52 protein-coding genes (1 of these 52 running past the window's edge) are annotated in these 57671 nt (G+C 57.5%); 26 read left to right on the top strand and 26 right to left on the bottom strand.

Features of this window, described 5'->3' with window-relative positions; all coding sequences use genetic code 11:
* The 5 genes in view from glnE to trmB are tightly spaced (at most 60 nt apart) and all read right to left on the bottom strand, a layout consistent with a single transcriptional unit that may run on beyond the window.
* Positions 1–1394, bottom strand: partial view of a bifunctional [glutamate--ammonia ligase]-adenylyl-L-tyrosine phosphorylase/[glutamate--ammonia-ligase] adenylyltransferase gene (gene glnE, locus QC823_RS00260; RefSeq protein WP_309654354.1) — the 5' end (the start) only. Its footprint begins 1561 nt before the window's first position; only the first 1394 of its 2955 coding nucleotides appear in the window; its start codon is at positions 1392–1394; its stop codon lies beyond the left edge, outside the window.
* Positions 1395–1454: 60 nt separating this feature from the next.
* Positions 1455–1826, bottom strand: a complete 372-nt coding sequence (locus QC823_RS00255) for a diacylglycerol kinase (RefSeq protein WP_309654353.1) — start codon at positions 1824–1826, stop codon at positions 1455–1457.
* A gap of 34 nt (positions 1827–1860) precedes the next feature.
* Entirely contained in the window at positions 1861–3330 is a 1470-nt protein-coding gene (gene dacB / locus QC823_RS00250; RefSeq protein ID WP_309654352.1) for a D-alanyl-D-alanine carboxypeptidase/D-alanyl-D-alanine endopeptidase, read from the bottom strand.
* 11 nt (positions 3331–3341) lie between these two features.
* Positions 3342–3671: a DMT family transporter gene (locus tag QC823_RS00245; protein ID WP_309654351.1), complete on the bottom strand. Its 330-nt coding sequence runs from the start codon at positions 3669–3671 to the stop codon at positions 3342–3344.
* Positions 3668–4333: a tRNA (guanine(46)-N(7))-methyltransferase TrmB gene (trmB, locus tag QC823_RS00240; RefSeq protein ID WP_309654350.1), complete on the bottom strand. Its 666-nt coding sequence runs from the start codon at positions 4331–4333 to the stop codon at positions 3668–3670. Before trmB ends, QC823_RS00245 begins: the two co-directional genes overlap by 4 nt.
* 218 nt (positions 4334–4551) lie before the next feature.
* Between trmB and QC823_RS00235 the strand changes: the two genes are divergently transcribed.
* The 6 genes from QC823_RS00235 (at position 4552) to QC823_RS00210 (ending at position 10498) form a co-directional block, all read left to right on the top strand.
* Positions 4552–6411, top strand: coding sequence for a beta-ketoacyl synthase (locus QC823_RS00235; protein ID WP_309654535.1), 1860 nt, complete (start codon positions 4552–4554; stop codon positions 6409–6411).
* Positions 6411–6890: a pantetheine-phosphate adenylyltransferase gene (gene coaD / locus QC823_RS00230; RefSeq protein ID WP_309654349.1), complete on the top strand. Its 480-nt coding sequence runs from the start codon at positions 6411–6413 to the stop codon at positions 6888–6890. The genes QC823_RS00235 and coaD overlap by 1 nt, the downstream gene beginning before the upstream one ends.
* Positions 6891–6968: 78 nt before the next feature.
* Positions 6969–7217, top strand: a complete 249-nt coding sequence (locus QC823_RS00225) for a YfhL family 4Fe-4S dicluster ferredoxin (RefSeq protein ID WP_309654348.1) — start codon at positions 6969–6971, stop codon at positions 7215–7217.
* 10 nt (positions 7218–7227) lie between these two features.
* Complete coding sequence (locus tag QC823_RS00220; RefSeq protein ID WP_422823536.1) at positions 7228–8559, top strand: MATE family efflux transporter; 1332 nt, start codon at positions 7228–7230, stop codon at positions 8557–8559.
* A gap of 122 nt (positions 8560–8681) precedes the next feature.
* Positions 8682–9998 carry a short-chain fatty acid transporter gene (locus QC823_RS00215; RefSeq protein ID WP_309654347.1) on the top strand — a complete coding sequence of 439 codons (1317 nt, stop codon included), beginning with the start codon at positions 8682–8684 and terminating at the stop codon, positions 9996–9998.
* Positions 9999–10099: 101 nt separating this feature from the next.
* A complete protein-coding gene (locus QC823_RS00210) occupies positions 10100–10498 on the top strand; it encodes a DUF1622 domain-containing protein (protein WP_309654346.1) in 399 nt (132 codons plus the stop codon).
* Between the two features lie 98 nt (positions 10499–10596).
* Here the strand turns inward: QC823_RS00210 and QC823_RS00205 are convergent, their stop codons facing one another.
* Positions 10597–10728, bottom strand: a complete 132-nt coding sequence (locus QC823_RS00205; protein ID WP_309654533.1) for an entericidin A/B family lipoprotein — start codon at positions 10726–10728, stop codon at positions 10597–10599.
* A 190-nt stretch (positions 10729–10918) separates the two neighbouring features.
* On the opposite strand from QC823_RS00205, the gene QC823_RS00200 reads away from it, so the two are divergent.
* Positions 10919–11356, top strand: a complete 438-nt coding sequence (locus QC823_RS00200; RefSeq protein WP_309654345.1) for an HIT family protein — start codon at positions 10919–10921, stop codon at positions 11354–11356.
* Here the strand turns inward: QC823_RS00200 and QC823_RS00195 are convergent.
* Both QC823_RS00195 and QC823_RS00190 read right to left on the bottom strand, forming a co-directional pair.
* Entirely contained in the window at positions 11353–12399 is a 1047-nt protein-coding gene (locus QC823_RS00195; protein WP_422823545.1) for a nickel/cobalt transporter, read from the bottom strand. The genes QC823_RS00200 and QC823_RS00195 overlap by 4 nt on opposite strands.
* Before the next feature lie 14 nt (positions 12400–12413).
* Entirely contained in the window at positions 12414–13103 is a 690-nt protein-coding gene (locus tag QC823_RS00190; RefSeq protein ID WP_422823535.1) for a DUF1007 family protein, read from the bottom strand.
* Between the two features lie 48 nt (positions 13104–13151).
* Between QC823_RS00190 and QC823_RS00185 the strand changes: the two genes are divergently transcribed.
* A complete protein-coding gene (locus QC823_RS00185) occupies positions 13152–14288 on the top strand; it encodes a glycerate kinase family protein (protein WP_309654343.1) in 1137 nt (378 codons plus the stop codon).
* Between the two features lie 74 nt (positions 14289–14362).
* On the top strand, positions 14363–14839 hold the full coding sequence (locus QC823_RS00180; RefSeq protein WP_309654342.1) for a Dps family protein: 477 nt from the start codon (positions 14363–14365) through the stop codon (positions 14837–14839).
* 154 nt (positions 14840–14993) lie between these two features.
* Here QC823_RS00180 and QC823_RS00175 read toward each other — a convergent pair whose 3' ends face one another.
* Positions 14994–16448: an aminoacyl-histidine dipeptidase gene (locus tag QC823_RS00175; protein WP_309654341.1), complete on the bottom strand. Its 1455-nt coding sequence runs from the start codon at positions 16446–16448 to the stop codon at positions 14994–14996.
* A 52-nt stretch (positions 16449–16500) separates the two neighbouring features.
* Entirely contained in the window at positions 16501–18645 is a 2145-nt protein-coding gene (locus QC823_RS00170; protein WP_309654340.1) for a tRNA(Met) cytidine acetyltransferase TmcA, read from the bottom strand.
* 410 nt (positions 18646–19055) lie between these two features.
* Between QC823_RS00170 and dctP the strand changes: the two genes are divergently transcribed.
* From dctP to QC823_RS00135, 7 genes are all read left to right on the top strand, one after another.
* On the top strand, positions 19056–20159 hold the full coding sequence (dctP, locus tag QC823_RS00165) for a TRAP transporter substrate-binding protein DctP (RefSeq protein ID WP_309654339.1): 1104 nt from the start codon (positions 19056–19058) through the stop codon (positions 20157–20159).
* 97 nt (positions 20160–20256) lie between these two features.
* Positions 20257–20760, top strand: a complete 504-nt coding sequence (locus QC823_RS00160) for a TRAP transporter small permease subunit (RefSeq protein ID WP_309654338.1) — start codon at positions 20257–20259, stop codon at positions 20758–20760.
* Entirely contained in the window at positions 20757–22082 is a 1326-nt protein-coding gene (locus QC823_RS00155) for a TRAP transporter large permease (RefSeq protein ID WP_309654337.1), read from the top strand. The genes QC823_RS00160 and QC823_RS00155 overlap by 4 nt, the downstream gene beginning before the upstream one ends.
* A gap of 624 nt (positions 22083–22706) precedes the next feature.
* Positions 22707–23822 carry a TRAP transporter substrate-binding protein gene (locus QC823_RS00150; RefSeq protein ID WP_309654336.1) on the top strand — a complete coding sequence of 372 codons (1116 nt, stop codon included), beginning with the start codon at positions 22707–22709 and terminating at the stop codon, positions 23820–23822.
* Positions 23823–23900: 78 nt separating this feature from the next.
* On the top strand, positions 23901–24476 hold the full coding sequence (locus QC823_RS00145) for a TRAP transporter small permease subunit (protein ID WP_309654335.1): 576 nt from the start codon (positions 23901–23903) through the stop codon (positions 24474–24476).
* Positions 24477–24497: 21 nt separating this feature from the next.
* A complete protein-coding gene (locus tag QC823_RS00140) occupies positions 24498–25865 on the top strand; it encodes a TRAP transporter large permease (protein ID WP_309654334.1) in 1368 nt (455 codons plus the stop codon).
* Positions 25866–26151: 286 nt separating this feature from the next.
* Positions 26152–27795, top strand: a complete 1644-nt coding sequence (locus QC823_RS00135; RefSeq protein ID WP_422823544.1) for an ABC transporter permease — start codon at positions 26152–26154, stop codon at positions 27793–27795.
* On the opposite strand, the gene QC823_RS00130 is transcribed toward QC823_RS00135, so the two are convergent.
* A complete protein-coding gene (locus QC823_RS00130; protein ID WP_309654332.1) occupies positions 27748–28887 on the bottom strand; it encodes an ABC transporter ATP-binding protein in 1140 nt (379 codons plus the stop codon). The two genes, QC823_RS00135 and QC823_RS00130, sit on opposite strands and share 48 nt — an antisense overlap.
* Positions 28888–29087: 200 nt before the next feature.
* Here QC823_RS00130 and QC823_RS00125 point away from each other — a divergent pair, with 200 nt between their 5' ends.
* Positions 29088–30113, top strand: coding sequence for a Fe(3+) ABC transporter substrate-binding protein (locus QC823_RS00125; RefSeq protein WP_309654331.1), 1026 nt, complete (start codon positions 29088–29090; stop codon positions 30111–30113).
* A 122-nt stretch (positions 30114–30235) separates the two neighbouring features.
* On the opposite strand, the gene polA is transcribed toward QC823_RS00125, so the two are convergent.
* The gene (polA, locus tag QC823_RS00120) at positions 30236–33001 is read right to left on the bottom strand and encodes a DNA polymerase I (RefSeq protein WP_309654330.1); all 2766 of its coding nucleotides are present in this window, start codon (positions 32999–33001) and stop codon (positions 30236–30238) included.
* A gap of 176 nt (positions 33002–33177) precedes the next feature.
* On the opposite strand from polA, the gene QC823_RS00115 reads away from it, so the two are divergent.
* Positions 33178–34137 carry a homoserine kinase gene (locus tag QC823_RS00115; RefSeq protein WP_309654329.1) on the top strand — a complete coding sequence of 320 codons (960 nt, stop codon included), beginning with the start codon at positions 33178–33180 and terminating at the stop codon, positions 34135–34137.
* Positions 34134–36053: a biosynthetic arginine decarboxylase gene (speA, locus tag QC823_RS00110; RefSeq protein ID WP_309654328.1), complete on the top strand. Its 1920-nt coding sequence runs from the start codon at positions 34134–34136 to the stop codon at positions 36051–36053. Before QC823_RS00115 ends, speA begins: the two co-directional genes overlap by 4 nt.
* Before the next feature lie 17 nt (positions 36054–36070).
* Here speA and QC823_RS00105 read toward each other — a convergent pair whose 3' ends face one another.
* From QC823_RS00105 to QC823_RS00080, 6 genes are all read right to left on the bottom strand, one after another.
* Positions 36071–36736, bottom strand: coding sequence for a fumarylacetoacetate hydrolase family protein (locus tag QC823_RS00105; protein WP_309654327.1), 666 nt, complete (start codon positions 36734–36736; stop codon positions 36071–36073).
* Between the two features lie 107 nt (positions 36737–36843).
* Entirely contained in the window at positions 36844–37821 is a 978-nt protein-coding gene (thpD, locus tag QC823_RS00100) for an ectoine hydroxylase (protein ID WP_422823533.1), read from the bottom strand.
* A gap of 164 nt (positions 37822–37985) precedes the next feature.
* On the bottom strand, positions 37986–38303 hold the full coding sequence (locus tag QC823_RS00095) for a hypothetical protein (protein WP_309654326.1): 318 nt from the start codon (positions 38301–38303) through the stop codon (positions 37986–37988).
* A 70-nt stretch (positions 38304–38373) separates the two neighbouring features.
* Positions 38374–39414 (bottom strand): histone deacetylase family protein, encoded by a 1041-nt coding sequence (locus QC823_RS00090; RefSeq protein ID WP_309654325.1) that lies wholly within the window; start codon positions 39412–39414, stop codon positions 38374–38376.
* Positions 39392–39712: a GIY-YIG nuclease family protein gene (locus QC823_RS00085; RefSeq protein ID WP_309654324.1), complete on the bottom strand. Its 321-nt coding sequence runs from the start codon at positions 39710–39712 to the stop codon at positions 39392–39394. The genes QC823_RS00090 and QC823_RS00085 overlap by 23 nt, the downstream gene beginning before the upstream one ends.
* On the bottom strand, positions 39709–43104 hold the full coding sequence (locus tag QC823_RS00080) for a sensor domain-containing phosphodiesterase (protein ID WP_309654323.1): 3396 nt from the start codon (positions 43102–43104) through the stop codon (positions 39709–39711). Before QC823_RS00080 ends, QC823_RS00085 begins: the two co-directional genes overlap by 4 nt.
* A gap of 202 nt (positions 43105–43306) precedes the next feature.
* Here QC823_RS00080 and QC823_RS00075 point away from each other — a divergent pair, with 202 nt between their 5' ends.
* Complete coding sequence (locus QC823_RS00075) at positions 43307–43618, top strand: hypothetical protein (RefSeq protein WP_309654322.1); 312 nt, start codon at positions 43307–43309, stop codon at positions 43616–43618.
* Positions 43619–43724: 106 nt separating this feature from the next.
* On the opposite strand, the gene argE is transcribed toward QC823_RS00075, so the two are convergent.
* Positions 43725–44903, bottom strand: a complete 1179-nt coding sequence (gene argE / locus QC823_RS00070; protein ID WP_309654321.1) for an acetylornithine deacetylase — start codon at positions 44901–44903, stop codon at positions 43725–43727.
* 162 nt (positions 44904–45065) lie between these two features.
* Here argE and QC823_RS00065 point away from each other — a divergent pair, with 162 nt between their 5' ends.
* Positions 45066–46442 (top strand): CHAD domain-containing protein, encoded by a 1377-nt coding sequence (locus tag QC823_RS00065; RefSeq protein WP_309654320.1) that lies wholly within the window; start codon positions 45066–45068, stop codon positions 46440–46442.
* A 13-nt stretch (positions 46443–46455) separates the two neighbouring features.
* Here QC823_RS00065 and QC823_RS00060 read toward each other — a convergent pair whose 3' ends face one another.
* Positions 46456–47121 carry an SDR family oxidoreductase gene (locus tag QC823_RS00060; RefSeq protein WP_309654319.1) on the bottom strand — a complete coding sequence of 222 codons (666 nt, stop codon included), beginning with the start codon at positions 47119–47121 and terminating at the stop codon, positions 46456–46458.
* Between the two features lie 366 nt (positions 47122–47487).
* Here QC823_RS00060 and QC823_RS00055 point away from each other — a divergent pair, with 366 nt between their 5' ends.
* From QC823_RS00055 to QC823_RS00045, 3 genes are all read left to right on the top strand, one after another.
* On the top strand, positions 47488–48012 hold the full coding sequence (locus QC823_RS00055; RefSeq protein WP_309654318.1) for a YqiA/YcfP family alpha/beta fold hydrolase: 525 nt from the start codon (positions 47488–47490) through the stop codon (positions 48010–48012).
* A gap of 73 nt (positions 48013–48085) precedes the next feature.
* On the top strand, positions 48086–48265 hold the full coding sequence (locus QC823_RS00050) for a DUF6435 family protein (protein WP_309654317.1): 180 nt from the start codon (positions 48086–48088) through the stop codon (positions 48263–48265).
* Between the two features lie 21 nt (positions 48266–48286).
* Positions 48287–49213 (top strand): ChaN family lipoprotein, encoded by a 927-nt coding sequence (locus tag QC823_RS00045; protein WP_309654316.1) that lies wholly within the window; start codon positions 48287–48289, stop codon positions 49211–49213.
* A 4-nt stretch (positions 49214–49217) separates the two neighbouring features.
* On the opposite strand, the gene QC823_RS00040 is transcribed toward QC823_RS00045, so the two are convergent.
* The 5 genes from QC823_RS00040 to glnA all read right to left on the bottom strand — a co-directional run bounded on the left by QC823_RS00040 (position 49218) and on the right by glnA (position 55389).
* Positions 49218–50393, bottom strand: a complete 1176-nt coding sequence (locus QC823_RS00040) for a GGDEF domain-containing protein (protein ID WP_309654315.1) — start codon at positions 50391–50393, stop codon at positions 49218–49220.
* Positions 50394–50553: 160 nt separating this feature from the next.
* Positions 50554–51984: a nitrogen regulation protein NR(I) gene (ntrC, locus tag QC823_RS00035; RefSeq protein WP_309654314.1), complete on the bottom strand. Its 1431-nt coding sequence runs from the start codon at positions 51982–51984 to the stop codon at positions 50554–50556.
* On the bottom strand, positions 51981–53069 hold the full coding sequence (glnL, locus tag QC823_RS00030; RefSeq protein ID WP_309654313.1) for a nitrogen regulation protein NR(II): 1089 nt from the start codon (positions 53067–53069) through the stop codon (positions 51981–51983). Before glnL ends, ntrC begins: the two co-directional genes overlap by 4 nt.
* Positions 53070–53321: 252 nt before the next feature.
* A complete protein-coding gene (locus tag QC823_RS00025; protein ID WP_309654312.1) occupies positions 53322–53843 on the bottom strand; it encodes a DUF4124 domain-containing protein in 522 nt (173 codons plus the stop codon).
* Between the two features lie 139 nt (positions 53844–53982).
* Positions 53983–55389, bottom strand: coding sequence for a glutamate--ammonia ligase (gene glnA, locus QC823_RS00020; RefSeq protein WP_309654311.1), 1407 nt, complete (start codon positions 55387–55389; stop codon positions 53983–53985).
* Positions 55390–55888: 499 nt separating this feature from the next.
* On the opposite strand from glnA, the gene QC823_RS00015 reads away from it, so the two are divergent.
* Entirely contained in the window at positions 55889–56467 is a 579-nt protein-coding gene (locus QC823_RS00015; RefSeq protein WP_309654310.1) for a hypothetical protein, read from the top strand.
* Positions 56468–56621: 154 nt separating this feature from the next.
* Positions 56622–56942, top strand: a complete 321-nt coding sequence (locus tag QC823_RS00010) for a hypothetical protein (RefSeq protein WP_309654309.1) — start codon at positions 56622–56624, stop codon at positions 56940–56942.
* A gap of 218 nt (positions 56943–57160) precedes the next feature.
* Here QC823_RS00010 and QC823_RS00005 read toward each other — a convergent pair whose 3' ends face one another.
* Entirely contained in the window at positions 57161–57445 is a 285-nt protein-coding gene (locus tag QC823_RS00005) for a HigA family addiction module antitoxin (protein ID WP_309654308.1), read from the bottom strand.
* Between the last annotated feature and the right edge of the window lie 226 nt (positions 57446–57671).

Below are 57671 nucleotides of genomic sequence, written 5' to 3'. Positions count from 1 at the left end.
TGGCGGCGTACCCGCTCGCGCACTTCGTCGAGTTTGGCCACCACCGCGGGCCAATCTTCCATATCGAGCGCCAACGCCACGCGTTCGCGGTCGAGCGCGTCATCCGGCAAGCGCTGGGTCTGGCGGTCTTCCAAGGCCTGCAGGGCGTGCTCGACATCGCGCAAAAAGGCGTAGTCGGGGATAAGCTCGTCCACCACGGCCTGCGGCAACAGCCCAAGCTCGGGCAGGCGGTTCAGTGCCCGGTGAAGCGACGTCACCTGCAACTCGGTATCGCGGCCGCCGCGAATCAACTGAAACGCCTGCACCACGAACTCCACCTCGCGAATACCGCCGGGGCCGAGCTTGATATTGCTTTCCATGCCCTTGCGCTTCACTTCACGGTTAATCATCGATTTCAGCTCGCGCAGCGATTCAATGGCGCCGAAATCGAGGTATTTACGGTACACAAAGGGGCGCAAGCTGGCCAAAAGCTCATCGCCCGCGTCGATATCACCCGCCACCGGGCGCGCCTTGAGCATGGCGTAGCGCTCCCACTCACGGCCCTGGTCTTGGTAGTAGGCCGAAAGCGCCGAGAAGCTGCCCACTAGCGGGCCGCCGTCGCCGAGCGGGCGCAAGCGCATATCCACGCGGAACGCAAAGCCATCGGCGGTGACGGCGTCCAGCGCCCCAATCAACTTCTGCCCTAGCTTGGTGAAGTACTCTTGATGGTCGAGCGCCTTGCGCCCACCTTGGGTTTCACCGCTCTCGGGGAAGGCGAAAATCAGGTCGATATCCGAGGAGAGGTTGAGCTCGCCGGCGCCCAGCTTGCCCATGCCCAGCACCACTAAACGCTGCTCACTCTCATCACGGCGCAGCGCCGGCAGCCCCCAGCGCGGCTGTAAAAACGCTTCCAACCAATCGAGCGCGCCTTCCAGGCACAACTCGGCAAGGTCCGACACCGCCGCGGCGGTATTCCACATCGCGTAGCCTTCAGGACGATTCAGCTCGCGCCACACGATGCCAAGCATCCGCGCTTGGCGAAAGCGGCGAATCGCCTGGTGCATGGCGGCTTCATCCTCGGCCGTCTCTAACCGCTCGGCTAGCCACGCTGCCTGCGTCTCGCGGCTGGGAGTTGCATCCAGCTCTCCCGCGGCATCGAGCTCGGCGAGTAACGTCGGCGTGCGCGCCAGTACATCCAGCGCAAAGGTGGAGACGGTGATGACCTTGGTAAGCGCCTCACGCCGCGACGCGCTAAGCGCTTCCCAACTTTCCGAAGGAGGTTCTTGGTCGCTCATGGACGCGATGTTATCCGCCTGGGTAAGCGACTCGTTTAAGCGCTGGCGGGCCTGTTGCGCCGGCGCTTTCAAAGGCGCGGGCAGAAAATCCAGCGGTAACATGTCGTCATTGAGTTCCATAGCGCCCTCGTTAGTTGGTTGTTATCTCAAGAATTTATTTTAATAACCTATTTCAAGAACTTATCCTAAGAATTTTTGCCAGCCTAGCAGGCCCCAGGTCAGGCCGGCGAGTATGAGCGCGAGCATGACCGCGGCCGAGCCAATATCCTTGGCTCGGCCCGAAAGCTCGTGGTGCTCGGTACCGATGCGATCGACCACGCTTTCGATGGCGCTATTTAACAGTTCAGTGATCAATACCAGCACGCAGCTGCCGATCAGCATCAACCAGGCGAGCGGCCCATCGCCGACCCACCACGCCAGCGGCAGCAGTACCAGCGTTATCCCCACCTCTTGGCGAAACGCGGCTTCGTGACGGAACGCCGCATTTAACCCTTTTAATGAGTAGCGCGTGGAGTGCTTTAAGTGTGTTAAGCCCGTATGGCCAGGTTTCATCAATCATCCTCACGTGGCAAGCGCCGTCTCGCGGTTAATGGGCGCGTATCATGTCATCCAAATCTTGCGTCAGCGGCTCTAGCACTTTGGTCCAGTTAAGATAAGGCGTTGTGCGGCTACCGTTAACCAACACGGTAAACACCCCCCAACGCCCGCTATCGGTGCGGAAATAGCCAGCGGCGGCGCGCACCGCAAATGGCTGGTTGAGCGTGCCGGTTTTTATCATCACATTGTGCTGAAACGCCTCAGGACCACGACGGATAAAGCGCATTACCCCGTTGGCGGGCGATTGAAACGTGGCGACAAAACTCGGGAACAGCGACGCTTGATGAAACATCGATTCCAGCATCAGGTTGACGCCGTGAGCGCTGGTGCGGTTACCGGTGGTTAAGCCGCTGCCGCTTTCCAGCGTGACCGGGCCGTGCCCCGGCAAACTCCTGGCGTACGCTTCCAGCGCCTCGCCCGCCTGGCGTAGCTGCGCGCCCGGTGTTTCGACCAGGTTGAGTGCCAGCACGTCGGCCATGTAGTTGTTGGAGTAGTTCATCACCCGCAGCAAAATCTCCTGCAGCGGCTTGCCGTCTACCGCGGCCAACCGGCTTGCGCCTTGAGGCGGCGGCTCGGCGGTGACCCTGGGTTCGCTTCCCATCACAATGCCCGCTCGCGTCAGCATGGCGTGAAGCGTTTGCGCCGTTTGTCTCGCGCTGTCGCTGGCACCGCGATAAACATCCCGCGGCCAGGCGTTGGTCGAGATCTGCCCGCTGATGCGCATGATATCGCCGTGCTCGTCGGTAAGGCGCTCGGCGTTAAGTTCGGTGCCACTGTTATCCGGGCGGGTCGTGACGCGATTATCCACCCGGGTGAGCGACGATGGGCCATCGCAGTGGGTAATACGCGCAGGCTCACCCGGGGTGGCCGCAGGCGCGACGTTGACGCACCAGCTGCCAAAGTTCACCCCGGCCGATGAGAGCGGCGCGCTGTAGCTATTCGCCACCCGTGAGCGCGCGTCGCAGCGGTCGGTGGTAATGCACTCCACCGGGCCAAAACGCCACTGACTCACCACCAAGCCGCCCGCCACTTCGCGCACGCCCGCTTGCTGCAAACGTTGCACCAATCGCCATAAATTTTCGCTGGTAAGACTTGGGTCACCGCCGCCCTCAAACACCAAATCGCCTTGCAACACGCCATTGGCATCGATCTCACCAGGGCTCACCAGCTGCGTGGTGAAACGGTGCTGCGGGCCAAAACGGTTAAGCGCCGCGGCCCCCAGATAGGCTTTGGTCACGGAAGCGGGTGAGCGCTCAGCGTTGGGGTTGAGGCTTGCCAGCGTCACGTTAGGGGCATTGAGCAATCGCGCTTCAGCGCTAATGGCAAACCCGTCGTTTTGTAACGCAGCCAAACGCGAAAAGTCGGCCTTCACCGTAGGGCTCGACAGCAACGTGAACGCCGCCACCACCAGCGACACGACGATAAACCCAGAACGCTTTTTCAATAACGTTTTTGTCACCATTTACATCCTTAATGCACGCTCATTTTGGAAAATACTTGTAGCAATACCACGCCGGCGACAATGAACACGATCCCCAGCACGCCAGGCAAGTCGGGCTTTTCGCCGAACACCACAATGCCCATTATGGTAACCAGCACGATGCCCAGGCCCGCCCAAATCGCATAGGCCACGCCAACGGGTAGCGTGCGCAACACTAAGCTTAACAAGTAAAACGCCAGGCCGTAGCCCACCACCACCACGATACTCGGCAGTGGGCGCGTAAAGCCCATCGAGGCTTTAAGCGCGCTGGTGGCCACCACTTCGGCCACAATCGCAAGCACCAAATAGACAAAGGTCATACACGCTCCAGATTCACGGTGAGACGCCAGAGAGCCTGGCCGCTATGGTCATACTTCGCTTCAAACGGGGTTAAATAGTCGCCATTGGGGTCATGCGCTGCCACATCCGGCGACTTACCCGTGGCGTACGCCACGGCTTGGGCAAACTCCTCGACGTACGTTTTCCAGTTCGAGCGCAGCTCCAGCCGCCCACCCAGCGCCAGCAGCGTAGGAAAGACCGGATGCCCGTGCCAGCGACGGCCCAAATGCAACGCCTTGGGGTAAGGGTTAGGGTAAAGCAAATAGTGACGCGAAGGCGCCCAGCCCGCCCGTTGTGCCAAACGCCAGAAATCGACCAAATCGGCGCGCATGAGAAGTGCATTCCCCGGCGGTTCGCCGTGTTCACGCCCTAAACGATCCTCACTGCGATCAACCCCGATCACCGCATGGTCAGGAAAAGTCGCCGCTAAGCGCCGCGTGGAAAGCCCTACCCCGCAGCCCGAATCGAGAATCAGCGGGGCGGCCTGCGCGTCAAGCCACGCATCGGCCTGGTCAAAGGCGACTTGGTTGTGCGCGGCAATGGGCTTTTGCAACGGGTGCGCCAGCGCCCGTGCCACACGCCGTGAAACATCCTGATGAGGCCCCGGCTGATTAGACGACACCGCGCGTGATCGCTTTTGCATGGCGGTTTTTACCCATTATTCGTCAAAAAGAAGCAGATTCTATCAGGCTCGTGTGCTTGTAGCATGACGGCGTTGCACGCCTGGTGCTATGATCACACTCCAACAAATGATGAAACGCACGTGATCGCCACGTTACCGTGATCGCATGCCAATCACGATTTTGACCACCACCGCACCACGAGGAACCCGGCTTGTCACACTTACCGGTGATTGTCGGCATGGGCGGCATCAATCCCGCCGGCAGAACCTCGGGCCATCAGGCCTTTCGCCGCACCGTGCTTGATGCACTCTCTACCGATCAGCAGCGTCAGACCTTAGAGAGCCTGGCCGCCCTTATGCGCCTTAATGCCGACACCCCCTCATCCATTGAGGCGCTGCGTGAAACGGTGCTTAAGCACACGTTGGTGCGCCGCAACGAAGACCCGCGCTTTAACCCACCGGGGATGCCCGCCAACCGCCAAGCCTCGCTTGGCCTAAGCGAGCCGATGCACTTTCAGCTGCGCCGCCGTCAGCTCCCCGAGCATATTCCCGACCATTGGGATGTACGCGAACTCGATGCGCGCCAAGTGGAAGTCAGCGTGCCCGCGGGCGACTTCAATGTGCTGCTACCCGATGCCCAGACGCCCAAAGTCTCGACGGCGGCTCAGCTGCCAAGCGGTTTTGATCCCGCCTCGCTTTATCGCAGCGTTCACCATCCGCGCGGACTTTCCATGGCGATTTTTAGCGCCAGCGATTGTATCGGGGCGAGTGGCTTCACCTGGGAAACCCTGCGCCAACGGCTCGACCCGGGCCAAATTGCTGTTTATGCCGGCAATTCCATCGGGCAGCTGGATGATCAAGGCTGGGGCGGGCTACTGAAAAGCCTGGTCAGCGGGCAGCGCGCCACCTCCAAACAAATGCCGCTGGGCTACGCGCAGATGCCGGCTGATTTTTTGAATGCCTATGTGCTCGGCAGCGTTGGCGGCACCGGCGCGGCGCTCGGCGCTTGCGCCAGTTTTTTGTATAACCTGCGCTTGGGCATCGACGATATTCGCGCCGGGCGCTGCCGCGTGGTAATGGTCGGCACCGCCGATGCCCCGATCACCCCGGAAATCATCGAAGGCTTTCGTGCCATGGGCGCACTGGCTGATGACGCGGGGTTGAAAGCATTAGACGCGCTAGAAAAGTTAACCGACGCTGACTATCAGCGGGCCTGTCGCCCCTTTGCGCGCAACTGCGGCTTCACCATGGCCGAATCAAGCCAGTTTGTCATGCTGATGGACGATGCGTTGGCGTTGGAAACCGGCGCGGATATCCTTGGCGCGGTGCCGGATGTATTCGTCAATGCCGACGGTTTCAAACGCTCTATCTCCGCGCCCGGCATCGGCAACTACATCACCTTGGGCAAAGCGGCGTCGCTTACACGCGACTTGCTCGGTGATCGCGCGCTTAAAGAGCGGACGTTTCTGCACGCCCACGGCACCGGGACGCCAAAAAACCGCGTCACCGAATCCCATGTCTTCGATGAAATTGCCCGCGCCAATGGCATCTCCGACTGGCCGGTGGTGGCCATTAAAGCGTTTATCGGCCATTCGCAGGGTTCCTCGGCGGGGGATCAGCTCATGAGCGCGTTAGGAAGCTTTGCTCACGGCATGCTGCCGGGCATCCCCACGCTGGATGCCGTTGCCGATGATGTCTATGCCAAGCAACTGCGTTTTTCGCAGCCGACGCAACTATTTCACGCCGACGCCGCTTTCATTAACGCCAAGGGCTTTGGCGGCAATAACGCCACCGGTGTGGTGCTGTCGCCAGAGGTCACCGAGCGGCTGCTGACTCAGCGCCACGGCGCACACGCCATTAGCGCCTGGAAAACACGCCGCGACGGCGTGCGTGAAGCCGCCAATACCTACCTTGAACAAGCCGACCGTGGGCATTACCAGCCGCGCTATCAGTTTGGCGAGCAGGTGCTCGAAGGCCCCGAGCTTGAGATTCATGCCGACCGGATTCATATCCCCGGCTACGATAAAGCCGTCTCGCTACGCGTGAACAACCCCTTCGGCCGCTTGGACGAGGCGACACCGGATGATAAGGAAACGTAATGAACATCGCCGTGTACCCTGGCACCTTTGACCCGATTACCAACGGCCACTTTGATTTGATCGAGCGCGGCGCTCGCATGTTCGATAAGGTCATCATTGCCATCGCGGAAAGCCCCGGCAAGCGCCCTGCTCTGGACCTCGACACGCGCATCACGCTTGCCCAGGAGGTGTGTGCCGAGCTTGCTAATATCGAGATCGTCGGTTTTTCATCGCTTTTGACCACGTTTATGCGCGAGCAGCAGGCCAATATCATCCTTCGCGGGCTTCGCGCGATGTCGGATTTTGAGTACGAACTGCAGCTCGCCAATATGAATCGCACCCAAAACCCCGAGCTTGAGAGCGTTTTTCTCACACCGGCGTTAGAAAATTCCTATATTTCCTCCACCATGGTGCGCGAAATCGCCAAACTCGGCGGCGACATTTCGTTGATGGTGCCTGCGCAGGTCGCACAGGCGCTGCACAAGCACTACAATAGCTAGCCAACCGTCTATTGTTGAGTAAAATACTCAGGTATCGCGCGCCGCGATGCCGAGTGACGCCGTACACGAGGTATGCCCATGGCTTTAATGATTACCGACGAGTGCATTAACTGCGACGTCTGCGAGCCCGAATGCCCCAACGACGCGATTTCTCCCGGCGAGGAGATTTACGTGATCGACCCTAATCTATGTACCGAGTGCGTCGGCCATTACGATGAGCCACAGTGCCAGCAGGTGTGCCCGGTGGATTGCATTCCTCTTGACCCCGAGCGACCCGAGACCCACGACCAATTAATGGAAAAGTACCAGCGGATCACGTCGAGCTAACCCCGCGTCTGTGTCCTCCATTACCATCCCACCACGTCAACGCATTTGGGCGCTGGCGTGGCCGATTATCCTCTCCAATATTACCGTTCCGCTCCTGGGGCTGGTGGATACCGCCGTGGTCGGCCATCTGCCGGACTCACGCTACTTAGCGTCTGTCACGCTAGGGGCGACGCTGTTTAGCTTTCTCTATTGGGGGTTTGGCTTTTTGCGGATGGGTACCACCGGGCTCACCGCCCAAGCGGTCGGGCGTGAAAGCGATACGGAGGTGCGTAACCTGCTCGGCCAAGCATTGATCATGGCCGCCGTCATTGGCGTGCTTTTGATCGTGTTGGAATCGCCGCTGATTTCACTGGGCCTGTGGCTGCTTGATGGCAGCGAAACCGCTACGCCGCTGGCGCGGGAATACGCCGAAATCCGCATTCTTTCGGCCCCGGCGGTACTGGCGAACTACGCCATTTTGGGCTGGTTTCTCGGCCAACAGAATTCGCGCGTGACGCTGATGATTCTGGTGCTGACCAACAGTGTCAATATCGTGCTCGACCTGTGGTTTGTCGTCGGGCTTGGCATGACCAGCGACGGCGTGGCCTGGGCAAGCGTGCTGGCCGACTACGCAGCGTTTATCTTTGGCACCGCACTCGTACTGCGCCAGCTTGGCTGCCTCGAAGGACACTTTCTTCGCCATCAGCTCACCTCATTAGGCGCTTACCGGGCGCTGTTTCATGTGAACGCTAATCTGTTCGTGCGCACCCTTGGGCTTTTGTTCGCCATGGCGTTTTTCACCGCTCAGGGCGCAAGCCAAGGCGATACCATCCTGGCCGCCAACGCGGTGCTGTTGCAGTTTATTATGCTGGTGAGCTACGCACTGGACGGCTTTGCCCACGCCGCGGAATCACTCATTGGACGCGCTTTCGGCCGTCGCGATTGGCGAGCGTTTGCCGCGACGGTAAAAGCGGCGGCACGCTTCTCGCTGTGGACAACCCTTGCCGCCTCGCTGGCGTTTGCCCTTGGCGGTAACGCGCTCATTGCCCTGCTCACGGGCCTACCGGAAGTGCGTGCTACGGCGGCGGTATACCTGCCGTGGATGGTGGCCATGCCGCTTATCGCGGTATGGAGCTATTTGCTTGACGGCGTATTCATTGGCACTACGGCCGTCAAGGAAATGCGCAACAGCATTTTTATCGGTTTGGCGGCTTATTTACCCGCGTGGTGGCTCGCCACTGAGGTGCTAAGCCGCGAGTATCACAATCACGCACTCTGGTTCGCTTTCACGCTATTTGCCTTAGTGCGCTCGGGCGTGTTGATCATTTACTACCGCCGCTACCGTTTGACCCGTTGGCGGTAGTCGCGGTGGCCACCGTTCACGCTGAGCCTGTCGAAGCGTAAAACGCAACGGCTGCAAAATTGGGGGCAAAACACGTATATTGAAACCGCACGTGACGTATAACCAATAATAGCGAGCCTCTCATGCTAAAGATGATTTCAAAGCCGGCGGTTAAGCTGGTTGAGCGGTATTTGCCTGACCCATATATTTTCGTTCTCCTACTCACCATTATTGCCGCCGTGGCGGCGATTGCCGTTGAACGCCAGACGCCACTGGCCGTGATGCGGATGTGGGGTGATGGATTTTGGAACCTTCTTACCTTCTCGATGCAAATGCTGCTGGTGCTGGTGACCGGCTTTATGCTGGCAAGCTCACCCCCCGTTAAGCGCCTGCTGCAGAAAATCGCCAGCTTCGCGAACACCCCTGGCGGCGCGATTTTGCTAGTCACCTACGTTTCGCTTATTGCCAGTTGGATCAACTGGGGCTTTGGCCTGGTCGTCGGCGCGCTGTTCGCCAAAGAGCTCGCCAAACTGATCAAGGTCGATTACCGTCTGCTGGTCGCCAGTGCCTACTCGGGCTTTGTGATCTGGCATGGGGGGCTGGCAGGCTCTATCCCGCTGACCATTGCCACTGACGGCCACTTTACCGCGGACCAAATCGGCGTGATCGGCACCGGCTCCACCATTTTTGCCTTCTTTAACCTGGCGATTGTGGTGTGCTTATTTATCGTCATGCCGTTGGTTAACCGCATGATGCTGCCGGACGAGAAAGACAGCGTCTACGTTGACCGCGCCCAACTAGAAGACGCCACCGATGAACAAGGGCCGACACGCATTACCCGCCCGGCGGAGCGCATGGAAAACAGCGTTATTCTCGCCTGGCTGGTAGGGATTCCGGGGCTTATCTTCCTGCTCGATCACTTCCTACTACGCGGCGGTGGCCTGAACCTGAACGTGGTTAACTTCATGTTCCTGTTCTTAGCGATTGTCCTGCATCGCACCCCACGTAGCCTTTTGACCAGCTTGCACGAAGCGGTCAAAGGCGGCGCGGGCATCGTGATCCAATTCCCGTTCTACGCCGGCATCATGGCGATCATGATCCAGTCAGGGCTCGCCGCCAGCATGTCGGAGTGGTTGGTGTCCTTTGCCACCGAGACGTCGCTGCCGTTCTGGTCTTTTATTAGCGCCGGGATCGTCAACTTATTCGTGCCTTCCGGCGGCGGCCAGTGGGCGGTGCAGGCGCCGGTGATGCTACCCGCCGCTGAAGCCCTGGGCGCAGACGTCGCGCGCATCGCCATGGCGGTTGCCTGGGGCGATGCCTGGACCAACCTTTTGCAGCCGTTCTGGGCGCTGCCGGTACTCGCCATCGCCGGGCTAAAAGCCAAAGACATCATGGGCTTTTGCTTGGTGCAGCTATTCATTACCGGTGCGGTCATTTCCGTGGGCTTGGTGTGGTTCTAAACGCTCACTAAGCGCTAACTTTTCAAGAAATTGCCTCTTTTCCTCTCACACGGTTTAACACCAAGGGAGAGGGAAAGAGGCCACGACATAGCGAGAAAGCCGTGTCCCTTTTTTTACACTGGATTGAACATATTGCGCTCACGGTAGAAGCCGTGGGCGTTGCCGTGATGGTAGCCGGCTTTTTGATTGCCACTTACCGCTTTATACGTCACCCCAACTTCTACGACAGCCCCCATGCCTATCTGGCCTACCGCCATGGGATTGGCCGCTCGATTTTGGTGGGGCTAGACTTTTTAATTGCGGGCGACCTTATCAAAACGGTGATCGTGGTGAATACCGGCGAACAGGTTGCCACCCTCGCGGCTGTGGTGCTCATTCGGGCGTTTTTAGGCTTTACCCTACATGTCGAAGTCGAAGGCCATTGGCCGTGGCAAAACCATAAGTTCAAGCGCCGTGATATCAAAAGCAGTCGCCGGCCCTATAACGACGCCTCCCAATAATGAGTCAAGCATCAGGCTTGACTCATTATTCAGGCCTTTTACTGCATTATGAAAGCTCCCCGTAACCCCAAGCGATTCGCACGCCGGGAACGATTATCTTAACTTGCCGCATCCTGAACGGCTTTGCCGCCTTCTTGTACGTCTTGCCCCACGCCCGACATGGTATTGCAGCCAGTAAGCGCACCCATGGTGATTAGCGCAATAAAGCCACCGGCAAGGGCTTTTTTCAAGTTGAATCGTGTCATCGCACTCTCCTTTCCTTTTGCTATTTCCACAATGAAAAATTGATCAGCGCAGCCTGCTCGGCTTTACCCAACCACGCTCTTTCAGCGTAACAGCATTAATAGAATTGCGCTCATTAAGGCTGCTATGCTCGTGCTTTACGCCAAGATCCTTCACCCCCAGATAAAGGAACCTTGCATGAACGATATTGCCTTGGATGAGCGCTTGGAAGCAGACACCTATCCGGTGACGGAGTTACCCCTGTGCCGAGTGCTGTTAATGGATGATGCGCGCTTTACCTGGGTGGTGCTGGTGCCTCACCAGCCCCATATCAGCGAAGTCTTCGAACTTACCTTGGATGATCAAAGACAGCTCTGGCGAGAAGCCAGTGCGCTGGCCGACGCCATGAAAAAAGGGTTTAATGGCGACAAAATGAATATCGCCACCCTCGGTAACGTGGTCAGCCAACTGCATCTCCATATTATCGTGCGCCACCACGACGATGCCGCCTGGCCCAGCCCAGTATGGGGCATTGGCAAACCCACACCGTATTCTCTTGATGATCAAGCCGAGGTGCGCGATAAGTTATTAGCGCTCATTGAAGGGCTCGACGTCGCCCCCGACAACAACGCTTAACCTCTTAACGGATTCGCCTCTTGGCGCGTGGCAGGTTCGTTGAGCAGCGGCATGCCACCAGGCTGCGCGACGCCAGCCAAGCTTAGCGACACCCCCAAGGCAACAATCACCACACCGCCAGTCAGCGCCAACCAACCGGCGAGTTTTTGCCCGCGTTGGCGCTGACGCTGACTCACCAACCGCCGTTTGGCCCAATCGCGAGCAAAAATCGTCGCCAACGCCAACGCTGACACCGTCAGCCCCGTTCCGAGCGACATCGCCACCACGGCCGCCACGCCCAGCATAAACTGCCCCAGTAGACTCGCCGCCCCCAGCATCAATACCGCACCGCTACATGGGCGCATGCCGATGGCACCCACGGTCATCAACGCCGTGCGCCAATCCAATGCCTGCGTGGGCTCCACATGGTGAGCCCCGCCGCAACCGCAATCGGCATCATGCGAGTGAGTGTGAGTGTGAGTGTGAATATGGGTATCGTGGTCGTGATGACCATGGTGGTGATGAAAATGGTCGTGATGATGGTCGAGGGCATCGGGTGCTTGGCCCTGCGGAGCACGATACGCCGCGCGTAGCTGCTTGAACGCACGCACACAGAGCCAAATCCCGAGCAGCGCCACAAGCAAAAAGCTCGCTTGCTCCACCACCGTGACACTCCCCATGGCTTGGCGCGTGACCCAACCCAGCGCGTGCACCAGCACGACCACCAGCGCAATGGCAGTGACCCCTTGCAGCATCGAGGCGGCAAACGACAGCCCCAGCGCGCGGCGCGTCGCGCCACCATGGGAGGCAAGGTACGTTGCCAACACGGCTTTCCCGTGCCCTGGCCCTGCCGCGTGGAACACGCCATAGCCAAAGCTCACACCTATCAGCATCGTCCAGGTCGCGACGGAGGGGGTTTGGGAAAGCTCGGTGATCGTCAGTGTCAGCGCACGGTGCAGGTCACGCTGCCAGCTTAAAAGCTGATAGCTCAGCACCTGAAAGGCGCCAGATAAAGCGGCGTAGGCCAGCACCGCCAGAAGCGCAGCCAGCCCTACCGCCACCATACATTTACGCCAGCTTAACGACACGCCACCACCCCGGTTTCTGCAAAATGACGCCCAAGCCCAGGCTCGCCCTGCTCATCTTTATCCAACATTGTCGCCCGCATGATGAGCTCAGGGTCCGGGTCGGCAGGCTCGACGTTTAACGTACAGTCGTACTCGCCGCGCAGCGTCAGCGCCTCATCGAGCACGGTATTATCTTCGGCTTCGTGCACGACTTCCAAGTAGTAGGTTGGGTCGAAGACTTGATACGTCAGTTCACTCTCTTTTAGCGGCTGCGGTTTTGCCAGCGGCAGCCGGAACATAAAATGCAGCCGACCGTTTCGCGCCAACGCGGTGTAATTGGTGACCTCGCCCAGCGCCTGACGCTCACCGTTAAGCCGCACCTCGGTAAAGTAGTGCTGGGCCGCTAAATTGTCGCGAATCTCATGCGCGAGATGGTCAAGCCCTTCGTCTAAATTTGCCTCTTCCCCCTGAGAAAGCTCTTCTAGGACGACGAGGCTATAAAAAGGGTCCATCCGCCATGTCTGGTGCAGCGCCGTGGCATTGCCGTCAGCATCGGTCATTACCTCCACGCTCAAATCAATCCAGCCGTGAGGGTGTGCCAAGGCAGCGCTCGGCACGGCGCTTATTAGCACGCCACTTACCGCCAGCATCAGCCCTTGGGCTAACCAGCGTGTTTTCGCTTTTTGCGTTACGCTCTTCATAAAACGTTCTCTCGCCTGCCAATGCCTTGCGATCATAATGGAGTCCTGATGCACCTTTTACTTTGCCCCGACAGTTTTAAAGATGCGTTAAGTGCCCAGGCGGCTGCTAGAGCGATGGCACGTGGAATACAACGTGCAGCGCCTCAAGCGCACATTGACCTGTGTCCACTGGCCGACGGCGGTGAAGGCAGCCTTGATGCCTTAATCGCCGCCACCGGAGCCGAGCGGCGCATCGCTTACGTGCATGACGCCCTTGGCCGACCGACCCAAGCCGCTTGGGGCTGGTTTGAAGCAGAGCGTACCGCGTTTATCGAGCTAGCAGAAGCCAGCGGGCTTCAGACGCTTAGCGCCGACGAGCGCGATGCCCGCACTACCTCCACCTATGGCGTTGGCGAGTTGTTTCGTGCCGCCCTGGAGGCTGGCGCCGCAAAGGTCCTTTTGCTACTCGGCGGCAGCGCCACCAACGATGCCGGTGCCGGTATGCTGGCCGCCCTTGGCGCCAAATTATTGGATCGCCACCACCAGCCGCTCGCCCCTGGCGGGGCCGCGTTAGCCGAGCTGCACTCGCTTGATCTTAGCAGCCTCGACCCGCGACTTGCGCGTCTTCATGTGGAAGCCGCCGTCGACGTCGACAACCCGCTACTTGGCCGCCACGGTGCAAGCGCCGTCTTTGGCCCACAAAAAGGCGCCACCCCCGAACACGTTGCCGAACTCGACCGCGCGCTGACGCATTTTGCCGAGATCACCGCGCGCACTTTAGGCGAAAATCACCGTGCGTTGCCCGGTGCCGGGGCTGCTGGCGGTATGGGCTTTGCCGCACGCGCTTTTTTCTCCGCCACGCTCAAACCTGGCATTGAGCTCATGATGCAGCAGGCCGATATGTCGCATCGACTGGAACGCGCGGACCTGGTCATCACCGGCGAGGGCCGGCTCGATGGCCAAAGCCTTAGCGGAAAAACGCCGATCGGCGTCGCCCGCGCCGCGCACAAGGCAGGCAAGCCGGTCATTGTGCTGGCGGGCAGCCTAGGCGAGGGCTGGGAAGCCTGCTACGCCGAAGGGGTGACCGCCGCGTTTGCACTTGCCGATGGCCCCATGTCGCTTGACGAAGCTGTCACACGCACCACCACGCTGGTGGAGGCGCGCTGCGAAGGTCTTATTCGCCTCTGGCAGGCAGCTGGCTCTTGAAACATCCCCCCACCAGCCACATATATCAATAAGACTATTACGTTCAGTCCACAAAATCTTTCAAGGAGATCGAGATGACCGATACCAATAGCATTGGCCTACACACGGGCAGCGCCAGTCAGCTCGCCGAAAAACTCAACGATTTGCTGGCCAACTACCAGATTTTCTACATGAACGTGCGCGGCTATCACTGGAATGTAAAAGGCAGTAACTTCTTTGAGCTGCATGCCAAATTTGAAGAGCTTTACACGGATTTGCTGACCAAAGTGGATGAAGTGGCCGAACGTATTTTGACCCTTGGCCATAAGCCGGTTCACGCGTACACCGATTACGTGAAACTTTCGCACATTCAAGAAGATAAAGACGTTCACGACGGCGAAGCCTGCGTCAAAGGCGTGCTCCAAGGCTATCAAACGCTGATTGAGCTACAGCGTGAACTGCTGGCGCTGGCCGCCGATGCCGATGACGAAGGCACCGCGGCTCAAGCGGGCGACTACATTCGCGAGCAGGAAAAAACCGTGTGGATGCTTAACGCTTATCTGGGTAAATAACACTTATCACGGTAAATAACGCCTCGCTAGGTCAATAGTGCTAGTCCGTTAACACGCAAAACGGCGCCTCTCAAAAGGCGCCGTTTTTTGCATATTAACCGCGATGTCGGGTTGGTCCGAAGCGTTGGCGAATGCAGGCAGTTTTCGTCAACGCCTAGCGCGCCGTGGCAGCCAGTAGCGCTGTCAACATCTGCCAAAACTCGGTGACCGAGGCAAGCTCCACGCGTTCATCCGGTGAGTGGGCACCCCGGATCGATGGCCCAAACGAGATCATATCCAAATGAGGATACTTGCTGCCGATAATGCCGCATTCAAGCCCCGCGTGAATGACCTTAACGCCAGCATCGCGACCCAACAGCGCTTGATGTTGCGCCTTAAACGCGGCCAGTAGCTCACCCTCAGGGTTGGGTACCCAGCCAGGGTAGCCGTGTTCGGCTTTTGCCCGCGCCCCCATCAGGCCAAACAGCGCTTGAAAGCGATCCACCATGGCGTCAACGGCACTGTCATGAAGCGAGCGTACCAGCGCACAAAGGTGAAAACGCCCACCTTCTAGGCTTACCACACCCAAATTGTTCGAGGTCTCGACTACGCCGGGCACGTCCGCGCTCATGCGCTCCACGCCGCAAGGGGCGGCGTGGAGCGTTGCCACCAGCATGGCGCTGGCATCATGGTTCAAGGCGTCGCCTTCAAAACGCGCCGGCGCTGCCGTCAACTGCAGGCCGCTATCGGCGCTACCCAGCTCGCGCTTAAGCGTCTGCTCTAGTTGATTGACCTTCGCGACGGCTGCCTCAACAGTATCAGCAGGCAGCAACAGCGTAGCAAACGCCTCACGCGGGATAGCGTTACGCAGGGTACCGCCTGCGTAGCCGCCAAGCCGTGCCCCTAGCGGCTCCAGCGCGCGTAGCACCCGAATGAGCAAGCGGTTGGCATTGCCCAGCGGTTGGTGGATATCCATCCCCGAGTGACCACCCTTCAGACCGGTAAGCGCCACGCGCAAGCCGCACTCGTCGTCGTTGGCGCTGCTTGTGGGCAGCTGAGCCTCCACCACCACGTCGCTGCCGCCGGCGCAGCCGATGTACACCTCACCGCGCTCCTCGGAATCCAAGTTGATCAGCCGCTTGCCCTCAAGCCAACCCTCGGCTAGGTTTAGCGCGCCGCCCATCGAGGTTTCTTCTTCCAAGGTAAACAGCGCTTCCAGCGGGCCGTGGGTTAGCGTTTTATCTTCCAGCACGGCCAATGCCGCCGCCACGCCGAGGCCGTTATCCGCGCCGAGCGTGGTGCCATCGGCGTGCAGCCAGCCATCGTCGACATACGTGCGAATGGGGTCGCGGCTGAAGTCATGCGTCGTGCCGGCATTGGTTTGGGCGACCATATCCAAGTGCCCTTGCAGAATCACCCCCGGCGCCTTTTCGCTGCCGGGCGAAGCGGGCTTTTTGATTCGCAGGTTGCCAAAGGCGTCGCGATCGTGCGCGAGGCCCTGTGCATCAGCCCATGCCTCTAGCGTTGCTACCAGCGCCGCCTCTTCCCCGGAGGGGCGCGGTGTATCGCACAACGTACGAAAATGGCGCCATAGCGGCGCCGGGTCGAGCGTTTCAAGATGATCGTTCATGACAACTCCGAAAAATTCACCCGGCCACTTTACCGCCATGGCGCTAGCACCGCTAGAGCAGCGCCGCCACCGCCTGGCGTAGCGCCGCCACCGAGGCTTTGTGACCTTTTTCCAGCGGCCGGTTTTGAAACGCCCAGCCGGCAAGGGCGACAAGCGCTGCCTGCGGCGCCGGCGTTAGCGCTTGTTGGGCGGCGTTAACCGAAAGCGCTTGCAACGCGGCCCGCGCCAGACGTGGGTCGCGCTTGGCGTAGGCGACATCCTCGGCGTCTTGGCGCTGAGTCTCGCTGAGCGTCAACCGCGGCCAATGGCCCAGAAGCAGCACCAACACATCAGTAGGAAGTTCCCGCAGCTCAAACGCTAATAAGTTGAAAAAAGCTTCCTGAAAACGCTGACGCAGCGCGACCAGCACTTGCTCGCCGTGAGGGCTAAGCGCCTTGGCCACCATGACGGCGAACTCGCCAGTGGTCGTATCGCGCGAAATTCCCACCCTGACCGGCAAAAAACCGGCCTGGCACCAAAAACGCACCAGCCCCGCCTCGGCACCGAACGTGGCCCCAAAAAGGTCAATGCCCTCGTCGCGGGCGGCCGCCATTTCCGCCGTCAGCAGCGCCTGGCCGCTGCCGTGACGGCGCGCCTCCGGGTGGACGGCAATCCGCGTTACCCGGCGCCAGCGGGCAATCAAGGCGCGGCGACACCCCCCATGCGCGGCTAACGACTGCGCCAACAAGTGCCCTTGGGGGCGGCGCTCGCCGCGGGCGACCTGCTCGGCAAGCTCAGGCGTAAAATCGCCTTCGGTGCGAGTGACCACCACGCCCTGCGGGGCATGTATTGGGCCATGAACGCGAATCTGCGTCGCGGGGCCATCCAGCAGCTGGCGCACATCGGCGGGCGTGGTGCGGTAGTGTGATTGCACCAACAAGCCAAATAACGCACTGAGCGCGGTTTCATCCCGAGCGAGCGCGGCTTGCGAGACGCGGTAAGGCTTGCCTTCGTCACTAACTCGCGGCGGCATCGGCGCTTTTAGCAGCAGCAAACGGTTGAGTGTGGCCTCCAACGGGTCACCCGCGCGCCAGCGCACGGGGGTCTCAAGTGTTAGCTCGCGCCACTGCGGCGTATAGCGGTCAAGCTGATCGCGAAAGCGCAGCGCAAAGCCGCGCCCTGAGCCTTCGTAGCCGTGTACCGTGGTCGCAAACGCGATACGCGAAAAGGCCTGCAACCAGCGGCCAAGCAGCACGGCAGGAATGGCGGCCGCTTCGTCCACCAACAAATAGCTGCCATCGCCGCCGAGTTCATCGCGCTCAACGCCGGCAGTCAATGCATCCGGCGCGACAAACGCCACGCGCTGGCCACTCGCCAGGCGCAGTTCATAGGGCGAAAGCCGCTCGTCCTGCGGGCACAGCGCCGCCACGCGCTCAAAAAGCGGCGCCACCGCGGCCGGGCGGGGCGCGGTAACCCAAATCGTTTCAATGCCTTTATTTAGCAGCCGTGCGCACGCGATGCCGAGCGCCGCGCTTTTCCCGCGGCCACGGTCGGCGGTGATCACCAACGGGCGACGACGCTTAAGCGCGGTGAGCATGGCAACTGCCCGGGCTTGATCGTGAGTGAGGCAGTCCGCATCCAGCGGCGGTGTCTGCTGCCGGGCACTGGCGGGTAATCGCGGCAAGTGCACGCCCTCGCCGACTCGCCAGTGGATGACGCCCGCGTCAGCGCGTAGCAAGCGGGCAAGCCGAGCGATATAGTGAGACGTCAGCGACTCCCACGCGTAAGGGTAATCCGCCATGCGGCGATAATCGCGATCCGGGGTGCTGCCCCAATCGTGGGGGGTGATCAGTACCAGCAGCCCCCCCGCCATCAGCGTTCCGCCCAGTGCGCCGAGGGCATCCGGGTCAAACCCTTCGCTTGCGTCATAGACGATCAGTTGATGCTCTTGGCCTAACCGAGTGCGGGCTTGAGAAGCCGGCAAGGAAGGCTTGCAGGAGGGGAGCTCTCCGCTTGCAGCGTCATTCATCCCTACCCATAGCGGTGCCTGCCACGCGTAGGCGTGCCAAAGAGTCTGCGCCTCGCAACGTGCGCGCGCCGGGTTACCCTCAAGCCATAGCCATTGGCGCCAGCCACGACGTTGTAACCGTTTTGCATGCCCGATTACGGCACTAAGCCCGCGCGCTAACCCAGACGCTGAGCTCACGTAAGTGTTCATAACGCGCCTACATTAGTGACATAAACTACCGACATTGCTTACGACTTTGGTTGTAAAAATTCAGTTTTCTCAACGCTTAGCTCCCCGCTTTAGGCGCACAAGTCATCACCAATTTTTCGTAACTTTATGATTAATATGTATTTTAAAAAGCTGTTGGCGCACACCGGCGTTGACCAACGCTTTTTGCTGATATTGCACAGCAACCCCGCGTCTGTGCTAGGTTGTTTTCGCAGCAGTAAGCGAAAACTTTACGCTAACGTAAACTATCGCTTGCGCAAATAGCGCTACATTCGGGTAGCGGTGGCATAAACGGTGGTTAACCTTTATTTTAAAATCTGTTTACCACTATATTATTATTTACAACACTTTACCCAATAACGCTAAACGCCAACCTCATTAGGAAGTTAAAAATGACAAAGATGACCAAATTTGCCGTTACCGGTCTTGCCGCGGGCATTGCCCTTGCCGCGCTGTCCTCCACCGCGCATGCACAAGAGCAGTGGACCATGACCACCACGTGGCCGGATAACCTGGATTTGATCAAAATCGACCAGCACTGGGTCGAATTGGTCAACAAGCTGGCGGGCGATGAGTTGCAAATCAACTTTCGCGCTGGCGGTACACTAATGCCTGGCACCGAGGTGTTCGATGCTACCGAAACCGGTGCGATTCAAGCCTCCGGCGACTGGCCGGGCTATTGGGCTGGCCGCAGCCCGGCGTTCTCGCCGCTGGCCACGACCACCAGCTTGTTTAACGGTGTCGACTATCTCAACTGGATTCAGCAGTGGGGCGGTTTTGACCTGTACCAAGAAGTGTATGGCGATTACAACATGGTGTACCTGCCCTACGGTATCACCAACAACGAATCCGGCTTTATGGGCAATACGCCGATCGAGAGCATCGCCGATCTTGAAGGCAAGCGCCTGCGCCTCTCCGGCCGTGACCAGGGTCGCGTGTTAGAGATGCTTGGCGGTTCTCAAGTCACCCTCGCCGGCGGCGAAGTGTACCAAGCGATTGAGCGGGGCGTGATTGACGCAGGTGAGTTCTCCACCCCGGGCGTCGACTACAAAGCCGGCTTTTCCGAAGTCGCGGATTATTGGTCAACGCCCGGCTGGCACCAGTCCGCCAGCGTTTTCGGCGTCATGATCAATAAAGATGCGTGGAACGCACTCCCCGAAGAAACCCAGGAAACGCTGAAAATCGCGGCGGATGCCACCATGGCGTGGTCACTGGCATGGTCAGAGCGTGAATCCACTGAAGCGACGGTGAAGTTCCAAGAAGATGGCGTTGAAATTAGCACCCTCTCAGCGGAAGACCTCGCCACCATCCAAGACGCGACCAACGAAGTGATTCTGCGCGGTGCCTGTGAAGACCCGATGCACGCCAAAGTTTATCACTCCATGATCAGCTACATGGAGCACTATGCTAACTGGCGTGATGTGACCGTGCCGTTCAACATGAGCCGTTCTATCGACAACCTGCCGTCTCTCGAAGAAATCGAAGCCTGCATGTAATCTGCTGCCGTCACCGCCCTGGCGCTTGCGCTGGGGCGTTTTTTTTGTCGCGCGTCGTTATTATCAATAGCCCTTATTCAGAATCGGGAGACTTCCCATGCATGCGATCGCAAAAGCCATTGATGCGTTCAATGAGCTCTTTGGGCGAATTGTGGCGCCTTTGATCGGTGTCATCACGCTGATTGTGTTGTATGACATCGCGATGCGTTTTTTTCTCGGACGCCCTAGCGACTGGGCATTTGACGTCACCAAGATGCTGTTCGGCGCCCACTTTATGCTGATGGCCGCCTACGGGCTTCGTCACCACGCTCACGTGGAAGTCGACGTATTAAAACGTCTGTTATCACGCAAAAAACAAGCGGTACTGGAAATCGTCGGTTACGCCATCTTTTTTGTCCCCTTTATCTGGCTGTTGCTAACCCAAGGCTGGGCGTTCTTCGAACGCTCCATCAGCCGTGGCGAAACCACCTACGGCATGGTGTCGATTCCGGTTTACCCCGTGAAAGGCGTGATCGTGCTGGCCGCCGTATTGATCTTGCTGCAGGCCATCGCCATTGTGCTGCGTGCTATTATTCAGCTGCGTGAGGAGAACCACGCATGAGTGCAGAATTACTCACCCTGGTGATGTTTGGTGGCCTATTAATTGGCCTGTTTATGGGGCATCCGCTGGCCTTTGTGCTTGGCGGCGTCGCGGTGATTGGCGCGTATTTAGGCCCTGGCATCCACACCCTCGGCATTATTATTAATAACGTCTATGGCAACGCCATGGATAACTACGTCCTTGTGGCGATCCCCTTGTTTATTTTAATGGCGCGGTTTTTGAACGACTCGGGCGTCACCGAGAAAATGTTCGACGCCATGCGCTTGTTACTCGCCAACCTGCGCGGCGGCTTAGCGCTTACCGTGGTCGTGGTGTCGGTGCTGCTGGCGGCCACCACGGGCATCGTTGGGGCTTCCATTGCGGTGATGGGCATGATTGCGCTGGTGCCAATGCTGAAGTACGGCTACAACAAAGAGCTCAGCGCCGGCGTCATCATGGCAAGCGGCTGCTTGGGCATTTTGATTCCGCCCAGCATCATGCTGATTTTGATGGCGAGCTACTCGCCCGTCTCGGTCGGCGCGCTGTTTGCCGGGGCACTCGTGCCCGGGTTAATGCTCGGCGTGATGTACGCGCTCTATGTGCTGATCATCTGCTTTGTGAAGCCCTCTTACGGCCCTAAAGTGCCCGCCGCAGAGCAGGCAGAGGTCAGCACCAAGGGGCTTTTGATCATGCTGGCGAAGTACGTCGTACCGCCAATGTCCTTGATCCTTGGCGTATTGGGCGCGCTGTTTACCGGTATCGCGACAGCGACCGAGGCGTCGGCCATTGGCGTTTTCATCGCCTTTCTCCTGTTTATGATCTTCGGCGACCGTAAGCTCTCCACCTGCTACCACACGATGATTGAGGCGGGCAAAACTACCACCATGGTGATGCTGGTCCTGGTCGGCGCCACCGCCTTTACTGGGGTGTTCTCCCTTGGCGGCGGCATGACCGTCATCAGCGACGTTGTGCTCGGGATGCCCGGTGGTACTGTCGGCGCCCTGCTATTGATGCTCTTTTTGGTGTTTATTTTGGGCATGTTCCTCGACTGGACAGGGATCGTGTTGTTGAGCTTCCCGATCATGCTGCCCATTGTGGAATCGATGGGGATTGATGTGCTGTGGTTCGTGGTGATGGTGGCCGTGGTGCTACAAACGTCCTTCCTCACGCCACCGTTTGGTTATGCGCTGTTTTATCTCAAAGGCGTGGCGCCGCCTGGGGTGGAAATCGTGGACCTCTACAAAGCGGTGATTCCGTTTGTGGCGATCATCCTGTTCGCCTGCACGTTGATGGCGTTTTTCCCGGCGCTGATTACCGGCCTGCCGGCGATACTGCTCAACTAGCCGATACCCTTCTGTTTTTGTGTCTCCCGCCTTCGCCTGCGTTATTCCACCGCAGGCGAAGGCCTTTTCATGGCGGCGTTTGTACACAGTGAGCGGTGAAGTGATGCTATTTGCGACTGATATCTCATCGCATTATCGCCGGCGCGCCAATGCAGACGCGACGCTGTGATACCTCACCGGAAAGTCTGTCCAGGCAACGCCAACGGCATTTTTATAATTGGTAAGACCAATCAAGCCTCTTTTTCAAATCAAAAGCCATTACAACAGGCACTCAGCAAAACATTCCCTTTTAACCTCATATTGGTCAGACCAATAAATGCTTGTTTCAGGATGTAGACTCATCGATAAAAATGCCAAAAGCACTATCTATTAGTCTAACGCCCTCGCACATAAGGAACAGATCTCAAACAACGCAATATAACAACATTTAGCCTATATTTAGCTCGGTTATAGCGTCTTTAGCCGCAATTTTATCGCGAAATGTTAAAACAGCGCATAGGCCCATGCTGGCAACCAGTTGAATAGTGTTGAAACTGCTACTTGAGCCTCTGCACGGCTGGCTATAGCCTCACCAAGGCAGTTAAGCCTGAATAAACAACAATCAGTGTAAGCGGAGAAAGGTTCATGAATATGTTGACCCGCACAAAATCGTTAATGCGTTTCAAGCTCGCCGGCACAGCCGCTGCCGTGATTATGGCAACGGGCACCATGGCAACAGCGGCCAACGCTCAGGAGCAAGTACGTTGGCAGGTTCCAATTGCGTTCCCCTCCAACCTCGTTGGCTTGAGCACACCGGTTGTGCATCTGTCGGAGTCTCTGAAGGCGGTATCCGGTGGCAATATCAACCTCCGCTATTACGAGCCAGGCGAGTTGATTCCTGCGTTTGAAATTCTCGATGCGGTTTCGGAAGGCCAGTACCCGGCAGGTTTTACCTGGGTTGGCTATGACCAGGGCAGCATTCCTTCTCTGCCGTTATATGCTGGCGCGCCCTTCGGCATGGAACCTTCCTCTTACCTGGCCTGGTACTACCACGGCGACGGTCACACACTGCTCGAAGAAATCTACGAACCCTACAACGTTCAACCGCTGCTTTGCAGTATGATTGGCCCGGAAGCGGCTGGTTGGTTCGCCGAGCCGGTTGAATCCCTTGAGCAGATGGACGGGTTACGCATTCGTTTTGCGGGTATCGGTGGCCGCGTCATGGAGCGCCTCGGTGCTTCCGTTACCATGCTGCCGGGCGGCGAACTTTACCAGGCAATGGAACGTGGCACGATTGACGCCACCGAGTTTTCAGCTCCTGCGGTTGACCGTATCCTGGGCATGCAAGAAATCGTCAATAACTACCTGATGCCGGGTTGGCACCAAACCTTTACAACCGCTTTCCTATTGATCAACAAGGATTCCTGGGCTTCGCTTGAAGAGGCCACCCGCGCCCAGATCGATATGGGTTGCCGCTCAGCAACACTGTTTGGTCTATCTGAAAGTGAGTGGGAAAACCCACTGGCATTGCAAGGCTTTGTCGAGGAAGGCGTCAACGCCCAGGTTCTGCCGGAAGAAGTTCTGCAGGAACTGCGCACTATCACCCATGAAGTCCAGCAGGAAATCGCCAACGAAGACGAGATGTTCCGTCGCGTACTCGACAGCCAGCAGGATTGGATGCGTATTCACGGCGAATGGCGCACCAAAGGCTACCTACCGGCCGAGTACTTCAAGCCTGAAAACATTCAGCAGTTAGACTGATCGCCTGTGACACGACTGGCCGGGGCATCGCCATGATGCTCCGGCCTTGTTTATGCCAAGACACATGAGACTGATACTATGTCTACGCCTTCCCAGGATCCTTCACAAACGCTTCCCACCAATGCGTTAAGTTTTCGGCTGGATTCCATGATTGCTTTTACCGGCAAGCTGCTCTCCTGGCTGTGGGTTGTCACTATTGCGGTTGTTCTTACTAACGTGTTCAGCCGCTTTATTCTTGGGCGCGGTTCAATTGCGCTGGAGGAGCTTTCCTGGCACTTCTTTGGTGCCACCATGATCATGACACTGGCCTATGCCATCGTGACAGATGATCACGTGCGTGTGGATGTGCTGCGTGAACGTTTTTCACTTCGCCTGATGGCATGGATTGAATTGCTTGGCATTGCGCTTTTGATGCTGCCACTGCTGTATTTCATAATCGATCAGCTGATTGAATATGCCTACCGGTCATTCGAGCAGGGCGAAAATTCCCAGGCACCTAGCGGCCTACCTTACCGGTTCATTCTTAAAAGCACCCTGCCCATCGGCATGATACTGATTGCAATTGCCATGGTGTCGCGTCTATTACGGTGTACAACCTATCTCTTCAAGTTTCCTCGGGAAGTGCGGCCAACGCACCCGACCGACTTCCGCTAACGCCTGACACCGGGAATTAATATGGGTATTGAAGAACTTCTCGTTATTGGCATGTTTGCCAGTTTCATGGGGCTATTGCTGCTGGGTTTTCCGGTCGCTTGGTCTCTCGCGGGTATCGGCTTTCTGTTTGCCATTATCGGCCACGTCATGGTCGAGTATTTCGACGCCAATCTGTGGTTTTCCTGGGGCGGCACCATTGGCGTTCTTGCCCAGCGATTTTACGGGATCGTGGCCAATGAACTGATGGTGGCACTGCCGCTGTTCATTTTTATGGGCATCATGCTGGATCGCTCCGGGATTGCCGAACGCCTGATGAATTCGCTGGTACGCGTCATGGGCGGCCTGCGCGGCGGCTACGCGGTAACGGTGGTTATCGTGGGGATTCTGCTGGCCGCTTCAACTGGTATCGTAGGCGCCTCGGTCGTCTTGCTGGGCATGCTCTCCATCGGCCCAATGCTGAAAGCCAACTACAATAAGTCGCTGGCGGTGGGAACCGCCTGTTCGGTAGGCACCCTGGGGATACTCGTGCCGCCCAGCATCATGCTGGTACTGATGGCTGATCGCCTGGGCACCTCCGAAGCGTCTGTTGGACGTTTGTTCATGGGAGCGCTGATCCCTGGTGTGATGCTTGGCGTCATGTATATCGCCTTTATCATCATCGCCGCTTACATCAAGAAGGACCTTGCCCCCGCACCTAAGGATCGTGAACCCCTCAACGGGCGCGCGCTGCTGGAAGTGCTGATTGCCGTGCTGCCCCCCATGGTGCTGATCGTCGCAGTCCTTGGGTCGATTTTCACCGGCTTTGCTACCACGACAGAAGCCTCTGCCGTGGGCGCTCTGGGCGCCACGTTACTGGCTTTTACCAGCCGACGCCTGAACTTCAATGTCATGTCCAGCGCGCTTTACCAGACCACGCGCACCACGGCGTTTATCTTTGGCATTTTCATCGGTGCCACGGTTTTCGCGGCCGTATTGCGCGGTCTGGGGGGTGATGACGTTATTCGTGATGCGGTGACTGGCCTGCCATTTGGCACCGCCGGTATCGTGTTGTCGATTCTGTTAGTCGTCTTCCTGCTTGGCTTCTTCCTTGACTGGGTGGAGATCACTCTGATTATCCTGCCTCTGGTGGCACCTGTGGTGTTTAGCCTTGGGGTTGAGCCAGTCTGGTTTGCCATTCTGTTCGCGATTTGTCTGCAGACCTCGTTTATTACGCCACCCGTCGGATTTGCGCTCTTTTACATCAAAGGGGTCTGTCCACCTTCGATTCAGACAATGGACATCTACAAAGGTGTTGCTCCCTTCGTGCTGCTGCAGTTGCTTGGCCTTATGCTGGTGTTCTTCTTTGAACCGCTGGCCACCTGGCTGCCCAATCTGGTTTACAGCAGATAATACGCTAACCGTTTACAAGCCTTGTGATTAGCCCCTTGCCCTGCAGGGGGCTTTTGCTTCCCAGCACCTGTAAAAAAATACGCTGCTGGCGGGCAGGTGGCAGCATGTCGCATGGATTTCACATCGTTAAGTCAGGCACTAGATGGTATGATTAGCATTTGATACTGGTTCGCATCGCCACTATCCGCTCATACTCTACTTTTTCATACCCTGCTCTCTCATACCCTGAAGGAGAACTCCGTTGTCTCAGACTGCCGACCGTGGCCTCTACTCGCTATCCAAGCAGCTGGTCAGCCGGCTCAATGTCTGGTCATTCATTCTTTTTGGCATCGCCCTGGTGGTTGCCCTGCCCGTTATTGTCATCCTCGCGCATATCTTCATGCCAGCGGGTGACATCTGGCAGCACCTGGCCAGCACCGTGCTGCCGCGTTACTTAACCAATACGTTTTGGCTAGTGCTGATGGTGGGTATCGGCACGCTGATAATTGGCACCGGCACGGCGTGGCTGGTGGTGATGTGTCGCTTCCCCGGTAAGCGCCTATTCGAGTGGGCGCTTTTGCTGCCGCTGGCAGTGCCAACCTACGTCATTGCCTACGCTTACACCGATTTTTTGCAAGTCGCCGGCCCCTTGCAGAGCCTTTTGCGCGATACGTTCGGCTGGGAATACGGCGATTACTTTTTCCCCAATATTCGCTCGTTGGGGGGCGCGGCCATACTCATTACCCTGGTGCTCTACCCTTACGTGTACTTGCTGGCCCGAGCGTCTTTTCTAGAGCAGTCCGTTTGCGTGCTGGATGTCGGCCGCACCTTGGGCCGCGGGCCTTGGCATTTGTTTGCCACGGTCGCGGTACCGCTATCGCGCCCAGCGCTGGTGGGTGGCGTTTCATTGGTACTGATGGAGACGCTCAACGAATTTGGCGCAGTGCAGTATTTCGGGGTCGATACATTCACGACAGGGATTTATCGCACCTGGTTCGGCTTGGGCGAGCCCGTTGCCGCCGCACAGCTTGCCGCTTGCCTGCTGACCTTTGTGGTCGCCCTGGTGCTAATTGAACGCGCTTCGCGCGGCAAACGGCGTTACTTTCACAGCACCAACCGCTATCAACAGCTACCGGAATACCCGCTTTATGGCTGGCGTGCCGCCAGCGCGCTTATTGCCTGTTTGCTCCCAGTGCTCATCGGCTTTCTGCTCCCGAGTGCGATTTTGCTGCAAATGGCGATTGTCGAGGGGGATTCGCTTTTCGGCACACGCTTTATCGGGTTTGCCTTCAACAGCCTGTCACTTGCGACCATTGCCGCGCTGCTCGCGGTGGGGATGGCGATTCTTTTAAGCTACGGCGTGCGTATTCACAATACGCCCTTTGCGCGGGTCAGCTCGCGCATTGCGGCAATGGGCTACGCCATTCCCGGTTCGGTAGTCGCGGTGGGAATTTTAATCCCCTTTGCCTGGCTGGATAACGCCATTAATACCTGGCTTCACACCCAATACGGCTACATTATTGGGCTGATTTTTAGTGGCTCGGCGTTTATTTTGATTTATGCGTATGTGGTGCGCTTTTTGGCGGTCTCGTTTAACGCGGTCGAAGCCAGCTTAGGCAAAGTCACGCCGAGCATGGACGCCGCCGCGCGCACGCTTGGCCAAACGGCAGGCGGCACCCTACGGCGCATTCATACCCCACTAATGCGCAGCAGCTTATTGGCGGCAGGGATTTTGGTTTTTGTCGACGTGATGAAAGAGCTGCCCGCGACCATTATTTTGCGCCCGTTCAACTTCGATACATTGGCCGTTCGCGCACACAACCTCGCCGCCGATGAGCGACTAGCGGAGGCCTCAACGGCCTCGCTGGCGATTGTGGTGGTGGGCATTATTCCGGTGATTTTGTTAAGCGTGGCGATGCGCCGTGCTCGCCCCGGCAGCAGCGGTAGGTGACGGAAAGACAAACACCTGAGAAAGGTCCAAATGAATATCCACCGGTTGGCCTTCGCCGGGGAGAAAAAGCCCCGGCACCCGAGCGTGCAGGTGGGCTTCATCGCCTTGGCTACCGTGGGCGCACAGATGGATCAGGCTGGAGCGGCCTAACAGCTTGGCCATAATCACATGGCTATGGTCATGCGGATTGGGGTCTACATTGCACTCGGCAACCCGTAACGCTTCAGGACGAATCATCACTTTTGCTTGGCTACCTTCCGGCAGCCAACCGGCCTCGACGCTACCCACCGGCGTGGCGATTTTACCGTTGTTGACCGTACCGTCGAGCTCATTCACCTCACCAAAAAACGTCACCACAAAGGGATCGCTAGGGGCGCAGTAAAGCTCTTGTGGCGTGCCCACCTGAATAATTTTACCGTCACGCATCAAGGCAATGCGGTCGGCCATGAACATCGCCTCTTCGGGATCGTGGGTCACCAACAGCGTTGCCGCACCCACTTTTTTCAATACGTGAAGGGTATCGTCGCGAATTTGGTCGCGCAGGCGCGCGTCAAGGCTAGAAAACGGCTCGTCCAGCAGCATCAGCCGTGGCTCGGGTGCCAGCGCTCGCGCCAGCGCCACGCGCTGCTGTTGCCCGCCTGAAAGCATGTGCGGATACGTATCCGTGTAACTTGCCATGCCCAGCTGCTCTAAAAGCTCCTTGGCGCGTTTACGCCGCTGCGGCGCGGGGAGCTTTTTCAGTCCAAACATCACGTTTTCCAGCACGGTTAAGTGCGGAAAAAGCGCGGAATCTTGAAACGCCAGCCCCACATTACGCTTCTCTGGCGGCACATGGCGCTGCCCTGGGGATGCAATGACGTTGTCCTCAAGCGCCACGCTGCCCTCTTGCAACACTTCTAGCCCCGCCGCAATGCGCAGCAGCGTGGTTTTCCCACACCCGGAAGGCCCTAATAAGCAAACCACTTCGCCGGGCTCAACCTCCAGGTCAATGCCTTTTACTACGGTGTTGCCATCAAACGTATGGCGCACATTGCGCAGTGCCAGCGCATTGACTGGCGCTGCGACTTCCGCTGTATTCATCGTTACCGTCATGACACTCCGCCATTGAAAGAATTGAAAGCTATTCGCATTCTATTTTTTATTGGCTGCCAATGCACCTTTCTCGCCGTTACCAATCGTTTTAGATGATTTTATTTCTCATTTACTTGACTCAACGTGTGCTAAGCGCTTAAATAGCAAAACTCTTTCGTAATACAACTTATTATCATTATCTATCAAAAGGATGTTCGACGATGAAAACAGCACGTTTCGCCGCTCCAGTGGCTGCCGTTTTGGTAAGTAGCGCTTTTGCCAGCACGGCATTAGCTGACGAGCTCAACTTGTATTCCGCGCGTCACTACGACTCCGATGAGCGCCTTTACACCGCCTTTACCGACGAAACCGGCATTGAAGTCAACGTGCTTGAAGGCGATTCCGACCAGCTTATCGAACGCATCCAGCGCGAGGGAATCGCAAGCCCTGCCGATGTCATGCTAACCGTTGATGCTGGCCGCCTATGGCGCGCTGAGCAAGAAGGCATCTTCCAAAGCGTTGAGTCGGATGTGCTAGACGAGCGCTTGCCGGAATCCATGCGCCACCCGGAAGGGCTGTGGTTTGGCTTAAGCCAACGCGCCCGCGCCATTTACTATAACCGCGAAAACTTCGATCCCAGCCAGATCAGCTCTTACGAAGACCTGGCCGACCCGCAATTCGAAGGCCAAGTGTGCATTCGCTCCTCTAACAACATTTACAACCAGTCACTTCTGGCTTCTATGATCGCCCATCACGGCGAAGAAGGCGCTGAAGAATGGGCGCAGGGCGTGGTCGATAACATGGCGCGCGACCCGGAAGGCGGCGATACCGATCAAATCCGCGGTGTCGCAAGCGGTGAGTGCGACTTAGCCGTTGCCAACCATTACTACTACGTGCGCCTGCTGAAGTCGGACGACGACGCTGACCGTGAAGCCGCGCGCAAAGTGGGCATCATCTTTCCCAACCAAGACGGCCGTGGCGCTCACGTGAACGTCGGCGGTGCCGGTGTCGTTGACGGTGCCCCCAACCGTGAGAACGCCGTACGCTTTTTGGAGTTCTTGTCCTCTGACACCGCCCAGGAAATCTTTGCTTCCGGCAACAACGAGTTCCCGGTGGTTGCAGGCGTGAAGAAAGACCCGGTGCTGGAGTCTTGGGGCAACTTTAAGAAAGATGACCTGAACATCAGCGAACTGGGTGAAAACAACCCCGAAGCGATCCGCATCTTTGATCGCGTTGGCTGGCGTTAAGCGGGGCGCGAAACCACGCGCACCGATACGTCGACCAACACGTCTGTAAAGACGTCTATAACAAAAGCACCCGCTGCCATGGCAGCGGGTGCTTTTGTTTGCTAACGATCAAACAAAATGAATCAGTGCGCTTCGTCCCAATTGGCGCCACTTTCGGCTTCCACGGTAAGCTCAACATTAAGCTCAGCGGCGCCCTGCATGCGTTTTTGTACCTCGGCAATAAATGCCGCGACTTGGTTATCGGCGACTTCAAACACCAGCTCATCGTGAACCTGCATCACCATCAGCGCGTCAAAATCACTTCCCGCCAGCCAGGCATCGACGTCGATCATCGCGCGTTTGATGATATCCGCGGCGGTGCCTTGCATCGGCGCGTTAATGGCCGTGCGCTCGGCGCCTTGGCGGCGATTGCGGTTTTGCGAGTGAATCTCCGGCAGGTAGAGACGCCGACCAAACACCGTCTCGACATAGCCATCCTCCGCCGCTTGGGCGCGAATACGCTCCATGTAGCGTGCTACGCCTGGGTAGCGGTCGAAGTAGCGGTCGATGTAGGTCTGGGCCTGATGGCGCTCGATATGCAGCTGCCGCGACAGTCCCCAGGCGCTCATACCGTAGATTAGCCCGAAATTGATCGCTTTAGCGCTTCTACGCTGTTCACTGGAGACCTTTTCAAGCGAGGTACCAAACACCTCGGCGGCGGTGGCGGCGTGAATGTCCTTGCCGTCAGCGAAGGCGCTCAACAGCCCCTTATCTTCCGACAGGTGCGCCATGATGCGCAGCTCGATTTGCGAGTAGTCAGCAGCGACGATGCGATAACCCGGGCGCGCGGTAAACGCCTGTCGAATCTTGCGCCCCTCTTCCGTGCGAATGGGAATATTTTGCAGATTAGGGTCGGAGGATGAGAGCCGCCCCGTCGCGGTCACCGCCTGATGGTAGCTTGTGTGTACCCGCCCGGTGCGCGGGTTAATCAAACGTGGCAGTTTGTCGGTGTAGGTGGATTTCAGCTTGGATAACCCGCGGTGCTCCATGATCACTTTGGGCAGCGGGTAATCCAGCGCCAGTTCTTCGAGCACCGCTTCGGCGGTGGAGGGTGCGCCTTTGGGCGTTTTCTTAATCACCGGTATCTTCTGTTCCTCGAACAGAATCTCACCCAGTTGTTTGGGCGAGCCGAGATTGAACTCGCGCCCGGCAAGTTCAAATGCCTTGCTTTCCAATTCGCGAATACGGCTTGCCAACTCGTGGCTCTGGGTGTGCAGTCGCTCGGCATCCAGCGATACGCCATTGCGCTCGATGCGCGAAAGCACCGGCACCAGCGGTAGCTCAAGTGAGTCGAGCACCGCTGCCAACTCGCCTTCTTGCTCTACCTGTGGGCGCAGCGTTTGATGAAGGCGCAGGGTAATATCCACGTCTTCGCAGGCATAAGGGGCGGCTTGCTCCAGCGCGATCTGGTTGAAAGTCAGCTGTTTCGCCCCTTTGCCGGCAATATCCTCAAACGAAATGGTGTTCTCACCGAGGTACTTGAGCGCCAGCGACTCCATATCGTGACGCGTAGCGGTGGAATTGAGCACGTAGGACGCCAGCATGGTGTCGGCGAGCGGCCCGGCCAGCGTAATGCCGACGTTGGCGAGCACCGACATATCGTACTTCAGGTTCTGGCCGATTTTGGTTTTGCTGCGGTCTTCGAGTAGCGGCTTGAGTGCGTTTAACACCGCGTCACGATCCAGCTGCGCGGGGGCATCCAAGTAATCGTGTGCCAGCGGAATATATGCCGCCTCGCCGGGTTCAAGCGCAAGCCCCACGCCGACGATTTCCGCCTCCATGTAGTTAAGGCTGGTGGTTTCCAAGTCGACACAAAAACGCTCAGCCTTGAATAGCCGCTCAAGCCAGACGTCCAGTTCACGCTGCTCGGTGATGACGTGATCCTGACGCGCGCTGGGCGGTTGACTACCTGCCTCGTCGTCCGCGTCATCCACCGGCGCCCCGCTCGTGACATCGTCGACGCCTTCGTCTTGGCCGTCTAATAGCTCGGCGAGCCACTGTTTGAACTCAAGCTCGCGGTAAAGCGCAACCAGCCGCTCGCGATCAGGGTGGGCGATATCCAGATCATCAAGCCCTACCGGCAGGTCGCAGTCGGTTTTGATGGTCGCAAGTTGATATGAGAGAAACGCTTGATCACGGTGCTCTTCTAACTTTTTGGGCAGCGTTTTGGCCCCACGAAAGCTGAGCGTTTTGACCCGTTCCAGATCGCCGTAAATGGTATCCAGTCCGCCTTCCATGCCTTGCAACAGGCCGATGGCGGTTTTTTCGCCCACGCCCGGCACGCCGGGGATGTTGTCGACTTTATCGCCCATTAGGGCGAGATAATCGATGATTAATGCCGGCGGTAAGCCGAACTTGTCTTTCACCCCGGCTTCATCCAGCGTTTCGTCCTTCATGGTGTTAACCAAGGTGATGTGCGCGTTGACCAGCTGTGCCATGTCCTTATCGCCGGTGGAAATCACCGCGTCGCGCCCAGACTGCGTGGCCTTGTGCGCCAAGGTGCCGATCACGTCATCCGCCTCAACGCCTTCAATACACAAAAGCGGCAACCCCAGCGATTTTACGCAGTCGTGCAGCAGCGTAACCTGGCTTCGCAGGTCATCCGGCATTGGTGGCCGGTGCGCCTTGTAGGCTTCGTACATCTCGTCGCGGAAGGTTTTACCCGGCGCATCAAACACCACCGCCATGGGGCTATCAGGGTAGTCCTTGATCAGCCGTTTGAGCATATTGAGCACGCCCTTCACGGCGCCGGTCGGCTGTCCTTGGGAAGTGGTCAGCGGCGGCAGCGCGTGAAACGCGCGATACAAATAAGAGGAGCCATCCACAAGCACGATCGGAGCGCGAGCCATACACAATTCACCGTTCAAAAAAATTCGTCAGGCTATGATAGCGCGCCGCTGGCGCTGTGCCGAATGCAAACGTACGATCCCACGATACCTCGCGGCGAAAGTCGCCCGGATCAACGCTGCCAAGTGGCGCACCAAGCCGCTACAATAGTGGGCTTAGCAACCTGGGCGAGATTCTCATGGCTGTATTTACTCCGCTTAGCGACACACAGGTCGCGGCGTTTTTGGACAAGTTTGACGTTGGCCGCTTTACGGCCCTTCAGGGCGTGGCCGACGGCACGGAAAACTCCACTTTTTTTGTCACCACCGACCGCCACGAGCTGGTCTTAACGCTCTTTGAGCAGGGCGAGCACGAAGAGCTGCCGTTCTTTGTCGACTTGCTTGACTACCTCGCGGAGCATCGCTTGCCGGTGCCCGGCACGGTACACGACCGCGACGGCGTGGCACTGCATAGTCTGGCGGACAAGCCGGCCCTGCTCTTTCCGCGCTTGCCGGGTCGCCACCCGGAAGCTCCCAATATCGCCCAATGCCGCGCGCTGGGCGATGCGCTTGGGCATATGCACGTGGTGTCGCAGCATTTCCCCGGCCACCGTCCCAACCCGCGCGATTTGCACTGGCTACGGATCAAGCATCACAAAGTGCTGACTTACTTAAGCCCTAGCGATCAAACACTGATGAAAGACGAAGTTGACGACTTCGAAAGCGCTTTCAGTCAGCACCGCGAGCTACCCCAAGGTGCCATCCACGGCGACTTGTTTCGCGATAACACCCTGTTTGATGGCGAACGGCTCGGCGGCATCATCGATTTTTACAACGGCTGCACCGGCGACTTGCTGTTTGACCTGGCGATCGTGATTAACGACTGGGCTTCCGACGCCGACGGGCGCTTAAACCCCGAGCGTCATGACGCCCTGCTTGAAGCCTACCAAGCACGCCGCCCCCTAACCCAGGAGGAGCGTGACCTCTGGCCGGTGATGCTGCGCATGACCGCGCTGCGTTACTGGCTCTCGCGCCTGTTGGTGGTTTACGTCGACCCGCCGGCGCACGATTTAACCCCCCACGACCCTGAGCGTTTTCGCACCATCTTGCACGCGCGTATTGCACACGGCGCGCTGCCGATTCCCGAGGTCAGCCGATGAGCCATATGGCATCCGCCGAAAGCCCCGCCCTACGCGCGCGGCGCACGTGGAACATTGACCAATGGGGCAGCGGCTACTTCGACGTCGACGACCGCGGCCAAACCCTGGTACGCCCTCACGGCAGCGAGGCAAACGGCCCGGCGCTTCCGCTAACAGGGCTGGTGCACCAACTGCGTAACGCCGGGCTGCGCCTGCCGGTACTGGTACGCTTTAGCGATATCCTGCACGACCGCGTGGAGCAGCTGTGCGGCGCTTTCGACCAAGCAATGCAAGAGGCGGATTACACCGCCGGCTATACCGCCGTCTACCCCATCAAGGTGAATCAGCAGCGCCGCGTGGTAGAAGAGATCCTCGCCACCACCGAGCGCGGTCACGGCCGCGTGGGACTAGAAGCTGGCAGCAAACCGGAGCTTCTGGCGGTGCTGGCGCTCTCCGATAGCGGCTCGTCGCTGATCGTGTGCAACGGTTATAAAGACCGCGAGTACGTACGCTTAGCACTGCTCGGCGAAAAGCTCGGCCATCGGGTGTACCTGGTGGTGGAAAAGCTTTCCGAGCTTGAGTTGATTTTGACAGAAGCCCGAGCGCTGGAGGTGCGCCCGCGTATTGGCCTACGCGCCCGGCTTGCCTCGGTGGGCAAGGGAAAATGGCAAAATACCGGCGGGGAAAAGTCCAAATTCGGCCTGACGGCGAGTCAAATTTTGCAAGTGGTCGAGACCTTGCGCGACGCTGATGCGCTGGGCAGCCTACAGCTGGTGCATTTTCACTTGGGCTCTCAGATCGCCAATATCCGCGATATTCAGCGCGGTCTGCGCGAATGCGCGCGGTTTTATCAAAGCCTGGTGGCGCTTGGTGCGCCGGTGGATACCGTCGATGTCGGCGGCGGCTTGGGGGTCGACTACGAAGGTACCCGCTCGCGCAGCTTCTGTTCGGCCAACTACTCCATGGCCGAGTACGCCCGCAATGTGGTCAATGCGTTCGCCCAACTTTGCCGGGAGAACGGCTTGGTGCAACCGCATCTGATCAGCGAGTCCGGCCGTGCGCTAACCGCGCACCATGCGGTGCTGATCACCAACGTGATCGATGAGGAACGCATCGACGCCACACCGCCTGAGCGCCTTGCGCTGGATGAGCCCCACGTTGCCGCCCTGTGGCAAGCATTTGAACAGCTTGAAGCCCCGCAAGAACCGCGCGTGTTGGTGGAAGCATGGCACGATTTGCTGCAGGCCGTTAGCGAGCTGCAAGAGCGCTTTGTCATGGGGTTAACTAGCGTCACCGCCCGGGCCGAAGGCGAACGCGTTTACACCGCCGCCTGCGTGCGGCTAAGAGCGCAACTGGATACCCGCAATCGCGCCCACCGCGATATTCAAGATGAGCTGGCGGAAAAACTCGCCGACAAACTGTTTGTGAATTTTTCGCTCTTTCAGTCGGTGCCCGATATTTGGGGGATCGAGCAGATATTCCCGGTGTTGCCGCTAGCGGGACTCGATCAGCCGCCCACGCGTCGCGCCGTGATTCAGGACATCACCTGCGACTCGGACGGGCGAATCGATCACTACGTCGATGGTCAGGGGGTTGAGAGCACCCTACCGCTGCCCGAATGGGTCAACAACGAGGAGCGATGGCTTGGGTTTTTCCTCGTCGGCGCCTACCAGGAAATCCTGGGGGATTTACACAACCTGTTCGGTGATACCGATTCGGTCGACGCCGCGCTCGATGCTAACGGCGAGTGGGTGCTCTCAAACCCGTTGGCGGGCGATCGCGTGGCCGATGTACTGGCCTACGTCAATTTCGACGCCAACGTGCTGAAAAAGAAGCTAATGGACCAGCTTGCTGCCGGCAATTTCACCGAACACGAACAGGCCCACTTTGCTCAAAGCTTAAGCGACGGCCTAAGCGGTTATACCTATCTTGAGTAACGAGCTTGAATACCCCCCTACTCGACCACACTGGCGGTGACTTCCAGCCCGCCGGTGAGGGTCATGCGCAAGGAGGCGCCGCGGGGGAGTTCGCCAACACCTGCCGGTGTGCCGGTTAAGATCACATCGCCGGGCTCCAGGGTAAAGTGGCGACTCATTTCCGCTACCAATGTCGGCACCGGGAAAATCATGTCAGCCCCTTCCCCGCGTTGACGCTCTTCCCCGTCGATCTCCAGCGTGAATGCCAGTGCGTTCCAGTTAGGTACGCGGGTGAGCGGTAAAAAGGAAGATAACGGGCAGGCACCATCGAAGGCTTTGGCCACTTCCCACGGGTGCCCTTTCTCTTTCAATTGGGTTTGCACATCGCGCAGGGTCAAATCCATGGCAAGGCCGACACCGACGATAGCGCGCTCGGCTTCATCTTGGGTCGCCTCGGTCAGCCTCTCCCCTACCAGCAGCGCCAACTCGATCTCATAATGCACCTTCCCCCGCGAAAACGGCGGGTTAAGCGGCTGGCTCAGGTCTACCGCACTGGTGGCCGGCTTGATAAACAAAAGCGGCTCCGTCGGCACGGGATTATCCAGCTCTTTGGCGTGGTCAGCGTAGTTGCGACCGACGCAGACGATTTTCCCCAACGGCTGGGAAAACGCCTGACCATCGGTAAAGTGTGTAACAAAGCGCATGGCGGGTAGTCTCCTTCTCCTAATGCGTGCCGCCGTTTAACGACAGACGCAATAGTCTACCCCACCATGGCAAAAGTGCTACACCCTGTTTGCGGCTGAGCGCCCGTTTATTTGGGCGTCCATTGCGCGCCGGGCGGATGCACCAAAAAGCCGGGGCGACGATGGGGGGCTGCAAAGGGCGTTTGGCAGCGGTTATCCGGGCGATTATAGACAAAAAACACGTTGCTGCGCGGGTCCGGTGAAAGGTTGGCGTTGGATGCATGCAATACGTTGCAGTCGAACAGCAATAAGCCGCCGGCCTTGCCTTTCGGTGCTTCAATTCCGTATTCATTGACCAGTTCGGTTAGCGCTTGAGGGCCGGGCACCCCTACCTGCTGGGCTTTTAGCGAGCGTTTGTGGTTATTGGCGGGGGTTTCCCCTAAACACGGCACAAACTTCTCGTGTGAGCCGGGGATCAGCATCAGCGGGCCGTTAAACTCGTGATTATCGGTCAGAATCAACGAGGCGCTCACCGCGTGCATCCGCGGCATACCATCCTCGGCGTGCCAGGTCTCAAAATCGGAGTGCCAGTTAAAGCCCTTGCCAGCAAAGCCTGGCTTATAGTTGATGCGCGACTGATGAACGTAAGGCTCGGCGCCGATAATTTGCCGCGCGGCACCGGCAAAACGCTCATCTTTCGCTAGCTCACCTAGGCGCCGAGAGAGAAAATGCACGGCAAACAGCGAGCGAATTTCCTGGCTTTCCGGCTCGGTGACGCTGAAATCGCGCTCGCGAAAATTGTCGTGCTCCATCAGCGCTTTCATTTCTTGGCGCAGTTCCTTGAGCTCTTCACCGCGAATCAGGTTGGGAATAAACAGAAAGCCCTTACGCTCAAACTCGTCGAGTTGCGCCCGAGTGAGCGGCCCGTTAAGTTCGCGGCCTTTTACCACGGCCTCTTTGCGCGGCTGCCAGAGGGCATCCGGCGCTGAGCGCAGACGCGTTGGGTAAAAATCCTGCACCGGCGCACGCTGCGCGGAAGGCAGGTCGGTCATGTCGCTGTACTGTTTCTGGGTCGTGGTGCGGAAAGGAATGTTGCTGAATGCCATCTAATCAACTCCCTGAAAAACAAAAAGATATGATTAAACGTCAATCAATGTGGCTGCGAAGGTTATGACTGCGAGCACTAGGGTAGACGAAAACCCCCATACTGCAAGCAGGGGTCGACTGAAGGCGCTAAGACGCTAAGACGCTAAGACGCTAAGACAAGAAATCAGCCCGCGTGATGGCGAAGCAACCACTCCGTTGGCGTGTCGCTCTTGCTTAGGCGCGCGCCGGTCAGTTGATACCATTCGTCTTCGGTAAGGTAGAGCTGGCACCAGCGGCCAAGGGCCGCCGCGGTAGCGTCGGCGCTTTGCTGGTTGGTGCGATAGCGGCTTGCCATGTCCAGGAGGTCTTGTCGGGCGGCACGCGCACGCGCGAAGCCCCCGTGCACGCTTGAAAGCGGGCAGCGCTGGTCATAGGCTGCGTTGATTAACGCGTCCAGCCAGTAACCTAGCTCACGCGCCTGTATGCCGCCATAAACTGCCACCTGTCTCTCCCTAAAGTGATAAGGACGCCAGCCTGCCCGAATTTCGTGCAAAAGTCATCTTCTGGCGATGCTAGCCAACGTTCTCGCTGTCAAAACCACGCAGCACGTTCACCACGTTAACGCCGATATCCTCAACCGCATAGCCGCCTTCCATCAAGAACGTTGTGGGCCGCTGCAACTGCGCAAGGCGCTCGCCAAGGGTCACAAAATCCTCGCGTTTGAAGGTGAACGCGCTAATGGGGTCGCCCTCAAAAATATCCACCCCCAGCGACACCACTAAAAGTTCGGGGGCAAACGCTTGGAGACGTGCCATCGCTTGATCCAGCGTTGCCAGCCACGTGACCACCTCGGTGCCCGGCGGCAGGGGATAATTCACGGTAAAACCTTCGCCGGGACCGTCGCCTGTCTCATCAGCATAGCCCGCGTAATACGGAAACGTCACGGCCGGGTCGCCATGAATCGACACAAACAGCACGTCCTCGCGGTCATAAAAAATCTGTTGCGTGCCGTTACCGTGGTGAAAGTCGACATCCAGAATCGCCACGCGCGTTTTGCCGGCATCGCGGGCGTACTGCGCCGCAATGGCGGCGTTATTGAAAAAGCAGTAACCGCCAAATTGATCCCGCGCCGCGTGATGCCCCGGCGGACGGCACAGACCAAAGCTCGGCTCGCCGCTTGAAAGCGTATGCGAGACGGCGGCCAGCGCTACGTCTTTGCTCGCCATGGCAGCGTCAAACGTGCCCTGCGTGATCGAGGTTTCCGCCGCTAGCGCATAGTAACCCAGTTGCCCGCTAACCGACTCAGGGATATGTTTTCCTGGCAGTGTGCGCGCCGGCCAGATATTTGCCATCGCTTCACCCGCGTGCCCCGCTGCTTGCCAGCGCTGCCAACAGCTTTCGAGAAAACTCACATAGCCCGTATCGTGAACGGCAAGCACCGGCGCCAGCCCATAAGCGTGGGGCGCGCGAACCTCGCCTAACGGTGACTGTTTGAGGTGGGCAAGAATCAACGCCACTCGCTCGGGGCTTTCAAACGGCGTGACCAGCGCGCCGTCGTGAAGCTCGGTGCGCGCTTGGCGCAAGCTTGTCTTATCGCTGTGAAACGTCAGCATGACTGCCTTTTATCACCTTACAATCGAAAAAATCGGGGCAGCGCCACACGGCGGCCCACTGGTGTTTTTGCTCGGGGCGCTTTTGTTTCAGCGCATACTCAGCGCGGCTTGCCGCCGCGCGGTCAGCGAATGGCTGCGCCCCCAGTAGCGCTTGGGGTGGGTTAGCGCGAGTATAACGCGCGCCTTTACCCTCGCAGTGGGCACGATAACGCTTGGCGAGATCGTTGGTAATGCCCACGTAGGTGCCGCGCTGGCACTGCAATAAATACAGGTACCAACGCCCCTTGGCCGCCGTCACGATGACGAAACCTTTGTGTCCGGCGTGGTGTTCGGCGTAATCGGCGTGTGCTCCAAGTCCTGCAAAAAGCTTTTTAGCTTGTCGAGTGGCATGGGTTTGGCCAAGCCGAAGCCTTGAAAAATATCGCACTGATAATCCAGCAAACGCACATGCTGCGGTGGCGTTTCGACGCCTTCGGCCACCACGTTCAACCCCAGGTGGTGCGCCATGGAAATGATCCCCTGTACGATCGCCGCGTCATCCTCGCTGTGGGGCAACTCTTTGATAAAGCTACGGTCGATTTTCACCGTGCTGATAGGTAAGTTTTTCAGGTAGCTAAGGCTTGAAAAACCGGTGCCAAAATCATCAATCGCCACGGGAATATGCATGCTACGTAGCGCGTGTAGCGTATCGATGGCGGCTTCGGTGTTATCCAACAAAACGCCTTCGGTCAGCTCAAGCTCTAGCTGCTCGGCGGGCAAGCCGGTGGCATCCAAGGTGGCGCGTAACGTGGCCAAGAAACTCGCACGGTGAAATTGCAGCGGCGATACATTGACCGCGGCTTTCACCGCGCCATAGCCTTGATCCGCAAGCGCTTGCATATCGCGGCAGGCGCGCATCAGTACCCACTCGCTAATGGGCATGATTTGCCCTGTCGCCTCCGCCAGCGGAATAAAGCGCGCCGGGGAAATAAAGCCTTTTTGCGGATGCGGCCAGCGCAACAGCGCCTCCACCCCGGAGAGCCGGCCGTCGCGGTTGATCAACGGCTGGTAATAGAGCTCAAAGCCTTCATTATCAATGGCCTCCTGCAAGTCATTGCGCAGCACCATGCGCTCGCTCACGCTATCGGTGAGCGTATGGTTAAACCAATGGTACGCGTTACGCCCCTGCTGCTTGGCTTGATACATCGCCATATCGGCCTGCTGAAGCAACTCTTGCGGGTGTAACGTGTCCGGCTGACTCATGGCAATGCCGATACTCGCGGTGAGATAAAGCTCCTGACCCTCAATACAGTATGACTGTGCCAATGCCGGCAACATGCGCTCGACAACCCCCATGACATGGGTGCCATCGTCAATATTGGGCTGCAAGATAACAAACTCGTCGCCGCCTAGCCGCGCCACGGTATCTTGTGGCCGTACCGCCGCAAGAAGACGCTGCGCCACGTCAATCAACAGCTTATCGCCCACCGCGTGGCCTAAATTATCATTGATCGGCTTGAAATCATCCAGGTCCACGAACAGCACGGCAACCTGTTTACCACGACGCTGAGAATCATTGAACTCGGCAATTAGCCGCTCTTCAAACAGCGATCGGTTCGGCAGGTGAGTCAGGGAATCGTGGGAGGCGTGATAGGCCAAGCGCGCTTCAAAGGCCTTGTGCTCAGTAATATCGTGCTGCACCCCGACAAAGTGGGTGACGTGCCCCGCGTCGTCACGCACCGGCGCAATGTACAAGTCATTCCAGAATAGCGTGCCATCTTTGCGATAATTGCACAGCGTCACGTGAATATCGCGCTGTGCGTTTACGTGTGCTTGGATACGCGAGACGACCTTGGGGTCGCTTCCCTCTCCCTGTAAAAACCGGCAGTTGCGGCCGATAATCTCGTGTTGGTCGTAACCTGTCATGTGGCAGAAAGCGCTGTTGGCGTAAACAATCGGCTGATCAGGCTGTCTGGCATCGGCAATGACAATGCCGTTGACGCTCGCCTCGACACATCGCTCTAATGTGCGCAGCTGCGTTTGCTGGCCACGACTCGCGGTGACGTCTTGGCCGATACCATAAACCCCCTCGATTTCGTCATTGACGATGATCGGCGTGTTGATCATGGCAATCACGTGGGCTTTACCATCGCGATCATGCAGCACGAATTCGTAACGCTCAATATGCCCTTGCTTAGCGGCATTAAAATGCTGCAACAACCGTTCGATATCCTCGCGCTGAATAAAATCGACAAAAGAGCGGCCCAGCATCTCGTCTGGGGTGTAGCCGGTAATCGTACCGCAAGTCGCGTTAGCGCTAATAAAGCGCCCGTCTAAATCGAGCGAAAACACCGCATCGGGGTGGTGCACAAGCAACGAACGGTAGCGCTGTTCACTCTCTTGTAGCGAGCGTCGCGCCTGTGCCCGTTCGACGGCCAGCGCCACCAGCCCGGCGGCTTTCTCGATGAACACTTGGTGCGTCTTATCCGGTTCGGCGACGCGTCGGTAGTAGGTCGCAAACGTCCCCAAAATCTGGCCATCCCCGCCAATCACCGGGCACGACCAGCAGGCGCTTAGGCCATTTTTTAGTGCGGTGTCTTTGTAGCCTTTCCAGCGCGCATCATTGGCAATATCGGCACAAATGACCGGCTCTTGGAGAAACGCCGCACTGCCACAGGCACCACTGTTAATGCCAATGCGAATGCGTGTAATCGCCTTACGATAAGGCGCTGGCAACCGTTCGCCGGCGGCTAAGTACAAAGACGTTTTCTCAGTATTCGCGAGCATGATTGAGCAAATAGCCCCAGGCAACTGGCGTTCCAGCATTTGGCAAATTGTCTCCAAAATACGGTCCAGCGGCGCGTCTTGGGCAATCATGCGCTGCGTTCGCTGCTGATCTTCAAGCGCCTGGCGCGCTTGGGTAAGCTCTTGGCTGCGCGCAGACGTCAAACTCACGGCCCCAAGGCTAAACGCCAATAGCCAACTCAGCGTCAACCCGCCGAAAGCGACCCCTGTGGGCACCAGGTTGTCATGCTGTTGTTGACTGAGCACCAACCACGCCAAGCTGCTCAGCGCCACGCCGCCCACACACGCCGCCACCGTCAACGCTCCCGGGTTAAGCGCCTTGTTACTTTCGCGTTGGCTAGCAAGCAGCAGGGCCACCCCAAGCAAAAAGGCAAAAAAGACAACGACCAAAGGTGATGAGGTGGCAAGCACCCCTTGCGTGCCCAGCACGCCCTGAAACCACACCCCCGATAACACGCCGAACGCCAGCACACCGAACACCAGCAGCAATACGCCGGAAAGCCGCCATAGCCGTTGGTGCCAAAGCCTGGTTAGCCCACAGAGCAAGCTCACCGCTGCGGGCAACATGGTTAAGGTCAAAATCGTCGCCATGCGCCGCCCCGGCGTAATCCACGAGGCGGAAACACCCCCGGCCATCGCGTTGTGCGCCAAGGTATACAGCAGCAACAAAATGAGCGTGACCATGGCGCTACACCGCAGCCAGCGCCACCCTTGCAGCGAAGCCAAAAGCCCCGTGCCAAAGAGCATCGCGCTAAGCGCCGCATCAGGCACCAGCACATTGGCCACCAATGCGTCATGGCGCTCCCAAAGGTGTAACGCTACCCCAGCAGCGCCCAGGCACAGCAATGACGCTGCGACCAAAAGGAGTAAACTTTCTTGTGCTAAATCGCGGGTTTTGACCGGCATCACTGCCCCCAAATGACTATCGTGCCCATACGCCGGGGCAAACAAACGTCTAGGCTAATCGATTCCCCCTCAAACGTCGCGCATGACTTTGTTTAGCTTAAGTGACAATTTCGGTATACTAGGCACGCAGTACGTTTTTTTTCACACGGAGTAGGCATCACGATCGATCATTCTTTCCAAAATAAATAGCGGAGGTTCTCCCATGAAGGTGTATAAACCGCAATGGCAGTGTACGTTTAGCGTCAACGAAACCGCAGAAGAATCAGCTAACTGGAAAGAGCGAATCGCGTGGAGGCTAAGGGGAATCGCCGACCGGCTTGAAGGCGGCGGTAGAACGTTGAAAATCAACTATGACGTTTCCCCTATTGTTAGCCAAGATGAAGTAGATACTTGCTTGGGGAAGGGGTTTGAATTGACACAGCGGCTGCTCACGCAGCTGGCCCACCAGCAAGCCTGTGAAGATGTTATGCGCCATGCGAAAGCTGAACTGTATGAAGAGTACCAATCGTCGTAGCACTTCCCCCTTCGATGCATTATTACCGCACTACCGCTAGATGCCCCACCCGCTTGCGCGCGTGGGGTTTTTGTTTGCGTGATGGTTTGTCGGCTTGTCACTTATTTTACGGTTCCCGCTTTTCAAACGGCTGCGCTAACGCATGCCCCATCCGCGCCATAAAAGCCATGCACGCCTCAAGCTGATCGTTGTCGATATACTCATCGGGTTGGTGTGCCTGAGCGATGCTCCCAGGCCCGAGGATAATGGTTTGCAACCCTTGGCCTTGAAACTGCCCGGCTTCAGTAGCGTATGCCACCGCGTGATCGCAACAGGCCCCCGGCAGGTGATCCTTGGCTAACCGCAGCACGTGCGTATTATCCCGGTCGGCAAGCCCTGGCACGGTCACGTTAAGCGCCTCGGTGTGAATCTCGACCGACTTGCCTTGCGCGCTCAGCGCGGCCTTTAGCTGCTCGCCATAGGCTTGCACACGGGCATAAACCTCATCAAAGGTATCGGTGGGCAGGTGGCGAATTTCCCATTCAAACTGACATTCGCGCGCCATGATATTGATCGCCGTACCGCCGTGAATTTTGCCCACGTGCAAGCTGGTGTGCGGCACGTTAAACGCCTCATCCACGCGCCCCTCTTCCACCAAGGCGGCCATGGTATCTTCGATAAAGGTGACGAGCCTGGCTGCCACGTGAATCGCCGACGTACCCTGGTAAACTTGGCTACTGTGCGCCTCGCGGCCGATTACCGTGGTGCGCAGGTTGGTCGCGCCTTTTTGTGCCACTACCGGGTGCATACTTGTCGGCTCACCGACGATGACATGCGCCGTGTTGGAGTAATGCTGATAGAAGCGGCGGATTAAAGCGGGCGCACCAACGCAGCCAATCTCTTCATCGTAGGAAAAGCCCAAATAAATTGGCTGCTTTAAGGGCGCGTTCACCCATTCGGGCACCATCGCTAAAGCGCAGGCGATAAACCCCTTCATATCGCAGCTGCCCCGGCCGTATAGCCGCCCATCTTCGCCATCGCGCAGGGTGAAAGGGTCGCTCGACCACGGCTGGCCCGCCACCGGCACCACATCGGTATGGCCTGATAGCATCACCCCGCCCGGGGCGTTGGGGCCAATTCTTGCGATCAGGTTGGCCTTCTGCCCGCACGGGCTCATCACCCGCTCGCTCTCCACGCTGTAATCGGCCAGGTACGCCTCAACAAATTCAATCAAGGCCAAATTAGAGCGGTTTGAGGTAGTGTCGAAAGACACCAACTGACCGAGTAATGTAACGACATCGCTCATGGAATAGGTTGCTCCCCGCGTTATCCTGGCTTAATGGGCAAAACGTGACAAAACCCTACCACTCGCCTTGGCTTACGCCTACTACGCTGTATAAGACACCGATATAAAAACACCGATATAAAAACACCGAGAAACCCATGCCATCCCGCAAGGAGAGCTTTTGTGAAACACTTGTTTCTACTTCGTCACGCCAAATCGAGCTGGGAAGACCCAACGCTTGCCGATAATGAGCGCCCCCTTAGCCCGCTCGGTGAAACGCAGGCGGCCGCCATCGCCGCCGGTTTGCAACACCGCAGCGTATTTGCCGGCACGGTATACGCAAGCCCCGCGGTACGCACGCAGCAGACTCTCGCCGAGCTGAGCCGTGCGCTGCCGGGGTTGGCATTAAAAAGCCGCGCGCATAACGCGCCTGCACTTTATAACGTTGAAGCCAACGCGATTATGCGCTGGCTCGTTCACGAAAACCCCAGCGCCGAGCGCATTACCCTTGTCGGCCACAACCCGGCCCTAGAACAACTGGCCCAACAGTTAGCACCCAAGGCCACCACAAAGCTCCCCACTCTGGGCATGCTGCACCTGACGCTGCCGATTGAGCGCTGGGAAGAGGTGGAAACTCTGAAGACTGGCGGCGAGCTCATCGATCGCTTAACGCCCCTCGATGCCAGCTACGCGCTTTTCAAACGGAAGCGTTCATCCTCACCGAAACTCAAAAAGGCATTAAAAAACAAAAGCCTGCCCAAGCGACTGCAAACCATACTGCAGCACCGTTACAGCCTCGTTCGCAGTCTGGAGCCTGGCGTGATCGCCGGCGAGGACCCTGAGTTTTTACACCAATACCGCGTGAATCTGCGCCGCAGCCGCGCCGTGGCGGAAGCTGTGCGCGCCGTCATCAAAGTGCCCAAGCTAAAAAAGGCGCTTAAGCGCATCAAAAAGCGCGCCCAAGCCACGAGCGAGCTGCGCGATTTGGATGTGTTTTTGTTAGAGGTCAGCGATACCCCGGACCTGCCGAATCTTGGTGTACCACTGCGCCAGTGGCTGCGCGATGCCGCGCATCAGCGCCATCAAACGCTGTGTGAGGAACTGGCAAACGAGGCCTACCAAGACGACATGCAGCGCTGGCAAACACTCATTGACAGCAAGGCCTTCGCTCGCGCACTCGCCACACTCACGCCCAAACAGATCGAGCGGGTATTGAAGGCACGTATCGCCCAGCACGATGCCCTGCTTGCCGAACTAACCCCAGACTCACCCAGTGAGGCGCTACACGAGCTGCGCAAAAGCGTTAAACGCATTCGCTATCTTGCCGAGCTAATGCCCGAGCAGCACAGCGGTTTCCTCAAACGTTTAAAACCGCGCCAGACACTGCTAGGCAATTTTCAAGACCGCACCGTACAGCTCGCCTGGCTTGACGCTTTTGCGCGTGAAACCCCACTACCCGATACCGCCAAGGCAGAGCTTCACACTTGGCGGCAAACCTTAATTGGGCGCCAGCAGCATCAGCGTGAGCAAGTCTGTCAGCTCGCACCGCTCGCGCCGTAAAAAGAAAGGAAAACTACCAAGGCAGCGGCTCACCGTTGCTATGCCAGAAGCCGCCGGTATTCTCAAGGGTTAGCGCCTCAATACGCGCCGCGATACCCGCGGCGGCTTCTTGAGGGCTGATCTTGCCGCCAAAGTTAACCATCCGCGTTTGCACAAAGCCGGGGTGTAATTGCGCCACGGCAATGCCTTTGGGCTTAAGATCCATCGCCAGCGATTTGCCGAAAGCATTAAGCGCGGCTTTCGATGCGCGGTAGCCATAGCGCCCGCCCGAATCATTATCGGCAATCGAGCCCATGCGGCTGGTGACGTTGGCGATCTTGCTGCCTTCCGCCAAGTTCGGCAGCAGTGCCTCGCACACCCTGAGCGGCGCGTAGGCGTTGATTTCCATCTGCTCGCGGATGGTGTCGAAATCGATCTCACCAAGCGACTCATCGTGCAACAGGCCAGCGTTATTAATCAGCACACCAAGCGTTTCGCCTTTAAGCGCCTGCGCTAGACGCGTCACGTCGTCTGGCTGCGTCACGTCAATGTGATCAATTACGCGCTCGGCCACCGCCTTCAGCGCATCCGATCCTTGGCGACACACTCCAATAACGCGCCAGCCAGCTTGATGATAATGCTCGGCCAGTGCCAAGCCCACACCGCGATTGGCACCGGTGATCAATACAGTATGCGACATAAATACCTCCTAGTTCACAAAAAGCGCGCCCATGACAAACGGTCGTCAAAGACAGTAAGTTAACGCCACACCCCTTAATTTCAAGGTGATCTTACTCAGCCATTGTAGGCACTGCCGCCCTGATGGCTGAAGACCTCGATGGACAGCCCCTCAATAACGATCGTCATCTCTTATTCACATTGCTGTCGTGGCAATGTTATCGCCGCCCGTCACATTAGCCCCACTTTAAAGCTAAAGGTAGCGTCGCGATGCGGTTATGTATTGTCAGTAAAACCTGGGCGCTAGAACAAGAAGTTAACGCGGCTTGGCAAGCTAAGAGATAAGACGCTACTGTAAGCTAATAGCGACGATGAAACGGGGCTTGTCATGATCACGGTATACCTTTCCCACGGGTTAGAAAGCGGTCCAGGTGCGTTAAAAATGCAAGCGCTTAAAGGCGTGGTGGAAAAGCTTGAGGATTGTGAACCGGTGGTGATGGATTACCGCGATATGCCCGAGCCCCAAACCCGGCTCAAACATCTTTACCAAACGCTGAATGCCCGTGGCGACAACCCGGCTGAGTGCGTTATGGCAGGCTCAAGCCTGGGCGGCTGGCTCAGCGCGATGGTCAGTGCCGAGCACGCCACCCTTGGCTGCTTTTTGATTGCGCCCGCCATTGGCTTGCCCGACTACCCCGATATGTCTCCCACGCTAAAGGCGCATGCAACGCATATCGTCCACGGGTGGCAAGACAACGTCGTCCCGCCAGGGCCGGTCATCGAATTTGCCCAACAACAGCGCCTTTCTTTGCGCCTTATCGACGATGATCACCGCTTACATAACAGCCTGTCTGTCATTTTGAACGATTTTGAGTATTTCCTACGGGGCTGCTTAACGCACATGCCCGCCTAACATAATTGCGCCAACATTGGACAAGAGCAAACAAAAACTCTACAAATAGTATACACACCAGAGGAGTTACCCCATGTTTGGCTTATTTAAACGCGACCCCAAAAAGAAACTGCAGCAAGACTACGAGCGCAAACTGCAACAAGCGATGGAAGCCTCACGCAACGGCGACATGCGCGCGAACGCCACGCTGACCGAAGAAGCGGAAAGCCTGCTTGCCGAGATCAGAAAACTCGAAGCTAACGAATCCGCCTGACAGCTCACTAAGGACGTTACCATGCCCTTATTACGCCGCGCCGTTGTTCCCGCTTTCACTCTCTTGGCGATAAGCGCGTTGTCGACCGCTCAGGCTGACGAATGCGCCCCGTCTGAAACATCATCGGGAGATCTTGCTCCTGGCAACTGGTGGCAACATGGCAGCGCCATTTCAGCCCCAGCGCTTTTTTCACAAGCGGCGCAACAGGATGTGGTGTTACTCGGCGAGCGCCATGACCAAGTGGCGCATCATCGCTGGCAGCTGCATACACTGGCGGGCCTTGCGGCCCATCGCGACCAATTAGTTATCGGGTTGGAGATGCTCCCACGCGAAGCCCAGCCCGCCTTGGACGCCTGGGTCGCGGGGGAGCTCAGTGAGGAGGCTTTTCTCGCGGAAAGCGATTGGTATAACGCCTGGGGAATTAACGCTGAGCTTTATTGGCCCATTTTGCACTTTGCGCGCATGGAGCAAATCCCGCTGATAGCGCTCAATATTCGTCCTAAGCTACGCCGTGAGCTGGCATCAGAAGGCTTTGATACGGTGGCAGCAGAGAATCGCCATCACATCCCCGCGCCAGCAGCCCCCAGCACCGCTTATCGTGATCGTCTGCAAGAAGTCTTTGAATCTCACCCAATGGGCAAAAGCGATGATGAACCGCCCGAAGCCGCGTTCGAGCGTTTTCTTAATGCCCAACTGACGTGGGATGTGGCAATGGCAAGCGCCCTCGCCGATGCCGTACAAGAAGAAGGCATATTGGCCGTCGGGTTAATGGGCGTCGGGCACTTAACTTACGGCGATGGCGTCCCGCACCAACTCAGCGCGCTGGGTGTTGATTCGCACATGGCGCTCATGCCCAGCACGCTTACGTGCAATGCGCCAGACGCCTCGCTTGCCGATGCGCTTTATCTTATAGACGATCTCATAGACGATCTTGAAGACGCGCCATAAACCGCTAACCGCTACACACCCGGTTTCGTCCGCTTTCTTTGGCGTGGTAAAGACGATCATCGGCGATTTTCAGAGTTGCTTCGCTGCCTAGCGATGTTTCCGGGCAGGCAACGCCAACACTGGTTGTGACAGGTACGGGGTTGCCGTCATGGTCAAATAGCGTGGCGCCTTCGACCGCTTCGCGAATCCGCTCGGCCACGTAGGCTGCGTTTTCAGCGTCCGCCCCCAGCAATGCGACCACAAACTCCTCGCCCCCGTAGCGGGCGACGAAATCCCCAGCGCGCACCTGTAGCGCAATCAGGCGGGCAAATTCGCGCAGTACTTTATCACCTACCGAGTGACCATAGGTGTCGTTAACGCGTTTGAAGTGATCAATATCCAGCATCAACAGCGCATAAGGCACCCGTTTGCCGGTCCGCGCTTCTTCCCGCTCAATCTCGGCCAGTCGCCGCTCCATCGCCCCGCGGTTTAAAAGGCCCGTGAGTGCATCGTGGGTGGCCTGACGATACAGCCGTAGCAGCAGGCTGAGCTGAAAATGGTTGGCGGTTAACGCCACAATCAGCAACGTGGCCAGTAACCACTGAGCCTCAAGCCCCGCGGGTGTCATCCAGCTGCCGTTAACGTGTTGGGCAAAGACCAACAGTGCCTGCAGCAAAATCCCCGCCAACAGCGACTCTAATAGCGTAAACGGAAAAACGCTTAACGCGGCGACGAGCAAAAAAGGGATGAAGCCATAGCCCACCAGCGCTTGATTCGCGCTGCTGGGTAAAATATTCAACACCAGTGCGTAAAAAAGCGCAGGCAACGCAATCAAGGCACCAGCGCTAAACCGAATGCGGCGAATATTCTCTTCGCTGCGCCATGCCCACCACACCACAGCGGCAAAACCGAGCATCATCACAACGCGCCCAGCCAAGGTGTAGCGCTGCACGCTTGGAGGCAGCATCAAGGCATCAATCAGTAGCCAAAGTGGCGAAAGAAGTAAAAAAATAAACCCCACGGCCATCACGCGACTGCGCAGAAAATGGCCATGAGCAAACACGAAATCACGGCTATGATGGCGGTTGGTAAACGTATCGCTTAAGGCGCTAAGCGTATTGGATAACCAGGAAGACTCGCCCGGCTTTGCAATACTCGGGTCGCTTCGACGGTCTGAGTGCGCTGTCATCGGGCTTGGCATAACGTTAGCTCTTTTTGTCGTTAACGGACGAAAATCACACAAGAGTGTAACGCTAACCCGCTTTTCTTAGTGGCATCATGATATATGTCATACTGATACGTCGACGGCGACAATGTCCTGCCCACTATTTCCCTCCCGTGAGCAAACAACTCAGCATTAACTAAGCATCATCGGCCAGCGCTGGCAGTAGCGTTTTCAGTTTGCGGGTGAGCGTATTGCGCCCCCACCCGAGAAGCTCCGCCGCTTCGCCTTTGCGCCCGCCGGTGTGCTTGAGCGCTGTCTCGATGAGAATGCGCTCAAAATCCGGCACTGCCTCTTCGAGCAAATGGGTATGGCCTTCCGCCAGGGCATGGTCGGCCCATTCGCGAAATGCGCTGCGCCAATCGCCGAACGCCGAGCCCTCGACAGGACTCACGGCTCGAAGCTCGGGGGGCAAATCTTCCACCAGAATTTCGCGCCCAGAGGCCATCACCGTTAACCAGCGGCAGATATTTTCCAACTGGCGCACGTTACCCGGCCACGGCAGCCGCGTTAAGTGCGCTTCCGCCTCAGGGGTGAGCACTTTGATCTCGGTAGAGAGCTCCTTGGCCGCCTCCGCAAGAAAGTGGCGAGTCAAACGTGGGATATCTTCGCGCCGCTCAGCAAGCCGCGGCAAGTGAATGCGAATCACGTTCAAACGGTGAAACAGATCCTCACGAAAGCCCCCGTCTTCCACCAGCGACTCTAGGTTTTGGTGCGTTGCCGCGATGATGCGCACATCCACGTTGACCGGTGTATGGCCCCCCACGCGATAAAACTCGCCATCGGCCAGCACCCGCAGCAAGCGTGTTTGCGCTTCGGCGGGCATATCGCCAATTTCATCCAGAAATAGCGTGCCACCGTTAGATTGCTCAAAACGGCCTTGGCGCTGCGCGGTCGCGCCGGTAAACGCCCCCTTCTCATGGCCAAACAACTCGGATTCAATCAAATCCCGTGGAATGGCCGCCATGTTGAGCGCGATAAACGCCTTGCCCGCGCGCGGGCTGTGCTGGTGCAGCGCTTGCGCCACGCGCTCCTTCCCCGTGCCCGATTCGCCGTTGATCAGCACCGTGATATGCGAATGCGACAACCGCCCGATGGCGCGAAACACCTCCTGCATTGCCGGGGCTTCACCGATGATTTCCGCGTTGATCCCTTCTGGAGCCGTGATGGGCCGCTGGCGTTCACGCGCATGCGCTACCGCCCGACGCACCAGCGCCAGCGCTTCATCCACATCAAATGGCTTGGGCAGATACTCAAAGGCGCCGCCTTGGTAAGAGGCCACGGCGCTTTCCAGATCTGAGTGCGCGGTCATCACGATGACCGGCAAGTCCGGGTGCGCTTCACGGATACGCGCCATCAAATCCAATCCGTCGATCCCCGGCATGCGGATGTCGGTGACCAGCACATCAGGCGGGTCATCAATCAAACGCTTCAGCGCGGTGTCGGCACGCTCAATACATTCAACCTCCAAATCCGGCTGCGCCAAGGCGCGCTCTAACACCCAGCGAATGGCGCGGTCATCATCGACAATCACCACGCGGGCAACGTCGTTACGGCTTGACTCAGTCATCGCGCGTCTCCGATGCAATCATTATTAGACGAATCACTCACAAATAAGGGGATCAATAAACGAAACTCAGTGTGGCCGGGGGAAGATTCGCACTCGATCAATCCCTGATGCTGATGCAGGATCGACTGCGCAATCGAAAGCCCCAGCCCGCTGCCCTCAGCGCGTCCGGAGACCATGGGGAAAAACAACGTTTCCTGCAGCGTTTCGGGAATACCGGGGCCGTTATCAATAATACTGACTTCGCTCACCAGCCGGTGACGCTCAGCCCCCAAGGTAAACTGGCGCTTTGCACGGGTACGCAGCACTAACCTCGGCGAAGCCGTCTCGGCGTCTGTCATCGCCTGCACGGCATTACGCGCAACGTTCAACACCGCCTGAATCATCTGCGCTTCATCGCCGTAAAGGTCCGGTAAGCTCGGGTCGTAGTCGCGGATAATTTCCACCTTAGGGTGCTCGGCGATGAGCAGCGAGCGCACCCGCTCCAGCACTTTATGGATATTCACCGGCTTGTGCTTGACGATGTAATTAGGCCCCAGCATCGAGTCAACCAAATCTTTTAGCCGGTCGACCTCTTCGACGATGATGCGGGTGAACTCCTTGAGAGCAGGGTCATCCAGGTCCCGCTCTAACAATTGCGCGGCGCCGCGAATCCCCCCGAGCGGGTTTTTCACTTCATGCGCCAACCCACGGGCGAGCACTTTAATGGTCTCTTGGCGCGTGGTAAGGGCTTCTTCGCGAGAAATCTGCATCAGCCGGTCGCGCGGCTCTACCTCTAACAGTAGCTCATCGGCGGAGAGCGGCGTCACCGTGTAATCCACCGTTAACGGTTCACCGTTAAACGGCACAATGCGGGCTTCGCGCTTGGTATAGGGGTGAAACGCATCGCGGGCTTTGGCGAGAACGCTGTCAATGCTGTCACCGACGTCCGCGCCCCCTCCGAGCAACGCATCTAAGCTTGCGCCCTTCACGCGGCTCATGCTCACGGCCAAAAGCGCCTCTGCCGCCGGGTTCATCCAACGCACGGTGAGATTGCCGTCCAATAGCAGCACGGCGGTGGTGAGATGTTCGAGTAACCGCTGATACATGGAGTGTCCTGGGGCTTTGCCGGAAAATGGCGCGATCAACGCAACGATAAAGGTACTGTTGTAGAAAAATGATGTAGAAAAATACTGCAAAAAGCACGCCAGCTATCACGACAGCGGTAAGAAAAAGCGCCGCACCTGCCCGCTTGGCGCGCCAAACACCATTGTTTCTGGGTGATAACAGCACATCGTACTTAACATCGTGCTCGACATCGTGCTTACGCTATTTCGCTTATAGTGCACCAATAGAGTGCACTAGGGCGCAACCGTGATGTGTACCGGCGGCGTTTGGTGGCGCACGTGCCCTTGACTATCGAGTAGCTCCGCCTGTAGCTGATGAGTGCCTGCGGGTAAATTCGCCAACCAGAACGCCTCGCTGTGCAGCGCCGACTGGCTTATCTCACCGTTAACGCGCAGGCGCACTTGATGATCGTCGCGCAACCGCGGGCTTACCGAAAGCTCTACCGCGGTGGTTGGGTTTGCTAAGCGCGTGTTGTCGCGAGGGGTTTCAATCATAAAGCGGTCGTAGGGCATAAACGGCCGCCCAGGAGCCCTTCGCTGGGGCGCCTGGGCGGACGCTTTTGGCGCAGCACGCGAGGAGGAAACGCTCGGCAGGGGCGTGACCTCTACCTCATCGCCGCCGCTTGCAGGGTTATCGGTAAAGGTTACACGCCCTTGCTCATCCACGACGCGATAGACCGTCTGCGCCGGGAGCGGGGCAGCCAGCAGAACGCCTAACAGGAAAGCCACCACTTTTATCGCTGGTATGTGTCGCATGGCCATCTCCCAAAAACAGACGTGTGAAATGCAGAAACCCCGCCAAAGCGGGGTTTCTGATCGTCTCACCTTGAGTGAGCGAGTTTAACAGCCGTGCTTAGCAGCGAGTACTTAACAACTAGCACTTAACAACTAGTACTTAGCAGCTGTAGTACATATCGAACTCAAGCGGATGCGTGGCCATGCGCAAGCGATCCACGTCTTCCATCTTCAGCTCGATGTAGGCGTCGATCATTTCATCGGAGAACACGCCCCCTTCGGTCAAGAAGGCGCGGTCAGCGTCGAGCGCTTCCAGCGCCTGATCGAGGCTGTGCGCGACGGTCGGTACGGATTTACCCTCTTCCGGCGGCAGATCATAGAGGTTTTTGTCCATCGCATCGCCCGGGTGAATCTTGTTCTTGATGCCGTCGATACCCGCCATCAGCATCGCCGCGAAACACAGGTACGGGTTAGCGGTCGGATCAGGGAAGCGCAGCTCGACACGCTTGCCCTTGGGGCTGGCAGTGTACGGAATACGGATCGACGCCGAGCGGTTACGCGCGCTGTAGGCAAGCATAACCGGCGCTTCAAAACCCGGTACCAAGCGCTTGTACGAGTTGGTCGAGGCGTTAGTGAACGCGTTCAGCGCACGGGCGTGCTTGATAATACCGCCGATATAGTAAAGCGCCATTTCAGAAAGGCCGGCGTATTCGTCGCCCGCAAACTGGTTTTGGCCGTCTTTCCAGAACGACTGGTGAACGTGCATGCCCGAACCGTTATCGCCCACAATCGGCTTCGGCATGAAGGTCGCGGTTTTGCCGTAAGCATGCGCCACGTTGTGGATCACATACTTCATTTCCTGGACTTCATCGGCCTTTTTCACCAGCGTGTTGAACTTGACGCCGATTTCGTTCTGGCCGGCGTTCGCCACTTCGTGGTGGTGTACCTCAACGGACTGACCAATGGCTTCCAAGGTGTTACACATGGCACCACGCATATCGTGGAAGCTATCCACAGGCGGAACCGGGAAGTAACCGCCTTTCACACGCGGACGGTGGCCTAAGTTGCCACCCTCTACCTGACGATCCGTGGACCAAGCGCCCTCTTCCGAGGAGATTTTGTACATGGAGCCTTCGATGTCCGACTTCCAATGCACCTCGTCAAAGATAAAGAACTCAGGTTCCGGACCGAAGAAGGCGGTATCACCCAAGCCAGTCGACTGCAAATACGCTTCTGCCCGCTTAGCGATGGAGCGCGGATCACGATCGTAGCCCTGCATGGTCGCCGGCTCGATAATATCGCAGCGAAGCACCAGCGTAGCGTCTTCGGTGAAGGGGTCGAGGTAGGCGCTGCCGTCCTCTGGACTCAGGATCATGTCGGACTCGTTGATCCCTTTCCAGCCATTGATGGAAGAGCCATCAAACATTTGGCCATTTTCAAAAAACTCTTCATCCACATCGCGCGCCGGAATAGTGACGTGCTGCTCCTTGCCGCGGGTATCAGTAAAGCGTAGGTCAACCCACTTAATATCGTGTTCTTCAATCAGTGCAAGCGTCTTGGCTGACATGAGGTCCTCCGGTGTGAACGTAATTTGCGTTTTGCGCGCCCGAATTGCTAAGGCAATGGCGTGACGCAAAGGATTAATCGGCTACTGTTTTAGCACGTCAAGGCAGTGCCTGCCTACGTCATTAGCCGCTGGTAATAATAATGCAGGGAATATGCCAACCTTGCACCACAAAAGAAAAAATAAGAGCAAGTCACTGTTTTTAATCATTTTAATTCTAAACTTTTATGCGCTTTTATGTAGCAGAGCGGCCATACATTCACCACGCGCGGCTCTTAAACATTCAATTTGCACCACGATAAATCACAGCATCGACAAAATGCACCAAAATAGTGCTCATTATGCTAACACCGCGTATTTTCACGCTAAAAAGCGATTGATACACAATCAAACTAACCGCTACACTATATTACAAATAAAATTATGGATTCATTTTTGGCCATGAAACCGGTCGTGGCTGAAAACCTACATAAAGGCTGAATGCCTATGAGAGGATCGGTTAATGGGGCCTGTTTGCTTTATCATCGACGCTCTAGTGACCGGTGCTCAACTACCACGCCACTTGGCGAACATACGCTCACCTTACAATGAGTTGGCAAACGCCCCCATTGTGATTACCGCGCAACAGCCGGACCCACGCTTGGCGCGCCTTCAATATCATTATCAAGCCCAGTGTTTAATGATGCCTGCGCTGACGCTAGGCGCCCGCTTTAACGGCACCGTGGCTAAGCTAAAGGCTGAATGGTTGATTATCGCGTTGCAGAAAAAGCCATTACCCCCTGGCGCATGGGCGGGCTTAACCTCAAAGCTGGACGCTCACGTTGTCGATGCCATCCTCATCAAAGGCTCTACCTCTGCGCTTCCTATACGGCTGCTGCAGCGACTTCTCACCTCAACTCAGGCTCTTCCGCCCTATCTTGTCATTCATCGAAGTTGGCTAGAGAGGCTTGGTGGCTTTGACCCCGAGCTTGATAGCGACGCCATCAGCGATTTTTTCCATCGGCTCAACGCCTGCCCAACGCGCTGGAATACGTTAAACAACCCACGTAAAAACCCAGCCAACGGCAACATGCCCCCTTAACGAATCGCTAGCCACTTGCGATCTAGCAAACGAATGGCACTACCACTCAACATTACGCTAACTTGCAGATAGGCTCGACAGACATAGTCGGCGAATATGGTGCGTCAGCCGCACTACGCTTTATATTGCAGTATTACGCCAAGGAGACACCACCATGCATCAACACATTGAATGGGACGACCCCGGTGAGCACAGCGTCATGGCCGTCTTTTCACACGATAACGCCCCGCATACCCAAACAGGCCCAGGGGACATCCTCTCCGCACGCTACCAACAGCACGTCATCCGCGTAGAAGTCGAAGCCTACCGCCAAGACGACGCCGTCAGCATCGGCAAGGTTGTCGCGATTATCGACGCCAACGGCCAAAGGCGAAAGCAACTCGGCAAGCTCGCATTGCACGATTACGTCCGCCTGCCCGACGACAAACGCGCCTTCGAACCCCAACCCGAAGATGAGGACGACAACGAGGGTTAAGTGAAACCATAAGCACAGAGCAACTGCTAATACTTATGAATTGCACTTGTCGTGCTCAAGTAATTCTCCGCGCGCAATGCGAGCTAGACCATTACGCGCGGTAACGAAGCTAACTTTTGAAGCAGCACAGCCCTTAGAAGTTGAACAAACGATAGCCAAGAAGCTCATGCAATGCCCAGCGTCACGACACGCTGGGTTTTGTCCAAACTCTCATTAATTCAACCAACTGCAAACCTTTCAATATGGTTTTGCTCTTTTTGCTCAGCATGCCAAAGCTCATAGTTTGCCTGCATAGTTAGCCAGTGCTTTGCTGTACCAATTCCGCCGTGCTCTAACTTAACAGCCAAATCAGGAGAAATAGCGGCATGTTCATGTAACACGCGTGAAACGGCTGCACGCGACATGCCTAACTTTTGGGCAAATTCAGTGACGCTCAACCCCAGCGCTGGCAAGATCCGGCGGCGCAATAAGCTACCAGGGTGAGGCGGGTTCATCATGGTCATGTGTCAGTTCTCTCTCTACATAACGTGTGTAACACATATTGAGATGGTGCATTTGTGACTACGACTGCGGAGCTATCTTTTTTGGGGCCCTTGATAACCGTAGCGAGCCGTTTATCAAGGAGCACCGCCGTTAGTTGTTTGGTCCCGGATGATGAAATCGCCCATAGAAGTTATCCTCTGCTAGCAGCCAGGGAGCTTCTTCATCAATTTATCCGGGAGCAGGTTC

The sequence above is a fragment of the Vreelandella vilamensis genome (assembly GCF_031451755.1).
GTDB classification, from domain to species: domain Bacteria; phylum Pseudomonadota; class Gammaproteobacteria; order Pseudomonadales; family Halomonadaceae; genus Vreelandella; species Vreelandella vilamensis.
This window is presented reverse-complemented; position numbering and strand designations above follow the sequence as displayed.

Bases quoted from the DNA above. Each gene is read 5' to 3' on its own strand.
- QC823_RS00010 (WP_309654309.1), top strand. From the start codon at position 56,622: ATGCATCAACACATTGAATGGGACGACCCCGGTGAGCACAGCGTCATG.
- QC823_RS00225 (WP_309654348.1), top strand. From the start codon at position 6,969: ATGGCTTTAATGATTACCGACGAGTGCATTAACTGCGACGTCTGCGAG.
- QC823_RS00040 (WP_309654315.1), bottom strand. From the start codon at position 50,393: ATGCCAAGCCCGATGACAGCGCACTCAGACCGTCGAAGCGACCCGAGT.
- QC823_RS00160 (WP_309654338.1), top strand. From the start codon at position 20,257: ATGCATGCGATCGCAAAAGCCATTGATGCGTTCAATGAGCTCTTTGGG.
- QC823_RS00235 (WP_309654535.1), top strand. From the start codon at position 4,552: ATGGGCGGCATCAATCCCGCCGGCAGAACCTCGGGCCATCAGGCCTTT.
- QC823_RS00180 (WP_309654342.1), top strand. From the start codon at position 14,363: ATGACCGATACCAATAGCATTGGCCTACACACGGGCAGCGCCAGTCAG.
- coaD (WP_309654349.1), top strand. From the start codon at position 6,411: ATGAACATCGCCGTGTACCCTGGCACCTTTGACCCGATTACCAACGGC.
- QC823_RS00200 (WP_309654345.1), top strand. From the start codon at position 10,919: ATGAACGATATTGCCTTGGATGAGCGCTTGGAAGCAGACACCTATCCG.
- QC823_RS00005 (WP_309654308.1), bottom strand. From the start codon at position 57,445: ATGACCATGATGAACCCGCCTCACCCTGGTAGCTTATTGCGCCGCCGG.
- QC823_RS00075 (WP_309654322.1), top strand. From the start codon at position 43,307: ATGAAGGTGTATAAACCGCAATGGCAGTGTACGTTTAGCGTCAACGAA.
- QC823_RS00015 (WP_309654310.1), top strand. From the start codon at position 55,889: ATGGGGCCTGTTTGCTTTATCATCGACGCTCTAGTGACCGGTGCTCAA.
- speA (WP_309654328.1), top strand. From the start codon at position 34,134: ATGAGCCATATGGCATCCGCCGAAAGCCCCGCCCTACGCGCGCGGCGC.
- QC823_RS00140 (WP_309654334.1), top strand. From the start codon at position 24,498: ATGGGTATTGAAGAACTTCTCGTTATTGGCATGTTTGCCAGTTTCATG.
- QC823_RS00055 (WP_309654318.1), top strand. From the start codon at position 47,488: ATGATCACGGTATACCTTTCCCACGGGTTAGAAAGCGGTCCAGGTGCG.
- QC823_RS00080 (WP_309654323.1), bottom strand. From the start codon at position 43,104: ATGCCGGTCAAAACCCGCGATTTAGCACAAGAAAGTTTACTCCTTTTG.
- QC823_RS00025 (WP_309654312.1), bottom strand. From the start codon at position 53,843: ATGCGACACATACCAGCGATAAAAGTGGTGGCTTTCCTGTTAGGCGTT.
- QC823_RS00105 (WP_309654327.1), bottom strand. From the start codon at position 36,736: ATGCGCTTTGTTACACACTTTACCGATGGTCAGGCGTTTTCCCAGCCG.
- QC823_RS00185 (WP_309654343.1), top strand. From the start codon at position 13,152: ATGCACCTTTTACTTTGCCCCGACAGTTTTAAAGATGCGTTAAGTGCC.
- QC823_RS00245 (WP_309654351.1), bottom strand. From the start codon at position 3,671: ATGACCTTTGTCTATTTGGTGCTTGCGATTGTGGCCGAAGTGGTGGCC.
- QC823_RS00130 (WP_309654332.1), bottom strand. From the start codon at position 28,887: ATGACGGTAACGATGAATACAGCGGAAGTCGCAGCGCCAGTCAATGCG.
- glnL (WP_309654313.1), bottom strand. From the start codon at position 53,069: ATGTATCAGCGGTTACTCGAACATCTCACCACCGCCGTGCTGCTATTG.
- trmB (WP_309654350.1), bottom strand. From the start codon at position 4,333: ATGCAAAAGCGATCACGCGCGGTGTCGTCTAATCAGCCGGGGCCTCAT.
- QC823_RS00115 (WP_309654329.1), top strand. From the start codon at position 33,178: ATGGCTGTATTTACTCCGCTTAGCGACACACAGGTCGCGGCGTTTTTG.
- dctP (WP_309654339.1), top strand. From the start codon at position 19,056: ATGACAAAGATGACCAAATTTGCCGTTACCGGTCTTGCCGCGGGCATT.
- glnA (WP_309654311.1), bottom strand. From the start codon at position 55,389: ATGTCAGCCAAGACGCTTGCACTGATTGAAGAACACGATATTAAGTGG.
- QC823_RS00150 (WP_309654336.1), top strand. From the start codon at position 22,707: ATGAATATGTTGACCCGCACAAAATCGTTAATGCGTTTCAAGCTCGCC.
- QC823_RS00050 (WP_309654317.1), top strand. From the start codon at position 48,086: ATGTTTGGCTTATTTAAACGCGACCCCAAAAAGAAACTGCAGCAAGAC.
- QC823_RS00145 (WP_309654335.1), top strand. From the start codon at position 23,901: ATGTCTACGCCTTCCCAGGATCCTTCACAAACGCTTCCCACCAATGCG.
- QC823_RS00045 (WP_309654316.1), top strand. From the start codon at position 48,287: ATGCCCTTATTACGCCGCGCCGTTGTTCCCGCTTTCACTCTCTTGGCG.
- QC823_RS00215 (WP_309654347.1), top strand. From the start codon at position 8,682: ATGCTAAAGATGATTTCAAAGCCGGCGGTTAAGCTGGTTGAGCGGTAT.
- QC823_RS00170 (WP_309654340.1), bottom strand. From the start codon at position 18,645: ATGAACACTTACGTGAGCTCAGCGTCTGGGTTAGCGCGCGGGCTTAGT.
- QC823_RS00190 (WP_422823535.1), bottom strand. From the start codon at position 13,103: ATGAAGAGCGTAACGCAAAAAGCGAAAACACGCTGGTTAGCCCAAGGG.
- QC823_RS00175 (WP_309654341.1), bottom strand. From the start codon at position 16,448: ATGAACGATCATCTTGAAACGCTCGACCCGGCGCCGCTATGGCGCCAT.
- QC823_RS00125 (WP_309654331.1), top strand. From the start codon at position 29,088: ATGAAAACAGCACGTTTCGCCGCTCCAGTGGCTGCCGTTTTGGTAAGT.
- QC823_RS00060 (WP_309654319.1), bottom strand. From the start codon at position 47,121: ATGTCGCATACTGTATTGATCACCGGTGCCAATCGCGGTGTGGGCTTG.
- thpD (WP_422823533.1), bottom strand. From the start codon at position 37,821: ATGGCATTCAGCAACATTCCTTTCCGCACCACGACCCAGAAACAGTAC.
- argE (WP_309654321.1), bottom strand. From the start codon at position 44,903: ATGAGCGATGTCGTTACATTACTCGGTCAGTTGGTGTCTTTCGACACT.
- QC823_RS00195 (WP_422823545.1), bottom strand. From the start codon at position 12,399: ATGGTGGCGGTAGGGCTGGCTGCGCTTCTGGCGGTGCTGGCCTACGCC.
- polA (WP_309654330.1), bottom strand. From the start codon at position 33,001: ATGGCTCGCGCTCCGATCGTGCTTGTGGATGGCTCCTCTTATTTGTAT.
- QC823_RS00090 (WP_309654325.1), bottom strand. From the start codon at position 39,414: ATGCTGACGTTTCACAGCGATAAGACAAGCTTGCGCCAAGCGCGCACC.
- QC823_RS00155 (WP_309654337.1), top strand. From the start codon at position 20,757: ATGAGTGCAGAATTACTCACCCTGGTGATGTTTGGTGGCCTATTAATT.
- ntrC (WP_309654314.1), bottom strand. From the start codon at position 51,984: ATGACTGAGTCAAGCCGTAACGACGTTGCCCGCGTGGTGATTGTCGAT.
- QC823_RS00255 (WP_309654353.1), bottom strand. From the start codon at position 1,826: ATGAAACCTGGCCATACGGGCTTAACACACTTAAAGCACTCCACGCGC.